The following is a 44,349-nucleotide window of genomic DNA, read 5'->3' as shown; positions in this document are numbered from 1 at the left end:
ATGCGCGACCGGGTCTCTTTTTTATTCGACGTTCGCGATGGCGCGATGAATCCGGTCCGCTGATTCGTTGAACTGTTGCTGTTCCGCATCAGTCAAATCGATTTCGATGATTTGGCGAATCCCGGTCCGGTCGATTAAAGCCGGTACTCCGATGTGAAGGCCGGATACCCCATATTCCCCGTCAAGGTGCGCCCCGATCGTGACGACCGAATTCTCGTTGCGGACGATGGCCCGGACGATCCGGAGCAGCCCAAGCCCAATCGCGTAATAGGCTGCACTCTTATATTCGATGATTTGGTTGGCCGCGTCACGGACGCGTTGATAAATATCATCCAAATCCGCTTGGCTGTACTGATTGTTTTCCTCTAGGAGTTGCCCAATCGACTTCCCGTAAATCCGCGCGTTATTCCAAGCGACGAAGCCCCCGGCTCCGTGCTCGCCCATATAATAAACGTGACAGTTACGCGGTGACAAGTCGAAGTACTCCCCGACCTTATAGCGCAGTCGCGCCGTGTCGAGCACCGTACCTGAGCCGATGACGCGACGTTTCGGTAGCCCGGACGCCTTCCAGGCGACGTGGGCCATGACGTTCACGGGGTTCGTCGCGACGACGAGGATGCCGTCAAATCCGCTCGCCATCACTTGGTTCGTGACGTCTCGGACGACCGTCGCATTTTGTTCGGCGAGGTCCATCTGCGTCTGACCGAGCTTCTGCGCGGCTCCGGCCGTGATGACGACGATGTCCGCATCCCGACAGTCCGAATAATCCCCCGCCCAAATCCGGACCGGACTCGGGGCGAACGAGATGCCGTGGTTTAGGTCCATCGCTTCCCCTTCGGCTTTGGCGTGATTCGAGTCGATTAAGACGAGCTCCTCACATAGCGCCGCCGTAGACAGTTGATAGGCGAAACTGATACCGACCCAGCCGGCGCCGACGACGGCGATGCGGGTGATGTCTTTTGGATCAATCGTTTCCATATACATAACCTCCCTAAACACTTGCTCTCTTTTAGTATACCCGACTCACACGTGTTTCACGACAAAAATCCAAAAGATGAGGATGTCAGCTGATTCCTCGCTTCGCTAACTCTTCAACTATCTCTCAAAAATTCCTGTATCCCTAACATATCCATACACTTGAATGATCTCTCCGTTTTGGATGAATGGGATTCGCTCTTTCTTTAAGATGTCTATAAGTTCATCGGTCATATCATATACGTCTGGGTCAATGAGGACACCTTTATAGAGCAACACCTTTGTACGCAATCGAATCCATTCAATCGACCGTAAAGAAGATTCCACCCAAACATCATCCCAATCTAAATTTTCGAATTGAGACAATTCGCCGCTTGGAAACAACGTATCTTCATCTAAGTATTTGATTTGATACGGCGGTAAATACGGTAACGTCGTGCTCACTGTATGAACGAGGCGCTTCCATCTCGTCTCATTCATCACCGATGTCAATTGCCGCTCCTCGATTATTTGTAATTCTTTTTGTCGATCCACCCCGGTTCATCCCTTCTTACATAATAATCTCTAAGCGCTTGATTTCCCGCAACACGTCTTCTCGATTGTGTTTTTGCTTCATCCACTTGGGCAAACGACTCTCGATACTGCTGTTTTCCCCGTCACTCGTCCGAATATCCGCTTCCACGTACGCTCTCATATAAGCAAGATGGTCTCGGTTGTAAGCCCAAAGGACGTGACCACAGCAATTTGTCTGCAAATAAAGCGGTAACCGAAAGAAAAGATCGAACGCGCCCCCACCCATCCTGAATCCTATACCCGTGTATGTGCGCACAAGCCCGCAAACTAGACAACTGAGACGTAACGTCTCCTTCATCACAATGTCTGCACGTTGTTCACATTGCGGACACCGCACATGAATGTCGTGCATGAATGCCACTAACGTTTTGGTCTCTAACTGAAATCGCTTCATTGGACTCGCACCCCCTTGTTTGATTATACAAAAAACCAACGAAGTGCAGCTTCGTCGGTTTTCGTCATTCGTACCTCATATTTTACTGAGCATGATTAATTTCCGCTCTTATTGTTCTTCTGTAGAACCTTCAACCCTGTCCCCATGTCCGATGCCAAAACATAGTTACGGTCGACATAAACGCCCCAAATGTTCGCGTCAGCAGGCACGTATTTTCCGATCTGCACCGGCTTGCTCGGGTTTGAGATGTCTACTGCACGGACGCCGCCTGCATAGTGAGACAAGTACAACGTGTTTCCAAGTACTTTCGGATCGTGTACCGTCTTCCCAAACGTCACTTGCTCAGCCGGATTCTCCGAAATATCTTCTGTCAAATCGGTTTTGAATTCGCTCAATAGTTTCGGGTTTGTTTTATCTTTGATGTCAAAAATTCGTGTGTAACCATAAGACTGTTCATAGCCCGGCTTGACTGGAACATACACTTCTCTCGTTTCGATGAGGACCGTGCCGCCTTTTGCAAGTGCAGCCGAGTGGGCTGAACCTTGTTGGTTCGATGCGAAAGCCGTCCGCCCTTCGTATTTCACGTTTTCTGGATTTGAAATGTCCAAAATGATGGTCCCGAGATCCCAGAACGAAAGGTAAGCGGTTTTCCCGTTCTCGTCTGCATACGCGCTATGGTTGAACACCGGTCGTGTCTTTCCGTCCGGCGCTTTCCAATTGTAGCCGTCAAAGCTACCGTCAACTTCCGCTAAAGTACGTGGGTCGAACTCATACAATTTCTTTGGTTCAGCTGGGTTTGTGACATCCACGAGTTGGAAGTCTTTCTCTTTCCCATGAGAATAATAATCGGCGTAAGGGCTTGAGGCCAAGACCAATACCCGATCCCCTTGCGTCGTCAAGTAGAGCTCATGTGTCCCTCTCGTTTTCTTCGTGACTTCATAGAAACCTAACTTCTTCGGCTCATATGGATTCGTCACATCGTATAAGAGGAAGCCCCCTTTAGAGTTCGGATCTTTCGAATTTAATTGCTGTACCGATACGACGGCCAAGTCCCCTTTAAACGACTTCGTGTTGACCGTTTTGACGATGACTTTTTCTTGCCACGTACCCGGGATGTCTTGGTCGGCGAACACGGCCACTTCTTTCGGGTTCGACGGATCTTTTAAGTCGAACACGCGAACGCCACCGTTCCCACCCCCGGCAGTATGCGTCCCCGTGTAAGCGAATCCTTTATGCGCATAGACGTCGGCCGTGCTGTTTTTCACCCCTTCTCGAATCTCTTTTAACGGCACAGATGCCGTCTCGTGCAGAAATTTGACGTTCTTGCTTCCTTCGGTCACAGTGACCGAACTGATTTCATCCGCGTTCCGCTCTCCTTTCTCGATATTGATGTCGCCTAGCTCATCATGCGCATATGTAACCGGTAATGCCGACGAGACGGTCAATCCTGTGACGAGCGCTGCACTTAACAAAAACTTTCCTTTCAAAATAAACTCCCCCTTAGGTTTTTTTGATAGAAACTCTGTTAGAGGCAGAATGCAAAAAAAATCCTTCTGAACTCATAGACGAGACAGAAGGATTCCGAAAAATTCCGATTTCCTCTCATCTCTCAGCGTTAGCTGTTAGATTTAGCACCGTTTCCGTACTGGCGATTCAGTACGGATGGTTGCCGGGCTTCATAGGGCTAATTCCCTCCACCTGCTCTTAATAAGAGTATTCATATCAAATTACTTTGTATTATCACAATTATCACACAACTTGTCAATATAAATTCTAAAAAAAACCAAATATTCCTGTTCCATGCATGCAATATAGTCTTTTCCCAAAGAATAGCGACAAATAAAAAAGGATTGTGTGAAGACTTGAAAGAAATCAAGCCTCCACATAACCCTTATCTGATCTACTTATCCAATCGACCCTTCCATCTCGAACTTGATGAGACGGTTCATTTCGACAGCATATTCCATCGGCAATTCTTTCGTGAACGGCTCGATGAAGCCCATGACGATCATTTCCGTCGCTTCTTCTTCCGAGATCCCACGGCTCATAAGGTAGAAGAGTTGCTCTTCTGACACTTTTGAGACTTTCGCTTCGTGCTCGAGTGACACCTGGTCGTTCAAGATCTCGTTATACGGGATCGTGTCTGACGTCGACTGGTTGTCCATGATGAGCGTGTCACACTCGATGTTCGAGCGGGCACCTTTCGCCTTACGTCCGAAATGGACGATTCCGCGATACGAGACTTTTCCGCCTTGTTTCGAGATCGACTTCGAGACGATGGACGACGACGTATTCGGTGCGAGGTGAATCATCTTCGCGCCGGCGTCTTGGTGTTGGCCTTTACCACCGAGGGCGATCGAGAGCGTCATCCCACGTGAACCTTCACCTTTTAGAATGACGGCCGGGTATTTCATCGTCAATTTCGAACCGATGTTGCCATCAATCCATTCCATTGACGCGCCCGCTTCACAGATGGCACGCTTCGTGACCAAGTTGTAGACGTTGTTCGCCCAGTTTTGGATCGTCGTATAGCGGCAGTATGCGTCTTTGTTGACGAAGATCTCAACGACCGCCGAGTGGAGCGAGTTCGTCGTGTAGACAGGTGCCGTACATCCTTCGACGTAATGAACCGATGCGCCTTCGTCGACGATGATGAGCGTCCGCTCGAACTGCCCCATGTTTTCCGAGTTGATGCGGAAATACGCTTGGAGCGGTTGCTCGAGTTTCACGCCTTTTGGTACGTAGATGAACGAGCCACCAGACCAGACGGCCGAGTTGAGCGCGGCGAACTTGTTGTCCGTCGGCGGAATCAACTTGCCGAAGTACTCACGGAAAAGTGCTTCGTCTTCTTTGAGCGCCGTGTCTGTATCTTTAAAGATGACACCTTTCGCTTCAAAGTCTTCTTGCATGCTGTGGTAGACGACCTCTGACTCGTACTGAGCCGAGACACCTGCCAAATATTTTTGCTCTGCTTCTGGAATCCCGAGCTTATCAAACGTCGTCTTGATTTCTTCCGGTACCTCGTCCCACGAACGTTCCGTCTTCTCAGACGGTTTGACGTAGTACGTGATCTCATCGAAATCAAGTGCAGACAAGTCGCCGCCCCATGTCGGCATCGGCATCTTGCGGAACTGCTCGAGTGATTTCAAACGGAACTCGAGCATCCAAGCCGGTTCTTCTTTCATGTTCGAGATCGTCTCTACGATTTCATTCGTCAAGCCGCGGCCTGAACGGAAAATCGAGATGTCTCGGTCATGGAAGCCATATTTATAATCGCCAATGTCAGGCATGTTTTTTGCCATATCGGTCTCCTCCTTCTACTTACGCTTCCTCGTCGACTCCCTTTTCAAACGCTTTCCACGCGAGCGTGGCGCACTTGATGCGAGCCGGAAACTTTGAGACGCCAGACAACGCTTCAATGTCGCCTAGGTCGAACGTTTCTGTATCATAGTCTTTCCCTTGGACCATCTGTGAAAAGATGTCTGCCAATTGAAGTGCCTCGTCTACAGATTTCCCCTTCACGATTTGAGTCATCATCGACGCGGAGGCGAGACTGATCGAGCAGCCTTCCCCTTCGAACTTGGCGTCTTTCACGATTCCGTCTTCGACTTGAAGCTGGAGCCGGAGTGAATCCCCACATGTCGGGTTGTTCAAGTCCACCGTCACGCCATCTTCGATGACGCCACGGTTCCTTGGGTTTTTATAGTGATCCATGATGACCTGTCGGTACAACATGTCAAGATTGTTAAAACTCATAGTTGAAATACTCCTTCGTTTGACGAAGTCCTTCAATGAAACGGTCGACTTCTTCTTTCGTGTTGTACAAGTAGAAGCTCGCCCGGGCCGTCGAGGATTGCTTTAAAAGGCGCATGAGCGGCTGGGCACAGTGGTGACCGGCCCGGACCGCGATCCCTTGCATATCGAGGACGGTCGCGAGGTCGTGAGCGTGCACGTCACCTAGGTTGAACGTGACGAGCCCGACCCGTTCCTCCGGTCCGTAAATCTCGATACCTTCAATCGTCTTCATCTGCTCAATCGCGTACGATGCGAGCGCCCGCTCGTGTGCCTCGATGTTTTCGAGACCGAGGTCTTCTAAGAAGTCGATGGCAGCGGCGAGCCCGACGGCACCAGCGATAATCGGTGTACCCGCCTCGAAACGATACGGGATATCTTTCCACGTCGACTCATATAAATCGACGTAATCGATCATCTCGCCGCCGAACTCGACCGGCTCCATCTGTTTAAGGAGCGCTTTCTTCCCATATAAGACGCCAATCCCGGTCGGACCGAGCATCTTATGACCGGAGAAGGCGAGGAAGTCACAGTCGAGCGCTTGCACGTCGAGCCTCCGGTGTGGTGCGCTCTGCGCCGCATCGACGACCATGACTGCACCTTTATCGTGGGCAAGTTTCGCAATCTCTTGAATCGGGTTGATTGTCCCGAGCACATTCGAGACGTGACTCATGGCGACGATTTTCGTCCGGTCCGATAAAACGGCACGAACCGCGTCGAGCGTCACCCGACCGTCCGGCGTCAATTCGACGTAACGGAGCGTCGCCCCTTTCCGTTTCGCGAGCTGTTGCCACGGAATGAGGTTGGCGTGATGCTCCATCGGTGTGAGGACGATTTCGTCCCCTTCACCGACGTTCGCATCCCCGTAACTCGATGCGACGAGGTTAAGTGCCGTCGTCGTCCCGCGCGTGAAGATGATTTCTTCGGCGACTGCTGCATTAATGAAGGCGCGAACACGTTCGCGTGCGCCTTCATACGCATCCGTCGCTTGTGTCCCGAGCGTATGGACGCCACGGTGCACGTTTGAATGGTTACGCTTGTAATACTCCTCGATCGCCTCGATGACAGCCAGCGGTTTTTGCGAGCTTGCCGCACTGTCGAGATAGACGAGCGGGTGACCGTTGATTTCCTGATGTAAAATCGGGAATTGGTTACGAATCGAGGCATCAATCATGTTAGCGCACTTTCCCTTCGATGACTTCACGGAGACGATCTTTGACCGACTCGATCGCGAGTTGCTCGACGACCGGGTTCAAGAATCCGTGAATGATGAGACGTTCCGCTTCTTGACGTGACAAACCACGGCTCATCAAGTAGTAAAGTTGAATGTCGTCGACACGACCGACTGACGCGGCGTGACCGGCCATGACATCATCTTCATCGATGAGAAGGATCGGGTTCGCATCGCCGCGTGCCTTTTCAGAGAGCATCAAGACGCGCTCCGTTTGGACACCGTTCGACTTCGAGGCCCCGTGGTGAATCATCGACGTTCCGCTGAAGATGGCTGTCGCCGAATCTTTTTGGACGCCGTGAATCAAGATGAATCCTTCTGACGACTTACCGAAATGGTCCGTCCGGATGTTGAAGTTTTGTTTCTGTGCGCCACGACCGATCGTGACAGCTTTCGTATCCGAGAACGTGTTGTCGCCGACGAGGTGTGTCTTCGTCTCCACGACCGAGTTCCCATCGTTCATGTGACCGAGGGCCCACTCGAGACGAGCGTTCTCGTACACGACACCGCGACGGTTCATGAACGTGAGCGCTGACTCAGCGAGTTGATCGACGCCACCGAAGACGACTTTCGCATTCGCCGCAGCGAACACTTCCGTCACGGCGTTGACCGTGTGCGGCTCGTTCGTGTTCGAAAGGAAGCTCTCGATGAACGTCACTTCACTGCCTTCATCTGCCACGACGATCGTGTGGTGATAGAGGGCACCGTTCGCTTGTTCCATCGTGAAGATGGCTTGAAGCGGGTCTTTCACTTGTACGTTTTTCGGGACGTATAAGAATGCGCCGCCGTTCGTCAAGGCCGCGTTCAAAGCTGACAAGCGCTCTTCGTCGACACGGACGCCTTCGGTCATGAAATATTTCTCGACGAGGTCCGGATGTTGGTCCATCGCCTCTTTGATTCCCATGAACAAGACGCCTTCTGGCACTTGGAGTTCGTTATAGACGACATGACCGTTGCGTTCAACGAGCACGTTCGTACGATGGTCTCCTAACAGTGCCTCGATTTCAGGCGTGAGTCCGTCGAGTTTCGTTAGCTCCACGTCGCCGCTTGTGAAATCCCATTTCTCAATCTTAATCTTTTCAACTTTCGGCAAAGCGAGAGTCGGCGCGAGTTCTGCTGCTTCTTTACGACGGTTGACCATCCAAGCAGGTCCTCCGAGCGCCTCTGCACGTGCCGACAATGCTTGCGCATCCAATTCAAATTGTACGGTCATCGTACAGCCTCCTTACGCTTCTGTGTCTACTGTCATTCCAAGATCTTGTTTAACCCAGTCGTAACCTTCTGCCTCGAGTCGCTGTGCGAGCTCTTTGCCGCCAGACATAACGATTTTCCCATCCATCATGATGTGGACGAAGTCTGGCTCGATGTAGTTGAGGAGACGCTGATAGTGCGTGATGATTAAGCAGCCGAACTCTTCTGAACGCATCTCGTTGACGCCCGTTGCGACGACTTTGAGTGCATCGATATCAAGACCTGAGTCAATCTCGTCAAGAATCGCGATGTTCGGTTTGATCATCATCATTTGAAGAATCTCGTTACGTTTCTTTTCTCCACCTGAGAAACCTTCGTTCAAATAGCGGTGTGCCATTTCTGAAGGGATTTCTAGAACGTCCATCTTCGCGTCGAGTTCACGGATGAACTTCATGAGCGAGATTTCTTGGCCTTCTTCACGACGCGAGTTGATCGCTGAACGCAAGAAGTCTGCATTTGTGACACCGCTGATTTCAGCAGGGTACTGCATGGCGAGGAACATACCCGCCTGTGCACGCTCGTCGACTTCCATCTCGAGCACGTCTTCGCCGTTCAAATCGACGCTTCCGCCTGTTACTTCATACAATGGGTGGCCCATAAGTGCAGATGCGAGTGTTGATTTACCCGTTCCGTTTGGACCCATGATGGCGTGAATCTCGCCACCTTTAATTTCAAGATTAAGACCTTTGACAATCTCTTTTCCTTCGATTGAGACGCGGAGGTCATCAATTTTCATGTGTGGTACGTTAGACATTCGGATACCCCTTCCGTTTTTCTCGCCATTTGTGGCGTAGATTAGATATATTCTAATCTTAATCTAGGCAATTTTTTATTTCAAGCGACTCACCTTATTCTTCATTCTCAATAAAAACATAAATATTGAGAATGGGAATATAGAGAAATCAAGATATTATCCAACTTTTTCCTCGATGAGCGCCAATGTTGCTTTCCGCTCCGTGAACGCCCCCATAAAGAAGAACGCCCCGCACGCCGTGACAACGGCCAAACTCCCAAATACAGGCAAGGCCGCATTGTTAAATCCGTCGAGCAACAGTCCGCCGATAATCGGCCCGACCGATTGCCCGAGCGCCGTCAGTCCCATCGCCCCAAAATACGTCCCCCGTAAATGTTCCGGCGCCAGTTCGTCGGTCAAGACGTCCGTCATCGTGAACATGAGCACTTCCCCGACCGTGAAGATGACCATGGCGACGAAGAGCACCCACACTTCCGAAGCGAAGCCGATGAGAAGGAGACCGATCGACAGCGTGGCCACCCCAAAGAAGAGCGATTTGATTGGCGACACGCGAATGCCGAACCGCATAATCGGATACTGCACGATGAGCACCGTGATCGCATTCACCGTCAACAAGTACGCGAACAGCCGCGAGCCGTCGCTGAATCCGTCATGGAACGCGATGAACTGCGGTAGCGTCGAGTTGAATTGACTGTAACCGATGATGGCGAAAATCATCCCGATGATGACGTAACGAAACGTCTTGTCCGCCCGTAACACCCGGAACGTCTCCGTCAGCCTTGGTCGTGCTTTCGACGCGTCACTCTCTTCAAACGGATACTTCCGGAACAGCGACGTGATGATGAGGCCATAGAGGACGTACACAGCGGTCACGACGAAGAACGCGCTCTTCGCCCCGGTGAGCGACAAGACGACCGCAAGCAGCGGACCGATCGCCGCGGCGATGTTGATTAAAAAATAGCGGACGTTATAGACGATGACACGTTGCTCGGGCTTCGTCGTATCGCTGATGAGCGCGCGAGACGCCGGCTCTAAAAAGGAACGGGACACGCCCATGAGCACGGAAAATATGTAAAACCAAACGAGTTCCGTCGCGAGCGCGAAACCGGTGAACGTGAGCGCATTCAAGCCGATGCCGATCAGCATGAGCTGCTTCCGTCCGTGACGGTCCGAGAGCGTCCCCCCGAAGAAGCTCATGAACAATCCCGAAATGGCCGAGACGGCGAACACCGTTCCGATGACGCTCGCCGAGAAACCGAGCGTCGCGAGATAAATCGCAAAAAATGGCATAACGAAAAACGTCGACAGCCGGGCAAAGAACGTACCGAACAAGACGCCTAGCGTCAGCGGATGAATCTGTCTCATGTTCATCCGACCCCCCCCTTTTCCTACATATAAATAGTGTACTTCTCTTTGTGAAAGAACACCACGCCAAACAAAAAAGGCCCAGGATATCCCGAGCCTCGTGTCATTATTGGTTGACCGGTACGACGGCACCTTTGTATTCCTCTAAGATCCACTGTTGTGTCTCTTCTGATGTGAGGACTTCAAGGAGTGCTTTGACGCGCTCGTCATTCTCGTCGCCTTCACGTGTGACGATCAAGTTGACGTACGGTGAGTCTTCGCCTTCGAGTGCGATGGCGTCTTCGAGCGGGTTGAGACCGGCGTCGATTGCGTAGTTCGTGTTGATGAGAACGGCGTCGCCTTCCCCGTTGTTGTACGCTTGCGGAAGAAGAGCCGCTTCAACGTTCGTCTTGAACGTCAAGTTTTTCGGGTTGTCGACGATATCAGCGACTGTCGCGTCGACCGTCTTGCCTTCAGCGAGCGTGAGCAAGCCTTCTGATTGGAGCATCGTGAGGATACGGCCATGGTCTGCAACCGATGAGCTCATGATGATTTCCGCGCCATCTGGAAGCTCATCGAGTGAGGCGTAGTCTTGTGAGTAGACACCGATCGGCTCGATGTGGACGCCACCGGCTGATGCGAATTTATAGTCTTTGTTTTCAGCCATTTGTGACTCGAGGTATGGCTCGTGTTGGAAGTAGTTCGCGTCAAGCTCTCCGTCCGCAAGTGTACGGTTCGGGAGGACGTAGTCTTGGAACTTCGTGATTTCAAGCTTGTAGCCTTTTGCTTCATATTCATCTTTGACGTGCTCCAAAATCTCTGCGTGTGGCACGTTCGATGCGCCGATGACGAGCGTCTTGTCGTCACCTGCGCCTGATTCTGAATCCCCGCCGCAAGCCGCGAGAATGGTGAGTGCTGATGCTGCCGTTAAACCGAGTACTGTTTTCCATGATTTCATGTGTGAACCCTCCAAATGTTTTTTATTTGATTAAGCAGAGCGCTTATCGATTCTTGTGACAAGTCGGTCTCCGATGAATTGAATCACGAAGACGATGACTAAGATGAGGACGGTCGCGACGAACGTCACGTCGTTCCGCGAACGCTGGAACCCGTCAAGGAACGCCAAGTTACCGAGACCACCGCCACCGACGACGCCCGCCATCGCCGTATAACCGACGATCGCGACGAGTGTGACCGTGATTCCCGACACGATGGCCGGGAGCGCCTCTGGGAACAAGACTTTATAGATGATTTGCCATTTCGTTGCTCCCATCGACTCGGCCGCCTCGATGACACCGCGGTCAATCTCACGAAGTGCGAGCTCGACCATCCGTGCATAGAACGGGGCCGCCCCGATGATGAGCGCCGGAAGTGCCGCCGTCGAACCGAGGATCGTGCCGACGACGACCTTCGTGAACGGGATGAGCAAGATAATCAAAATAATGAACGGGATTGAACGGAACACGTTGACGAACGCACTGACGACGGTGTAAATCGTCCGATTCTTCATCATGAGCGGTTCGTTCGTCACATAAAGAATGATCCCGAGTGCGAGACCGAAGGCGAACGTTGCGCCACCGGCGACGAGCGTCATATAAATCGTCTGCCACGTCTCCTCGAGCATGATCTCCCAGTCTACGTTAGGAAACATCGCTTTCCACCTCCACTTCCACTGCCTGCGATCGGATTGAGGCGATGGCCCGCTCGACTTCAGCCGGCTCTCCGATCAGTTGAATGAATAGCGTCCCGAGCGCGCCGACTTGCGACTGCGTCACGTTCCCGCCGATGATGTTGAAGCCGATTTCGTGTGTCTTCAAAATATTCGAGAGAATCGGTTGTTCGGCCGTCTCGTTCAAGAACTTGAGCTTGACGATTTGACCGCTCGGATAGCGCGCCTTCAAGTGTTCGAACGTGAGCGACATGTCGTCGACCGCGCCGATCTGCTTGACGAACTCTTTCGTGATCGGTTGTTCCGGATGTTGGAACACGTCCGCGACTTGCCCAATCTCGACGACTCGGCCTGCTTCCATGACCGCGACGCGATGGCAAATCTTTTGGATGACGTGCATCTCGTGCGTGATGAGGACGATCGTCAAGCCGAGCTTTTTATTGATGTCGACGAGCAACTCGAGAATCGAGTCGGTCGTCTTCGGGTCGAGCGCGCTCGTCGCTTCATCGCAGAGGAGCACTTCTGGATTCGTAGCGAGCGCACGGGCAATCCCGACTCGCTGCTTTTGACCACCCGATAACTGTGACGGGTAGCTGTCCTCACGTCCGGTAAGCCCGACGAGTTCGACAAGTTCTTGGACGCGGCGCTTGCGCTCGCTCGCCGGTACGCCGATGAGTTCGAGCGGGAAGCTGATGTTTTCAGCAACCGTGCGTGACCAGAGTAGATTGAAGTGTTGGAACACCATCGAGACGTTTTTGCGGACCCCGCGTAACTCTTTCGGGCTCAGCTTCGTCAGTTCGCTCCCCGCCACCTCGATCGTGCCGCTCGACGGTGACTCGAGCCGGTTGAGGAGTCGAATGAGTGTCGACTTCCCTGCCCCTGAGTATCCGATTATTCCAAAAATTTCGCCGCTTTCGATTGTAAGCGACACATCATCGACCGCCTGGACTCGACCGTTTTTCGTGTCGAACCATTTGGCCACATTGCGTAGTTGAATCAATCCCTTTCCCTCCTGACAACAAAAAAAGTACGCACGTTTGAGCAAACGTGCGTACTTTATCGGTACGGACAACGATTGCTCTCATCTTCCAAGGTATACACCTTGCTGGAATTAGCACCATTTCGGATTGCTCCGCGGTTGCTGGGCGTCATAGGGCCAGTCCCTCAGCCTCTCTTGATAAGAGTGTTGTATATTCGATTAGCCTTATCATAGCGACATATTATTTTCATGTCAAACTATTTTATGCGAAAAAATAAAAAAAGGTGCCGTCCGAAGACGACACAGAACGTAGCACCTTGAGTCACAGGAAGGACAACCCATAGATGAACCCCTTTTGCCCGATCAGAGCATTCATCCTTAATATGGGGGATGTTACTCGTCAATCACCCAATCCTGACATGTACCGAACGGCTACGCGGTCTGTATTCCTTCGCTTGATTTTTTTGGGGGACAATCGAAGGGAAGGTCCACTTCAAAATCGCGTAAGCGGGTGGTTCGGCGATGCCTGAACGTCTTGATTGCGAGTAAATCGCGTCCTATTTTTGTGTTCAAGTAAGATGTTGTAATGAATATACCATTCGTGAACTTTCTGTGTCAACTGATTATTTAAAATTTTCAGATTATTCTAATGTTCCTCCGTCACTTGACGAAGGAAAGCACGTGTTGCACGTTTTGGAACGCATAGATTCGATCGGTCACTTGGCCATTTTCAAGCTTCAGGAGCGCCGGGACGCTCATCACTTGATACGCTTCCAGCTCGTTTGGGATGAAGTTCGCATCGCGTTTTTCAATCTTTAAATTAGGATCGACCGCCTCGACGACCGTGAGCATCCGCTCGGCCACGGCGCATGTACCACACATTGGGGCGTATATATATAACAATCCGTCTGTCACCATATTTCTCACCTCTCTCCTGATTATAAGAAGCTTCGCCCCGACATTCAAAAGTTGTGCTCGATTTGAAAAAATTCTGAATACTTCCATTTTTCTGGTTGACGTGCGTCTGAAAGAGGCATAGTATGGTCAATAACTTTAATGCTTTTGTACATAACAGTAAAAGAGAAGGATAGGTGAAGAAAACATGACGGAAGAACGACTTACCGGAAAACAGTTCTTGATGAACGTATTGAACGGACTCAGCCTTGCCATTTTGATTGCCCTCATTCCGAGCGCATTGCTCGGTGAATTGACGAAAGCCATCTTGCCGTATTTTCCGTCGCTCCAGTTCATCTTAGACGCGACGACGATCGCGATGCGCCTCCTCCCGGTCATTATCGGGGTCGCCGTCGCCATGCAGTTCGGCCGCACGGCGCTCGAGGCCGGGACGATCGGCATCGCGACACACGTCGGGAGCGGTGCCATCCGCATTGAGGAAGGTACCTTCCTCATGGCCGGCATCGGTGACGTCATCACGGCCGGTGTGACGGCGGCCCTCGCGACGTATCTCGTCATGCAACTGTCACCACGCTTAAAGACGTACACGGTACTCGTTTTGCCGATGACGGTCATCGTCGTCGCCGGAGGCATCGGCGCGTTCCTGCTCACGTATATCTCACAGATCACGACGTACGTCGGGACGATCATCATGACGATGACGGAACTACAACCGGTCGTCATGGGCATCTTGATCGCGATGGCGTTCTCGCTCATCATCGTCTCGCCGATTTCGACGGTCGGGATCGCCACGGCGATCAGCCTATCGGGCGTCGCGGCCGGGGCGGCCAATCTCGGTGTCGTCGCCGCCGGTTTCGGGCTCGCGATCGCCGGATGGCAGATGAACGCGACCGGCACGTCAATCGCCCACTTCCTCGGTTCACCGAAGATTCAGATGGCGAACTTCATCCGTCGTCCGATCATGATGCTCCCCGTGCTCGCGAACGCGGCCATTCTCGGTGCGCTCGCCGGTATCCTTCGAATCGAAGGCACGCCGATCAGTGCCGGATTCGGTGTCTCGGGGCTCATCGGACCGATCAATGCGCTTCATTTGATGCCGGGCGGTTTCGCGCTCTTCAACGTCATGCTCGTCATCGTCTTGTTCGGTCTCATCCCGATCGCGCTCGGAATTTTCTTCTTCAAGCTGTTCAACCGGACGCCGCTCATCCGTCCGGAACATTATCGTCTCGACTTCGAATGAAAAAAGGGCCGGCTTCTCAAAAGAGAAACCGGCCTTTCTATTACCCTTGAATCATCGCTTCGTATTCTTCGCTCGACATGAGTTTTTCCACGTCAGACGAGTCGTTCAATTCCACTTCAATCATCCAAGCGCCTTCAAACGGTGCTTCGTTCACGAGTTCTGGTGAATCCGCGAGCGACTCGTTCACCGCTGTGATTTTACCAGAGACCGGTGCGTAGAGTTCCGATACCGTCTTGACCGATTCGACCGAACCGAACGGCTCATCGATTAGAATCGTGCCCCCGACTTCAGGAAGTTCGACAAAGACGATGTCCCCGAGTTCGCTCTGTGCGAAGTCCGTGATCCCGATGCGGGCCACACTTCCGTTCACTTCAACCCATTCGTGTTCTTTTGAATAACGTAAATTGGCAGGTACTTTGCTCATCCTAACTTCCCCCTCAAATAAATTAGACTCACACGTGTATTATAGCACTTAGCCCCAAACGTCTGTAAACGACTTTTCCGAAAATCCAACTGTCGATTTTTCCCCATTCGTTACAATCGGACGCTTCAAAAGCATACCATTGCTTGCAAGGAGCTCGAGTTGTTCGTCTTCTGATAAGTTCGGTAACTGATCTTTAATGCCTTCGTTGCGATACACTTGTCCGCTCGTATTGAAAAACTTTTTGAGCGGGAGCCCTGACTGTTTCCACAGCTCGGCCAACTCGTCTTTCGACGGCGTCGCCTCGACGATATGGACGTATGTATAGGCCACGTCGTTCTCTTTCAACCACTTTTCTGCTTTTTTACATGTGCTGCACGGTGGATAACCGTATAGTGTCACCATGATTCATCACCTCTTCTGTTAATGTAGCATACTCGTCTCAAACACTTCACGCCCGAAGCAAGCGCTCAATCTCCTGCTTCAACGTCGCGTTGACCGGATGACGTTCTGCAATGTATGCCAAAATCGCTTCCGCCGCTTCGACGGACCGTCCATATCCGAGGACCGCTTGCTCGAGAAACACGATCATCTCCGGATGTTGCACTTCCACGCGCCGGGTCGGATTGAACGGGTCACTCGCCTCCCCGTTTGCCTTCAACACGTTCGTGACGGCCGCGACTTGAATGAGCTCGAATCCTGCGAGCCGTTCCCCTCGCCGCTCGCGAAGCAGGCCGACATACAGGTTCGTCAGCGCCTCTTCATAGCAATGTGAGACATCCGTCGCCGGTGTGACGATTTTCGGCGTCGCGAACGCCTCGAGCGCCTCATCCCGTTGCCAAACGATGCGTCCCGGGGTGTAGGCGATGGACGGCATCTCAGGCAAGTCGAATACAGCGAACTCGGCGTAAATCCCGTCCGCATACATGACTTTGTGCCCGTCTTTCGTGTTTTGGAACTGATAGGCCAACGGTGCGACTTCTAACCAATCCAAATTGTCGATGAAACGACCCTTCTGTCCGTCCTCGACGATCAAAAAGAAATCAAGGTCCGAGTACTCATCGAGCCGGTCAGTCTCAAGGCCGATCGAGCCGAGCGCGAGCAGCATGAGCGTCCCGTCATATTCGGCGACCGCGCGCCCGATTTCTTCCATCCGTTCCAACAAGTCATTTCGTCTCATGAACATCCCTCCTGACCTCATTGTACGGTTTAGCTCGGCCAAAAAGAAAGAGTCGACCGCGTCCGGCCGACCCTGCTTTACGTTTAGACGATAAACTTGTTCGCTTTGATGAGGCTCGCTGCGACTTCGCGCTTCGTGCCGATGACGTTGATCGGCTGATAGCGGCTGAATTTCTTCATTGCCGAGAGAAGCATGCGTTGCTCGTCGCCAGACGAAGCTGCGTACAATACTTCTTTCGCCATGAGTTCGACTTGCTTGAACACTTGCTCGGCGAAGATTTCCGTGTAACGGACTTTCTGCTGGTTCTTCTCGGCGCCGGTACGGCCGATCGCTTTGTCCGTCCGGGCGATGGCCGCCTCGAGCGCGTAGATGGCGCTGATGATGTCGGCGATCTTCGCGAGAATCTCTTGCTCGTTCTGGAGGTTTTGCTGGTACTTCTGGACGGCCGTGCCCGCGATCATCAAGTTGATTTTCTTCATGTTCGAAAGCAACATCTTCTCACGCGCGAGCGGTGAGCCGTCAAGTTCTTGCGGCATGTAGCTCATGAGCTCTTTTTGGAGTTTCTGCGCTTCGGCGAGGAGCGGCAAGTCGCCTTTCATCGCTTTCTTGAGGAGCGTGCCCGGCACGATCAACCGGTTGATTTCGTTCGTCCCTTCGAAGATCCGGTTGATCCGTGAGTCACGGTACAAGTTCTCGACCTCATACTCGGTCATGAAGCCGTAACCGCCGTGGATTTGGACCGCTTCGTCGACGACGTAGTCGAACGTCTCCGAGGCGAACACTTTGTTGAGTGAACACTCGATCGCATACTCGGCAATCGCTTGTGCGACTTTCGAGCCGTCACGCATGTTGTCGTCGCCGAGGGCGTCGAGGCTGTCTTGGAACAAGCCGCCCGTCCGGTAGACCGAGCTCTCCATCGCGTAAATGTTCGCCGCCATCGTCGCGAGTTTTTCTTGGATGAGCGGGAACTGGCTGATCGGCGTCTTGAACTGTTTGCGTTCATTCGCGTACTGGACCGAGAGATCGAACGCACGTTTCGACGAACCGACCGCACCGACGGCGAGTTTGTAGCGTCCGACGTTCAAGATATTGAACGCGATGACGTGGCCTTTGCCGATCTCCCCGAGGAGGTTGTCGACCGGCACTTCGACGTCTTCTAAGATGAGCGTCCGTGTCGATGAGCCTTTAATCCCCATCTTCTGTTCTTCGGCGCCTGTCGACACCCCGTTGAAGTCACGCTCGACGATGAAGGCGCTGAACTTGTCGCCGTCGATTTTCGCGTAGACGACGAAGACGTTCGCGAACCCGGCGTTCGTGATCCATTGTTTCTCCCCGTTCAAGACGTAGTGTGTGCCGGCCTCGTTCAAGACGGCCGTCGCTTTCGCACCAAGTGCGTCCGACCCTGAGCCTGGCTCTGTGAGAGCGTAGGCGGCGATCCATTCACCGGTCGCGAGCTTCGGCAAGTACTTATGCTTTTGCTCTTCTGTCCCGAAGAAGACGATCGGGAGCGTCCCGATGCCGACGTGGGCGCCGTAGCTGAGGGCGAATGAACGCGCTTTGGCGAAGCGTTCCGTGATAATCGATGACGAGATTTTATCGAGCTGATAGCCGCCGTACTCTTCCGGCACGTCCGCGCCGAGGAGGCCGAGCTCGCCCGCTTCTTTCAACAGTTCGACCGAGAGATCGAACTCGTGTTTCTCGATGCGTCCGAGGACAGGCATGACACGGTCGTCGACGAAGCTCGCCGTCGTGTCGCCAATCATCTTGTGCTCATCTGAGAAGTCTTCCGGTGTGAAGAGACGCTCCGCGTCGAGTGCGTCGATGACGAAGCTACCGCCTTTAATCAATTCGTGTTCTGTCCGTTCCATAGTCAATTCCCCCTTATAGTAATTCGAAGACGCCAGCAGCGCCCATACCGCCACCGATGCACATCGTCACAACCCCATACTTTTCATTGCGTCGTTTCATCTCATGCAAGATCGAGACCGAAAGTTTCGCGCCCGTGCAACCGAGCGGATGTCCAAGGGCGATTGCGCCGCCGTTGACGTTCACTTTCGACGGGTCGATGCCGAGTTCACGGATGACGCCGAGCGATTGGCTCGCGAACGCCTCGTTCAATTCGAACAGTCCGACTTCCTCAAGCTTCACGCCGGCCATCTCGAGCGCTTTCGGGATGGCGACGACCGGACCGATTCCCATCACTTCCGGACGGACCCCGCCGACCGCGAACGAGAGGAACTTCGCCATCGGTTTCAAGCCTTGTCGCTCCGCTTCTTCGCGCTCCATGACGAGCACGGCCGCAGCACCGTCTGACACTTGGGACGCGTTCCCCGCCGTCACCGAGCCTTTGATTTTGAAGGCCGGGCGCAACTTACCGAGCGCCTCGACGGTCGAGTCGGCACGGACGCCTTCATCGTGTTTGACGACGACTTCGCGCTCCGCGACTTTCCCGTCTTCCCCGAGGACGTGCTCGATGACCGTCACCGGGACGATCTCTTCTTCGAACTTGCCGCCGGCGATCGCCGCCGCCGCTTTTTGGTGGCTGTCGATGGCGAACCGGTCTTGGTCCTCACGCGAGATGTTATATTCCGCCGCGACACGTTCTGCCGTATGGCCCATGCTCATGTAGTATTCTGGTGCCGTCTCCATGATCGTCGGGTTCGGACGGATGACATGTCCGCCCATCGGGACGAGGCTCATCGATTCCATACCGCCGGCGATGACCGCCGTCGCTTGACCGATCATGATTTTCGCTGCCGCGTCGGCGATCGCTTGTAAGCCCGACGAGCAATAGCGATTGATCGTGATGGCTGGTACTTCATGCGACAAGCCGCCCCGGACGGCAGCGTAACGGGCGATGTTCATCCCTTGCTCCGCTTCCGGCATGGCGCATCCCATGATGACGTCGTCGATGGGCCCTTTGTAGCCGGACCGCTCGAGCGTCGCTTTAATCGCGTGACCCGCGAGTTCATCCGAGCGGACGTTTCGGAACGACCCCCGTTTTGCTTTTCCGACCGGCGTTCGTGCGCCGGCCACGATGACTGCTTCCCTCATCTGTGAAATCCCCCTTTTGTCAGTTCCGAAGTGGCTTGCCTTTGACGAGCATATGTTGCATCCGTTGCTGCGATTTTGGTTCCCCGATGAGGCTTAGGAACGCCTCGCGCTCGATGTCGAGGAAGTATTGCTCGTCGACCATCGTGCCGTATGCCAAATCGCCGCCGCTGATGACGTGGGCGAGTTTTTTCGCGATTTTCAAATCATGCTCGGAGATATAGCCGCCATAGAACATCTCGTACGCCGCGAGTTCGAGCGTCGCTTTCCCCGTCTGTCCGACGACCGGTAACTTCTCACGAACCGGTGCCGTGTAGCCGTCGTAGAGACCGAGCACCGTCTGTTTCGCATCGAACGTCAAGTGGTCGCGGTTCATCGAGATGCCATCGACCGCACGGTGATAGCCGAGCGTCTTGGCGTCAAACGCCGATTTCGACACTTTCGCCATGGCGACGTTCTCGAACGTCTGTTGCGCCGCTTTCTCGATGTTTTGCATCGCCTTCGGTGTCTGCTCCAAGAAACGACGATACGTGTTGACGTTCCCGCCGCCGCCTGGGATGAGGCCGACGCCGACTTCGACGAGACCCATGTACGTCTCGAGCGCCGTCTGCATGCGTGCGGCTGGCAAGCTGATCTCCGTCCCGCCGCCGAGCGTCATACCGTAAGGCGCGACGACGACCGGGCGAGCGGCGTAGCGAATCTTTTGGACGACTTGTTGGAACTTGTTGATGATCCAGTCGAGCTCGTACCAGTTCTCGTCTTCCGCTTCCATGAGCATCATCGCGAGGTTAGCCCCGACGCAGAAGTTCTTGCCGTCGTTGGCGAGGACGAGTCCTTTGAAGTCGGTCTCGACGAGGTCGATGGACTGCTCGATCATCTGCATGATGTCGACACCGATCGCATTGTTCGGTGACGTGAACTCGAGTGCGACGACATCGTCGCCGATGTCGATGAGGCGGGCCCCACCGTTCTCGAGCACGACGCCGTTCGACTTGGCGAGCGGTGCGAGTTTCACTTCTTTCGGGTTGACGGTCTTCTCGACGTACGTCTGAGACGCTTGGTCGTAATACTGGTCCCCTTTATAGAAGGAAGTGTGTCCGGCAGCGAGCATCTCGTCGATCCACGCCGGGACGTCGTAACCTTGTTCTTTCATGCGTGCGACCGACTTCTCGACGCCGAGCGCGTCCCACGTCTCGAACGGGCCGAACTTCCAGCCGAAGCCCCACTTCATGGCGTCGTCGATGGCGACGATCGTGTCGCTGATCTCGCCTGTGAGGCGAGCCGAGTAGACGAGTGTCTTCGCTGTCACCGGCCAGAGCAGTTGTCCGATGCGTCCTTTGTTCAAGATGGCACCTTTCAACTTCGCTTTCGAGCCCGGGAGTGACTTGATTTGGTCGAGTTCCGGACCTGTAATCGCTTTCAATTGTTCGTACTCGAACGTCTGGAGATTGAGTTCTTGGATGACTTTGCCGTCTTTCTTATAGAACCCTTGGCCGGCCTTCTGTCCGATCCAACCTTTCTCGGCGAGCGTCTTCATCTCCGTCGGGACGTCGAACGTGTCCTTCTCTTCGCCCGATTCGAGCGTCTCATAGACGTTTCCGGCGACGTGGACGAACGTGTCGATGCCGACGACGTCAAGCGTACGGAACGTCGCTGATTTCGGGCGGCCGATGAGCGGTCCGGTGATTGAGTCCATCTCACCGATCGAGGCGTTCTGTTTGAGCATCTCTTCGAACGTGACGAGGAGACCGTACGTGCCGATGCGGTTCCCGATGAAGTTTGGCGTGTCTTTCGCCTCGACGACACCTTTCCCGAGACGGTCCTCGGCGAAGCGGGCCATGAAGTCGATGACCGGGCGCGCCGTCTTCTCCGTCGGGATGAGCTCGAGCAATTTCAAGTAACGTGGCGGGTTGAAGAAGTGCGTCCCGAGGAAACGTGTCTTCAAGCCTTCCGGCAACACGCTCGCCATCGCCTCGATTGAGATGCCGGACGTGTTCGAGCTGAGTACCGCGTCTTCACGGATGTAAGGTGCGATTTTTTCGAACAGCTGTTGCTTCACGTCGAGCCGTTCGACGACGACTTCGATGACCCAGTCGGCTTCCTTCAAGCGCTCGAGATCATCTTCTAAGTTGCCGACATCGATGAAGTTCAAGTGTTCCGGTGTCGCGAGCGGTGCCGGGTTTTGCTTCAACAGCTTCTGACGGTTCTCGGATGCGATGCGGTTCCGTACTTCCGGTGACTCGAGCGTGAGCCCTTTCGCTTCTTCTTTCGCCGTCAATTCCCGTGGTACGATGTCGAGCATGAGCGAACGAATCCCCGCGTTCGCCAAGTGAGCCGCAATCCCCGCCCCCATTACTCCTGAACCGATGACGACCGCAAAACGAATGTTGCTCGTCAAACGGAGGTCGGCTGATTGTTCGATGTGACTCGTCATATTGTTCCCCCCTCAATGAGAATGAATAGTGATTCATTTCAAGCGTAAAAAAAATCGCAATCACCATCGTGTTTACTCTTCTATCATAAATGAATGAACATTCATTCGCAAGCCCGCATTTTTCAAATTCATTCCATTTCACGAAATAACGATTAATTTTTGAGTTGAGTGGTATAGACACAAAGAGTTAATTTTAGAAAGGGGAATGTACACATGCGTGACAATCGTTTAAACACAGTCGGAAGTCGAAAAGATTTTGAATCGTTCAAGAAGGACGGCCAAGAGCAAGCCCATCAGCCGGGCATCGACTCGAAGATGGAGCCGTTCCCCATCTATGAGCGTGAAGGATATAAAGGAAGCGAGAAGTTAAAAGATAAAGTCGCCATCATCACAGGCGGCGACTCCGGCATCGGGAAATCGGTCGCCATCTTCTTCGCCCATGAAGGTGCGAACTCGGTCATCGTCTATAAAGATCAAAACGAGCTCGAAGACGCCGAGGCGACGAAAGAGCGGATCGAAGAACTCGGTCAAGCGTGTCTCTTACTTCAAGGGGACGTCGGCGACTCGGCGTTTTGCCAAGACGTCGTCAAACAGGCGCTCGAGACGTTCGGTCATTTGGACATCCTCGTCAATAACGCCGCCGAGCAACATCCACAAGAGTCGCTCCTCGACATCTCGGACGAACAGCTCGAGCAGACGTTCCGGACGAACATCTTCAGCATGTTCTATTTGACGAAAGCCGCCCTCCCGTACTTGAACGAAGGCGCGAGCATCATCAACACGACGTCAATCACAGCGTATCAAGGGAACGACCAATTGATCGACTACTCGTCGACAAAAGGGGCGATCACATCGTTCACACGCGCACTCGCGAGTAACCTCGCCGAGAAGAAGATTCGCGTGAACGGTGTCGCACCAGGTCCGATTTGGACACCGCTCATCCCGGCGACGTTCCCGGCGGACAAAGTTGCCTCGTTCGGAGACTCGGCCGAGATGAAGCGTCCGGGCCAACCGGCGGAACTCGCCCCGGCCTACGTCTATCTCGCAAGTGACGACTCGACGTACGTCAGTGGACAAGTCATCCACGTCAACGGCGGGACGGTCGTGAACGGATAAAGTCTCAAGAAGTCTCGGCTCACTTGCCGAGGCTTCTTTTTGTACGGTGCGTCCTTTCGGCGCCTGCCCGCACCTCATAGCATTCATGTGCGCCCAAGGACGATCACGTTGGCGTCGGATTGTGATCGCATGCGTCCGTCGGCACCCTGACTCATGCAGGAAAGCAATCCAACGTAGACCCCGCAGTGCCGATATCGGCGCGAGGAGGCTTCGGGATTGCCTGCTGAAAGCATGGGTGCCGTAAGGACTCATTTTACCGAGCATCAAAAAGCACGAACGCCCGCAACGGACGTTCGTGCTCATTTTATTTTTTCACCATGCCTTTTAACACGAACGCCACGTTCGCCGGACGTTCCGCGAGGCGGCGCATGAAGTAGCCGTACCAGTCACGGCCGTATGGCACGTAGACACGGACTTTATAGCCTTGGCGGACGAGCTCGAGTTGACGCTCGACGCGGATGCCGTACAGCATTTGGAACTCGAACTGGTCGAGCGGGATGTCGTTCAGTTTCACATGCTCGATGATGGCATCGATCATGTGGTCGTCATGAGTCGCGATCGAGGCGTAGTTCCCGTTCGCGAGATGGAGTTTGACGAGCTTCAAATAGTTGTGGTCGACGTCTTCTTTCTCTGGGAAGGCGACCGTCGCCGGCTCTTTGTACGCCCCTTTGACGATGCGAAGGTTCGGCTTGAGCGGTGCGAGATGGTTGATGTCATCCTCTGAACGGTACAAGTACGACTGGATGACCGTCCCGAGGCCCTCGAAGTCTGTTTTCAATTTTTTGAACAACTCGAGCGTCTTCTCGCAGCGCGGCTCGTCTTCCATGTCGATGGCGACGAACACACCGACGGCTTGCGCCGCCGTCAAGATTTGACGCATGTTGTCTTCAATCAACTCGTCGGAAATATCAAACCCGAGTGACGTCAGCTTGAGCGACATGTATGCGTCGAGTTTCTCTTCTGCCATGATCTCGATCGCCCGAATAATCTCATCCCGATTTTCGGTCGCTTCCTCGACCGTCGTGATGAACTCCCCCAAATGGTCGACCGTGACCGACAATCCTTTCGCGTTCAATTCGCGAATCGTCGGAACCGACGTCTTGAAATCTTCCCCCGCCACAAAGCGTGAAGCACCGAACCGAAGTCCGTATTTTTTAGCCAAACTGTTGAGTGTTTTGTTTTGAGACATGTAAATAAATCCATCGCGCAACACTTTTTCCATCTGCTTTTCCCCCTTACGTTTACACCCATCTATCTCTATGACGATGTCTGAAATTATTATGACATACAAACGTCCATTCGTCTGTATTTTTGTAACCGTTTCCAGCAGTTTATTGCCTAACTTTTCAAAAAAACAGACGCCCTTTCGGACGTCCGTTTCATAGGTGTGTCGTCGGCGCGACGTATAGCAAAATGCTGAGGAAAATGAACACACTTCCGGCAAGGACGAACAAGTGCCAAATCGCATGGTTGAACGGTAGCTTCTGCCATACGTAGAACACGATCCCGACCGAATAGGCGATCCCACCGGCGAGGAGCAACATGAACCCGGTATGGCCGAGCGACTCATAGAGCGGGCGAATCGCGATGATGCAAATCCAACCGAGGCCAAGATACGTCACGTTCGATACCCACATGTATTTCCCCGTCGAAAAGAGCTTCCAGACGATGCCGAGAATGGCGACGCCCCAGACGATGCCGAAGAGCGTCCAACCGAGTCTGCCTTGAAGCGAGACGAGCGCGAACGGCGTGTAGCTCCCGGCGATGAGTAAGTAAATCCCCGCATGGTCGAACACTTGAAGCACACGCTTCGCCCGCGGGTGCGGGATCGCGTGCATGAGTGTTGAGAAGAGGTACAGTAAAATCATCGACGCCCCGAAGACGCTCACCGCGATGACGTTCCATGTGCTCCCCGTCTCGGTCGCACTCATGACGAGTAAGACGAGGGCGACGATACTGAAGATGACCCCGAGACCGTGCGTGACGGCGCTCGCGATCTCTTCCCCGAGCGTATCGGCATGGAGCATCTCTTTTAACTTCTCTTGTTCCATTCGGGTCCCACCTTTCTGTATTCCTCTAGTATGGTCATTTCCCGATTTCGTTGCAAACAAAAACATAGGCCACGAGGGCCCATGTCGATTCGTTATGCGACTTCTTTCACCGGAACGTCACATTCCATGTTCTGTGCCCGCATCGCCCGTGCGCGCAAGTGGAACAGGACGAGCAACGTGATCGTACCGATCGTGGCGATGACGTACGAAATCGGTCCGTCCATCTTAAAGCCGATTGGCGCCGTCAAGATATAGAACCAGACCGCATACAGCATGAACGTGCCCGGGATGAGCGCGATGTAGTGATTGCGTCCCTTGATGTACAAGTACATCGCCCCGACGAATAGCGCGATGACGGCCGTCGTCTGGTTCGCCCAGTTGAAGTACTGCCAGAGCATCTGGAAGTCCATGTTCGTCAACACGTACGAGATGGCGAAGAGCGGAAGCGCGATCCAAAGGCGTGACGAGAACTTCTTCTGTGCGATTTTCAAGTAGTCGGCGATGATCATCCGAGCGCTACGGAACGCCGTGTCGCCTGACGTGATCGGCAAGACGATGACACCGAGGATGGCGAGCGTGCCGCCGATGCTACCGAGCATGAGCGTCGCCACTTCTTGCACGACGAGCGCTGGTGTGCCCGCTTGAATCATCCCGAGAAGCTCCCCCGGTTCGAAGATGGCCATGGCCGCACCGGCCCATACCATCGCGATGACCGCTTCGACGATCATCATACCGTAGAAGATCGAGCGTCCGTTGCTTTCTTTCATCGTCGTCCGCGAGATGATTGGCGACTGGGTCGCATGGAAGCCAGAGAGCGCCCCACATGAGATCGTGAAGAAGAGGAGCGGCCAAATCGGAAGGCCGTCCGGATGCATGTTCGTCAGTGACATCTCTGGAACCTTGTACCCTTGTGCGAACAGGCTGACCCCGATGCCGACGGCGCTAATCAACAGGAGCGCACCGAAGAACGGGTAGATGCGGCCAATGATTTTATCGACTGGGAGGAGCGTCGCCAAAATGTAGTAAGCGAAGATGACGAAGATGACGAAGATGAGCGTCGACGCGTCCCCACCGAACAAGTTGTTAATCATGTTACTCGGTGACGTGACGAACACCGTCCCGACCAAGAGAAGTAAGAGCAAGGCGAACCCGTTGACGATATGGCGAAGCGAGCGGCCGAGGAACTTCTCGGCGAGCTGCGGCAAGTGCGCCCCGTTGTTACGAAGCGAGATCATCCCTGTCAAATAGTCGTGCACGGCCCCGGCGAAGATTGACCCGAAGACGATCCAAAGGAACGCGACCGGGCCGTAGAGCGCCCCCATGATCGGCCCGAAGATCGGCCCGACGCCGGCGATGTTCAACAGCTGAATCATCGAGTTCCGTTTCTTGCCCATCGGCACGTAGTCGATGCCGTCCTGTGACGCGTAAGCGGGCGTCGTCCGCTCTTCCTTGATGCCGAACGTCTTCTCGACGTAACGGCCGTAAATGCGATACCCGATTAGTAGGATCGCGATGGCGATAAAAAATGTAACCATGATTGCTGTCCCCTTTATTACGTATGTGGCCCCGTTGGCCCATTGGTTTACATATTCTATGTAACCGATTACATTGTTGATTATATAGCACTTCCACAATTTATGTAAGGGGTTTCATTCACTTTTTTGACACAAAATAAAGCCCTCAAAACTGAGGGCTCATTCATTGCTTATCGAAGGGCCGGGACACCGACATGGCCGGCTCCGACGACTTTCGTTTCTTCTTTCGTTTGACCGTCGAGTTCACTGACGACCGTCACCGTTTGGCGAAGCTTGAGCGGTTTCACAGACAGTGCATACGTGCCATCGGCTTTCGCTTTCGTTGTCGCGAGAACGTGCTTTCCGTCTTTCAATGTGACGGTCGCGTTCGCCGTCGTGACACCCGTCACGGCTTTCGCACCCGGCTTGATCGTGTCGACCGAGAGGACGAGCTCGACTTGCTCGGCTTCCGTCACCGGATCGAGTGCGATCGTGTACGATCGGAAGAGACGTCCGGCCGCGTCCGCACGTGTCGCGTCGATCGCTTCGATGCTTTCGTATAGGTCGACGTACTGCTTGCCAGCGTCCGCCGTCTCGAACGTCGCGAGGCGTTTCGCGTCGGCAACGACTTTCCAGTTGTCATCGGCTTTATAATCGACGGCACCACGGCTGGCGATGATGTAGTCCGAAATGACGTTCCGTGTCTCGTATGCCGAACGATAGACGATGCTGTTGCCGCCGTTAAGGCCTGGGAACGAAGACGATCCAGCACGATAGTTGTTCGTCGCGACCAAGAACTCTTGGTCCATCGTGATTGGCTTACCGTTATATTCGACGTTCTTCACGCGGTTCGCCGAAGCGTTGACGAGTTTGCCGCCGACATCGAATTTCGCTGGACCCGTCACATCGATCTCATACGTTAAGCCATCCAAGATGTCGAAGTTGTAGCTGCGGAACGCGAGGTTCAAGAGCGGTTCCCCATCCGCTTTCACTTCTTTGTAAGCGCCAGCCGACATCTCGAGCCAGTCCATGACGTCTTGTCCGGTCACTTTGACGACTTCGAGCGTGTTCGGATAGACGTACAAGTCCGCCACGTTCTTGAGCGCGATTTGACCTTTCGGGATGTTCGTATAGTAGCCCGCATCCGTCAACTCGCGTCCGCCCGCCTTGAACGGCGCACCGGCTGAGAGGAGTGGCAACCCTTTATACGGGGCGAGGTCCGGGTTCGTCTCGAGCTCTTTCTCGACGAACCATTTCTGCGCGTTCGTCACGAACTGCACCGATGAATCGTCACGGACGAGCGCGAAATAGCTTTGGATGTCGTCTTGAATCTCGCCGACCGGACGGTTGATGTACTCGATCGTGGCCCGGTGGTCGTCTTCGATGAGCGCTTGAATCTCGGCATCGACCGGCGTATTCGCCGTGATCGTGTCGAGCTTGGCCGTCGCATCGAGGACACGCCATGCCCCGTCCACTTTCTCGAGTTCGAAGTCGATGACGCCTAAATCTTTCCCTTGGTTGTTCGCCATGACGACCGGCTTGCCGTTAATCGTCCCTTTCGCCATGTCGACGTTCGGGAACGATGCGAACATACCGTTCGCGTCCGGGAAGCGTCCATGCTGGTGACCGGTCATGACCATGTCGAGCCCATCGATTTTCGTGAGGGCGTAGCCGACGTTCTCTTCGTCGTCACGTTGCTCGTCAGCGAGGGCGGCGCTTTCGCCGATTCCTGAGTGCGCGAGGGCGACGACGACGTCCGCGCCTTGCGCTTTCAATTTACTGACGGCTTCACGGGCCGACGGGATGATGTTCTCCGCCGTCACGCGGCCTTGCAAGTTCCCCGAGTCCCACGACATGATTTTCGGTGGCACGACGCCGAACACACCGACTTTGATCGTATGGGTCTCCCCGTCCGTATCCGTGACCGTCCGCTCGATGATTTGGACCTCTTGTCCGTCAACGTTGAACTTCGACACGATTGGATTTCCCTCTAAATCCTTGACGTTCGAGGTGACGAAACGAAGCTTCCCTTTCGACCCTTCCATCACGTCGTATAAAAACTCGAGTCCGAAGTTGAACTCGTGGTTCCCGAGCGTGACCGCATCATAATCAAGTGCCGCCATCGCCTTGTACATCGGATGCTCGAACGTACCCGGGTTGTTTTGGTGCACTTCCCGCACGTAATCCCCGAACGGCGTCCCTTGAAGCGTATCCCCGTTATCGAACAGGAATGTGTTGTCTGCCCCGGCTTCCGCGCGATGCTGTTTGATGAGCGTCGCGACTTTCGTCAAGCCGATCGTGTTGTCGACTTTGTCTTGGAAATAGTCGTAGTTCGTGATGTTCGTATGTAGATCCGTCGTCTCTAGGAAGCGGAGCTTCACGACGTCCTCTGACGCGAGTACGTTCGGTGCGTGCAGCGGTAACGTCGCCGGCAATACGAGTGCCGTCGCAATCGTCCATTTCAAGGCTGTTTTCATGTTTATTTCCCCTTTTTAAAAAAAATGGCCTAACCTCCTTCACTATACCACCCGATTGTAAACGTCACCATTATTTTTTGTAAAAATTCACGGAGATTTTGACTATGATGAAAGTACATCATTCGCGAGGAGTGGGATCGTTGATTATTGAAATCGATGGCTATTGGGGGAGCGTTTACTTGAGCGGAAAGAAGTGCTCCAAACAGAGAATGAGGGAAATGTATCGACAAACGAAAGACGGGGTGACGGATATACAAGACTTTCCGGACATGTTTTGTCGGCTCCATCGCTTTGATCGGATTCCAGGTTCAGACGAGATGAGCATCGATTTCGTCTTAGACACGGACACGGACCGTATTTATACTCCGTTTGAATAGGTACACGAAAAAGCTCAACCACTCCAAGCGGAGAAGTTGAGCTTTTTTCATTGCTTGATTCTGACTGTGAACGGCCCGGTTGCTTCAATCGCTTCAAACGTCGCCTGCACCGGGTAGGCATGTTTCCCACGTACCGCTTCTGTGAGGCGGACGACCGTCAAGGCGACCGCCTCGTCCCCGCTCATCAGTTCGAGCGGCAACTGTTCGACGTTTAAGTCTTGGGCATAGCCGTTTCGGAGCAACAGCGTCGCTGTCACGTCCGTCGCGTCTGTCTCGACGTGGACGAGCATCATGTTGAACTCGTTCTCCCCGACCGGCGGAGTCGACACGTTCGTCCGAGCAAGTTGTTCCCAGGCGGCTGGCGAGAACGAGGCCCGTTCTGCATCCGACACCGTCTGGAGCGGGTCGATTGGGTTCATCTGGAAGACGAGACGCATCGAATCGTTTAATTCGAAGTCCCCGAACAACTCGTCGGCGAAGAAGTCGAGGTAGACGGGCTTACTCGTCCATGGCTCGAAGTTCGGCAAGTCGACGCGACTGAGCACCTTCCGGCCAAGTGGCACGTTGTTCGCATCGAGGAGCAATACCGGTAACTCGTCAATCTCGAACGAGCCCGGGAGCGTGTTGCGGAACAAGGCGACGATCGACAACCCTTCCGACAACAGCTCGGCGTTCAACAGCTCGATCGACAGTTGGTTCTCGAGCAGGTTCGGGAGGCGCTTCGCATGATAGCGGAACACGTACTCGTCCTCTTTCGGAATCCCCATCTCGTCATCGAACACGAGCGTCAGCTGGCGCTCCCCTTCAGCTTTGGTCGTCTCAATCTGCTTTCGTTTACGAAATCCTAACATCACGCTTCCTCCTCTACCGGCGCCGCGAAGTAGCGGTCGAGCTGGCATACTTCCATCGTCACGTCACGCGCGATGTTCACATACGTCTGTTCGAAGATCTCGAGACCTTCTTTTCCGAATTGACGGCCCGGGTCTTCCTGCGCGTAGCTGCGAAGGCCAATCCCTTCTTTCAATCCGCTCATCATCGTCAAGTGATCCGTCCATTTCATGTCGAGGGCACGGAGGAGCGACTCTTTGACGAAGTGGACGACCTCGTCGCCTTCGAGGCGTGTCTCGGCCGTCGCGATGATGTCATCCGTGAAGCCTTTGAGCTCGGCTTTCAGTTCGAACGTATCGGCGACCGCGTCCGACCAGACCGGCTCGCGCATCGTCAAGTAACGGAGGTCCGCCTTCAACTCGTCGATCGGCCATTCTTCCGGGACGAGCTCGTCCGTCACATGCATATCGATGCTGTTCTCGATGGCGAGGCGCATCATGCCGAGGACGTTCTTCTTGATCGCGTCCGCATCGGCGTTGACGGCTTGGTCGCGAATCGTGTAGACGATGTTGCGCTGCTCGTTCAAGACGTCATCGAGCTTGAACAAGTAGTCACGAATCGAGACACCGATTCCTTCAATCGTCGTCTGCGCGTATTCGATGATGTCGGCCGCCTCTTTCGCAGGAACTTCCCCATGCGCATCCGGCTTCAACTTCTTCTCGATGCGCTCCAGTTTTTGAATCGCGTACCGTTTGACGATCTCGTCTTCGAGCGAGACGAAGAACTGGGTCGCGCCCGGGTCGCCTTGACGGCCCGAACGTCCGCGGAGCTGGTTGTCGACACGTTGCGACTCGTGGCGCTCCGTCCCGACGACGAACAGACCGCCCGCCTCTTTCGATTTCGCGTCGAGCATGATGTCCGTCCCACGTCCGGCCATGTTCGTCGCGATCGTCACTTTGCCGTACTGCCCGGCCTCGGCGATGATGTCTGCTTCTTGCGTCACCGTCTTCGCGTTTAATACCTCGTGCTTGATGCGCTTCTTCGACAAGTGCTTGCTGATTGCTTCCGATTGGGCGATTGACGTCGTCCCGATCAATACCGGGCGTCCCGTCTCGTGGAGCGCGACGACTTTCTCCGTCACGGCCGCGTACTTCTGCTCGATCGTCATGAAGATGCGGTCCGGATGGTCCTCGCGGAGGCGTGGCCGGTTCGTCGGCACTTGAACGACGTCCATGTTGTACGTCTTCAAGAACTCTTGGCGTGACGTCTGCGCCGTCCCCGTCATGCCGCCGATGAGCGGGTACATCCGGAAGTAGTGCTGAATCGTGATTTCCGCCGTCGTCTTGTTCTCCTCGGTGATGGTGACGCCTTCTTTCGCCTCGAGCGCCTGATGGAGCCCTTCTGAAAGGCTTCGGCCTTCCATGATGCGGCCCGTGAACAAGTCGATCAGCTCGATCTTGTCTTCTTTGACGATATAGTCGACGTCGAGCTCGAACAAGACGTTCGCCCGGAGCGCCTGCACGAGGTAATGGTACAACACTTGATGCTCGGCGCTAAACAAGTTATCGATGGCAAACATGTCTTCAATCTTCAAGATGCCCGACTCCGTGAACGCCGTCGATTTCGACTCGAGGTCGACTTCGTAGTCAGCTTCGTCGAACTCGGTGACGACGCGTTGCGCGAGCGCCTTCAAGCGGATGTGTGAGCGGTCTTTTTGCGCGATGATGAGCGGCGTCTTCGCCTCGTCAATCAAGATGCTGTCGACTTCATCGATGATGGCGAAATGGAACGGGCGCTGGACGCGCTCTTCCGGTGCACCGACCAAGTGGTCACGCAAGTAGTCGAACCCGAACTCGGTCCCGACGCCGTACGTGATGTCGGCCTGATACGCCTCACGCTTCGCGTCCGGCTCCATTTCCGGCACGTTCAATCCGACCGTGAGGCCGAGGAAGTCATGGATCTGTCCGATTTGGTTCGCGTCACGCGTCGCGAGGTATTCGTTCACGGTGATGACGTGGACGCCTTTTCCTTCGAGCGCCTTGACGTAACTCGGGAGCGCCGCGACGAGCGTCTTCCCTTCCCCGGTCGGCATCTCCGAGATGTTCCCTTCAAGGAGGGCGAAGCCACCGATGAGCTGGACGTCATAGTGACGCATGCCTAAGACGCGCACAGCCGCCTCACGGACGAGGGCAAACCCTTCTTCGGCGATGTCGTCGACTTTCGCCCCGTCCGCGATTCGTTGTTTCAATGTATCGGTATAGGTCCGCATCTCATCGTCCGAGAGGGCTTGGATTGTTTGTTCTAAGTCGTTGATGCGTGCGACGCGTCGTTCGTACCCTTTCAAGCGCCGGCTTTGATCATTCGTCAATTGTTTTACAAATTGAATCACGTTATAGCCTCCATCTATCTCACATTCGTCAATCCCATACCCGTCTATTATAGCGAAAACTGAACCATTTCGGAGACTTTTTTACGAAATCTTCCTAAAAGATGGTTTTTGATTTATGAAATTCATATAAAAATTGGGTAATTTTCAAAAAGTGTTGTTTACAAATTTATTTTCAAATTAGTATTTGAGACGGGATGAGACCGTGTTACGATGAAAAAAACAGAACATTCGTTCGTAAAAGGAGTGATGACGATGCGTCGTCGGATTTTTTGTATCGACAGCGTCTCCTTCTACGCGAGCTGCGAGTGTGCCTCTCGCAACCTGAACCCGTACAAGACAAAGCTCGTCGTGCTGTCGAACCTCGAGGACAGCGGCGCGCTCGTCCTCGCCGCGACCCCGCCGATGAAACGGCTCGGCATCAAGACCGGGTCGAGGCGGTTTCACATCGACCGCTTGCCTTGGCAGGATCGAAAGCACGTCCTCTACGCCGAGGCGCGGATGAGCCATTACTTGAACGTTTCCGTGCAAATCGTCCACATCCTGCACCAGTTCGTGCCCCCGGAGGCGATTCGCGTCTACTCGATTGACGAGACGCTCGTCGATTTGACCGGCACCGAGCGGCTGTTCGGGAACGACGAGCACGTCGCCCGCCTCATCCGCTCGACCGTCTTCCGCTATACGGGTATCCCGGTCACGATCGGCATCGGGCCGAACAACGTCCTCGCCAAGCTCGTCCTCGATTTGCACGGGAAGAAGACGGGTGTCGCCCACTGTTTCCTCCACGATGTCGAAAAGATGATCCATCCGGCCCCGATTGAAAAGATGTGGGGCGTCGGGGCGAAGATGGCCGTCCACTTGCAACGGCTCGGCATCTTCACGATCGGGGACCTCGCTCACTATCCGCTCGACGTGTTGCACGAGAAGTTCGGCGTCATCGGCGCCGAGCTGTGGCATCACGCCTGGGGCATCGACGAGTCCCCGACGATTCTGCCCCCGAGCTCGTTGTTCGGGGCGCAGCGGCAACGACCGCGGACGATTGGGCACGGCATCACGCTCATGAAAGATTACACGACCTACGCCTCGATTCGGCTCGTCTTGCAGGCGATTGCCGTCGAGGTCGGGATGCGGACCCGGCAAGCCGGGCTCGTCGGTGGGAGTGTCCATCTCGGCGTGCGCTATACGCGGACGAGTGAACGGCGCGGCTTCAGTAAACAAAAAAAGCTCGACCGCTTCACGGCGGACGAGCAGGACTTCTTGCCGGTCTTGTTGACGCTCTTCCTCGACAGTTGGGACGAGACCGAGGCCGTCCGCTACGTCTCGGTCGCCCTCGGCAAGCTCGAGCCACGGAGCGACCATGTCCAGCTCTCGTTCTTCGAGGACGAATGGGCGAAAGCGCGAAGGTACGACTTCCTCGACCTCGTCGATCAATTGAACGTCCGGTTCGGACGCGGGACGATTCGGCCGGCATCGAGCCTATTAAAAGACAGTCCGCTCCGCACCCGTCAGCGGTTGATTGGCGGACATAAACAAGGAGGCGATTCACGATGAGCAAGACCCGTTACAAAGACCGGGGCGAGCTGAAATGGATCCCGTTTCTCATGCCCGAACATGTGGCGCTGTTGAAGCGCTACTATGCCCAAATCCAAAAGATTGAGCTACCCGATTTAGATGAGCAGCTCCTCTATCTCTGGCAGACCGAGCTCGAACGTGCCATTCGGGAAGGCGACGCCGTCGAGGTGACCGTCTTCGAGGACGGGGCGACGCGTTCGATGCGCGGGTACGTCCATGCTATCTATTACGCGGAGCGTGAAGTCGAGCTGTTCGACGGGGCGGTGCAGCGGATTCCGTTCGCGAACATCTTGTCCGTCCGTTAGAATGCTTGGCGTCACGACGGCCAAAAGACGCATCGCGATGGATGCGTCTTCGTTAATTCGTCGGCGCCTCGACGATTTGGTCACCCTCATCCGCATCTTCTCCAAGCAGACGGACGTGACGGCCGAACAGCCACATGACGACGAGATGGGCTTTCGCCTGCGTCTTCGTATAGAACCACCACGGCAGCGCCGGCACAAACTCGTGGATGGCGACGAGCCCTTCGTCCGACTCCGGGAGCCGTCTGAACTCGAGTCGGCCCGTCTTGTCGTCCTCACTCAACTTCGTGAACAAGCCACCGTCAATTGCGAACGATGCCATATCATCCGTCGCTTCGTCCTCGAGCGACAGATGGAGCGCGACGAATGACGGACGGAGGAGCGCAATTTCCCAGTCATCGTCTTCTTTCGTCGTTTGGATGAGCGGATAGGCGACGCGTCCAAGCCATTCGAAATATTCATCAGCCATCCATAGCGCTGACTTGTTTTCCGGCAGGCCGAACCGTTGAATCGAACGGACGGTATACTGTTGTGGTGCTTTTTTCTTCTTGCCGCCGCCCGACTTCTGTTTCTCCTCTTCTTCAAGTGCGTGCTCGACCGCTTCCTTGAACGGAATCTCCCCTTGCTTGACGCCGGTCGTGTCTTTCGCGACCATGACATGGCCCATGCTCTCGACGAGTGGATAGACGGTGTCTTTCGGTTCACCCGTCACAGCCATGACCCACAATCGGGACAGCTTGATTGTCGGGAACGGGAAGTCGATCATGACGCGACGTTTGCCCATGACGTCAGCCGTATCTTCAATCATCTTGCGATACGTCATCACTTCCGGTCCACCGATATCGATATGATGGTCGTACAGCGCCTCGGCGCCGACGACCGAGATGAGCGCCTGGACGGCTTCACGCAGGTCGATTGGATGCGTCTCCGTCTTCGTCCAGCTCGGGAGGATCATGACCGGCAACCGTTTGACGAGCTTTGCGAGAATCGGGAACGATGAGCCTTCTGGACCGATGATGAGTCCGGCCCGAATCGTCGTCACCGGCACACCTTGACCACCGAGAATCCGTTCAACTTCGAGCCGGCTCTTCAAGTGACGTGACAACGTCTTCGACTCTTTCGGAATGATGCCGCTCAAGTAGACGATTTGTTCGATATCGTTTGCTTTCGTCGCCCGGGCGAAGTTATCGGCGATGAGCGCGTCCATGTCTTCGAACGTCGCCTGCGTCAATCCGCCGTCCGGAATCATCGAGTGGACGAGGAACATGGCGTAGTCCGCCCCCTTGCACGCCTCGCGCGTCTGTTCATAGGAGAACAAATCGCACGACCGCCACGTGACGTGGGCCTCGTCTTCCTTGTTTTTCGTCGAGCGGGACAAGGCGATGATGTCATACTCTTCTTTTAAATGGTCCATCACGTTCGAGCCGATATAGCCGCTCGCCCCCGCGATGACGATGGTTTTTCGCATGGTCGTCACTCCTCTTGTTTTTTCACATAAAGGTACTGTACCCGTCTTGGGCTGAGATTAAATCAGTCGCGCGCCCTACAGTATGTATTGGAAAAAATATGTAAACTAGACTCAACTACAAGCGGAGGAGGAATGGCTATGGGGTTTTGGTATTTCTTGATGCTGTTGATCGGTGGATGGCTCGTGATGCGGGGATTATTCAAAAAGAACACGAGTGGGCTCATACGTTTCGGTACACTCGTCATCGGAGGTCTTTTAATCACACTCGGCTTGTTCATGTTCCAAGACGGAAGTGATGCGATTGTGGCGGATTTGTTTAACTTGTGGTGAGGATTAAACAAATGAAAACGAGTCGAACCTTCCTAATCAGGTTTGACTCGTTTTATGTCTTTGGTGTCCAATTGGCTTCAAACCCGTTCTGCACCGCATAGTCGTATAAGTGAATCAATTTCGTCTCTTTGTATGTCCCCATCTGCTCTGCCACGCGCAATTCATCATTTCGTTCCACGAGTGCATAAAGATAATCCACCTTCGCCATCCGATTATTCTTACTGGTGTTGCAACTCGGGCATGCCAATACAAAGTTCCATAATACATCGTTCTGCATATACGACCACGGAATGAAGTGATCGACGTGAGTCTGTTTGAGCGGTTTCATGCAATAAAAACAGACGGGATGACCGTGACTCAGTAAAATCTGTTTGAACTCGTCGAGCGATTGCCGGGACGAGACGAACTCGAGTTTGCTCAAAATTTGTTCCATCGCATCACGTGTATTGTATTTTTCCAGAAAGACGGCGAGCTGATAGTTCGTGACGTTCATCAGTACACGCTTGTACTTCTCAAAAAAGACGATATAACCAGGCACGAGTTTGACCCACTCTTCTTTCCGGTTGAATGAATAGACGGTCCCCTCGAACGAAGCATAAAACGAGCCGTACACATACTTCTTATAGAACTGGTTCACGTTCCGAATCAGTTGTTGTTGCTGAGAAACGGGCAGGCGGTCAAAGTTCCATGTGGACGGAATCTCATGTTTCGCTTGGAACGCGAGCGTCGTTTTCTCGACCGAGCTCAATTTTCCAAGTTGATTCACTTGCCGTAAGCCGTTCGTCACAATCAAATTCCAATACATCTTCGTCACATGTCTCGAAATTTGCTGGAACGTCAATATACCGGAATCACTCAGTTCGGTCGTGCATTCGAGCAACGCCTTCATAAGCATATGCTTGTATGTCGTCGTATGTGTCGCGTTCATGAGAAACTGTTGAGTGTAGCGCCATAAATCCGTTTCCGTCAAATAATCTTCTTTGGCCTCAGCCACTTCTAACTCCCAGCCCAATTTATTCACCACGCTTCAGTTAACAATTTTCCTTATTTAGGCGATCTTCACCATTCCACGTGATTATAAAATTCAGACGGGTAATGAATTTCTGACGGCAGACATCTATGCTCGATTGCCGCTTCAATCACGAGCCTTTTTTGGCGTTCATAATCTGAGGTTAGTTGACATGTACGTTTTGCAAAAATATTGAAATTCTTTTTACGCTTCTCTGCATCTAAATCGTTCCACTTGCTATTTAAGTAATCAATATATTGCATATAGATAATACGACTGACACTATTTTCGGTAATCCATTTTTGGAAGCTTGCGAATTGCCTTGATGTAACCGTTTCTTCCACCAACTTAGTAATCGCAGATTGTAAAATACGTGCCTGTGTAATATGTGGATCCCAAATAGTAGCCTTTGACGTTTTCTGATAATCCTTAATACAGATTTCTAATGAGAAAACGATATAAAGCATTTCTGGCCAAAATGTTTCAAATGAAAGTTTTAAATTTTGTTTAGGACCAACAAGCGATAAAAAAGCCAAATGCTCATCATCAAAGCCGTGTTCTTCAAACGCCGCATTACGGTGACCCATAAGCGTGTGTCTAACATCGTAGCAAAAACCTAAAATCCGAAGTACCGCTCCATCTTCTATATCTGGATCCACATTGCCAATCACCTTATGTAAAGACTCATATAACGCTCGAAAATCATCAGGTTCTCCCGAAAGTAAAACACCCGTCATATTAGGTGTGTGTGATGCGACTATCATCTAATCCCTCCGTTATCTAAATATAAGAAAGTGTTATGAAAAGCTCAATAGAACTAGATTACCATGCAATGAAATCAAAAGAACATTAAATAATAAGCTGACTTAAACAACAAGTGAAAACTTGTAATCATGTGTTTACTTCCTTCGGCTCAATTCATTGTAAATTTTACAGGCAAAAAAAGAGAGCCAGCCATGTATAAACTAAGCATGGATAACCCTCCCCTATCTCAATTTCATATAACAGAACACCTGAAGTCAGCTAAGCTATCTCATCATTCACCAGCTCATTTCTTCTCTTGTTGCTTCTTTAAATACGCTTCTCGAAGCTGATTGATTTTATCTTTTTTATTCGATACAGCTGGTTTTTTACCGTCTTGATACTTGGCAGCAGCCACTTTACTTTTCGTATCTAATTGATATTTTCCCATTTGATTCACCTGCTTTCATTTCATTGTGGTTGACCTACTCCGTTAACATCAAAAGACCTTCTAATTTCAATGAGATTAGAAGGTCTTCATTAAAAATCATTGATTGCAGTCGTCATAGACTGCTTAAAAATGGAGACGGCGGGAGTCGAACCCGCGTCCGAAGGCATCGTAACGCATGCTTCTACGTGTGTAGTTTATCTATTGAATCTCAATGTGACACTGCCGATAAACAGGCGTTGTCACATCCAGTCTGGTTCATCTCTTCTTCGCGCCCTCAGACGGCGAGGTTGAAGCGTAGCTTGCTTAGTTTGAGACCCTGAAAGTCATCCACACAAGCGATGGATGTCAGGATCCGCAGGGCACTTAGGCTGCTGCGAGTTGTGTGTTAGTTTTGCCAGTTATAGGCGTTTGCGTTTTAACGAGGCCGACCCCTCGACACGCCACATACGACCGACCTACCCCCGTCGAATCCATAACGTCCCCGAGGTGGTAATTGATACTACAACAACTATACCACAATCAGGTCTCGCTGTCAGTATTTTTGCCGGTCCCGGAGTGCCCGGTCGACGTCGCGCTTCGCATCTTTCTTCTTCAAGTCATCGCGCTTGTCATACTTCTTCTTCCCGCGCCCGATGCCGAGGAGACATTTCGCGAAGCCATTCTTGATGTACACTTTGAGCGGGATGATCGTATAGCCGTCACGCCCTTGTGCGCCGATGAGCTGATTGATTTGCTTCTTATGCAACAATAGCTTTCGGACACGGAGCGGTTCGTGGTTGAACCGGTTCCCCTGCTCGAACGGGCTGATATGACAGTTGTGAAGTGTCGCCTCGCCACCGTCAAAGCGGACATACGCGTCGGCGATATTGATCTTTGACTGGCGCACCGATTTAATCTCGGTCCCCGTCAACACCATACCGGCCTCAATCGTATCTTCAATCGCATAATCGAAGGACGCTTTTCGGTTTTGGGCGAGCACGTTCGAATCTTTCTTCTTGGCCATAGACATTCAGTCCTTTACTTCAATATGGAGGAGGGGTCGCCCCCTCCCGTCAACGACGCTTCTTCGCTCCGCGTTTGGCGTCGCCTTTTCGTTTTTGCTTGTCTTTGTTTTTCAGGTTGAGCGCCGAACGGCCCTGTGACGATTTCTCACCGTCTCGTTTCGGCTTCTCGCCTGGTTTCGCCGGTTTGCCGGCTTGACCCGGTTTCCCTGGCTTGCCGCGTTTCGGACGTTTGTCGTCACGACCACGGCCTCCGCGTTTCTCGTCTTTCTTCGGGGTGCCTTCTTTCGCCTTAATCGTCGTCGGTTGACGACGGCGCGACTGTTCCCGCTTCGGCATCCCGACGATCGTGAAGTCAATCGTCCGCTCGTCTAGGTTGACGGCGTCGACTTTGACACGGACCGCGTCCCCGATGCGGAACTGACGGTTCGTCCGCTCACCGAGGAGCATGAGCTGCGACTCGTCGAAGTGGTAATAGTCATCCATCGACTGGAGACGGACAAGCCCTTCGATCGTGTTCGGGAGCTCGATGAACATCCCGAAGTTCGTCACGCCGCTGACGACGCCGTCGAACTCTTCCCCGAGACGCGATTCCATGTACTCGGCTTTCTTCAAGGCTTGTGTCTCACGCTCGGCATCGACCGAACGACGTTCACGTTTCGACGCCTGCTCGGCGATCGAGTCGAGACGGTCCTCGTATTTGGCGATCGTCTTCTCGGACACGTCGCCGTTGAAGACGTACGTGCGCATGAGACGGTGGACGATCAAGTCCGGGTAACGACGAATCGGTGACGTGAAGTGCGTATAGAAGTCGGTCGCAAGACCGAAGTGGCCAAGGGAGACGTCATCGTACTTCGCCTGTTGCATCGAGCGGAGCATGATCGTGCTGATGACCGCTTCTTCCGGTTCCCCTGCAATCGCCTTCAAAATCTTTTGAAGCGTCTTCGGGTCGACCGTCTGGCCTTTGAACCGTTCGATATGCACGCCGAAGTTGGCGACGAAATCGAAGAAGAAGTCGAGCTTGTCCGACTTCGGATTGTCGTGGACACGATAGATGAACGGGACGTCCATCTTGTGGAAGTGCTCTGCGACCGTCTCGTTGGCGGCGAGCATGAACTCTTCGATCAACTTCTCGGCGACCGAGCGTGGACGTAAGACGATGTCGGCCGGTTTGCCTTCTTCGTCGACGACGACTTTCGCCTCGGCGAAGTCGAAGTTGATGGCCCCGCGTGCGTTCCGGCGTTTACGGAGCACTTCCGCGAGTTCGGCCATGAGGTCGAATTCGCCGATGAACGGCTCGTAGCGTTTGAGCGTCTCTTCGTCGTCGCGCTCGATAATCTCACGGACGTTCGTGTACGTCATCCGCTCCGTCGTCTTGATGACACTCGGGAACAGCTCATGGTTGACGACCTTCCCGTTTTGCGGGGAGATCTCCATGACACAGCTGAGCGTCAACCGGTTGACGTGCGGGTTGAGCGAACAGATTCCGTTCGAGAGGCGGTGCGGCAACATCGGGATGACGCGGTCGACGAGATACACACTCGTCCCGCGCTCGAACGCCTCGATGTCGAGCGGCGAGCCTTCCGTCACGTAGTGTGAGACGTCGGCGATGTGGACGCCGAGCTCATAGTTACCGTTGTCGAGTTTTTTGACGTGCACGGCATCGTCCAAGTCTTTCGCGTCTTCGCCATCAATCGTGAAGATCGTCTCGTTACGAAGATCGACGCGTCCCATGAAGTCCTTCTCGTCTGCCTCGTCCGGTACGGCGTTCGCCTGGTCGATGACATCTTCCGGGAACTCCGTCGGGATGCCGTGCTTATAGACGATCGACAAGATGTCGACGCCTGGGTCGTTCTTGTGTCCGATGATGCGGACGACGTCACACGCTCCGGCGAAACGTCCGTCCGGATATTTCGTGATGCGAACGACGACTTTATGGCCATCGACGGCACCGAGCGATTTGTCCGGGTTGACGACCGGCCAGAAGTTGATGCGCTTGTCATCCGGCTCGATGAAGGCGAACTGGTCGAGGCGTCCGCTCGGGAGCGTATACGTCCCGACGAACTCCGACAAGCCGCGCTTCAATACTTTGAGGAGCACGCCCTCGGTCTTGCCACGGTTGTCCTCGCGTTTTTTGACGAGGATCGTGTCGCCGTGGTAGACGTCTTTCAATTGCTCGGCCGGCAAGAAGACGTCATCGGCCTCTCCTTCGACCGACAAGAAGCCAAAGCCGCGCTGGTGAATCGAGATGATCCCGGCGACTTGGCCGAGTGCGGCGAGCGTCCCGTAACGGTTCGTCCGCGTCCGGCCGATTAACCCCTCTTCTTCGAGGGCGTTTAATGTTCGGATGAGTTCTTTGAACGCATCCGTCGACTCGAGCGCTAATCGCTCGGTCAATTGGTCGACAGTGAGCGCTTTATCGCTCGACTGGATGATTTCTAGTAGTTGGTCACGTAAATTCAACGTGACACCTCCTTTTCACACTGACCAGTCCAACGTTTCGAGAAAATCGAGCACGTCGTGGTGCAGTTTCTCTTTTTCTTTGTCGAGGGTGATCACGTGTCCTGACTCCTCATACATGAGCAGTTCTTTTTGGAACGCGTTGATCGCCTCGTAAATCTCGTGTGCAGATTGAGGATCAACCATGCGGTCTTTCGCCCCTTGGACGACGAGCGCCGGGACGAAGATGTCTTCGAGTTTCGTCGTCGTCTCGCGGACGAACGCACGAAGGTCCTTGAGCGTCGGCATCGGCTTGAAGTCGTCCATCTCTTGCTCGATTTGCTCAGGTGTTTTCGCTTCTCTTGATTTATATTCTCGGGCGTACGCCTGGACTCCTTTGTATAACCGGTCCTCGGCGTCGATGCCGGTCGGTGCGCACATCGGGATGACCCCTTTGACGTTCATTTCTGAGGCGAGGCGAAGCGACATGACGCCGCCAAGCGAGAGGCCACAGACGGCAATCTCGTCATACCCTTTGTCTTTTAACGCCTGATACGCGTCCTGGACGTCTTGCCACCAGTCGGCTGGTCCGAACTGAAGCAATTCTTCCGGTGGGACGCCATGTCCCCGATACTGGGGTCCCATACACGTATAGCCTTCTTTTTGTAGGAAACGGCCGAGCATGCGGACGTCCGCGCTCGATCCGGTAAAGCCATGTAACATCAACACGGCACGTGGTCCGCCTTCAAAGAAAAACGGTTTCGGTGCAGTCACTTTCATCGTTCAAGTCATCTCCTCGTACATTCCATTATTCCCAAAAAAAATTCTAAAAAAACAAAAGCTGACCGCCTCACGTAAAAATCGAGAACGATCAGCCTTTCATCATAATGATGCGACTAGTAATCCTAAAATGAAAAACAACGTGCCTAGTACAGCTGCAGTTCGGTTCAAAACAGCGTCAAAGCCGCGCGCTTTCTGGCGGCCGAACAACTGCTCCGCGCCACCTGCAATCGCCCCAAGACCTTGCGACCGACCTGACATGAGCAGTACGACGACAATCAATAAGACAGCCACGACGAGTAGGCTGATTGTAGCGATCGTTTGCATAGTAGTCAGTTCCTCCTTCTTTTTACACGCCTTTTATTATATAGAAGTTATGACGAAAACACCAGCTTTCAAATTATCGGGACGGGTAGCTGAACCCTTCCCCAATGACCTCTTTCACTTGGTGGATGACGACGAACGCACTCGGGTCCGTCACTTCGACGATTTTCTTGAGCGGCGCGACTTGGCGCTTGTCGACGATCATATAGAGCATGTTCTTATCCTGCTTCGTATAATAACCGTGGCCGTGGATAATCGTCGCCGAGCGGCCGAGCGTCTCCGTCAACACGACGGCGAGCTCTTCTTGTTTGTCGCTGATGATCGTGACGGCCTTGCGGATGTTGAGCCCTTCAGCGACGAGGTCGATGACCCACGAGCCGATGATGATGGCGATCAACGTATAGAGCACGACCTGTTCTCCGAGGATGAAGCCTGACGCCCCGACGACGATAGCATCGATGATGAACATCGACACGGCGACGCTCATATGCAAATAGCGTTCCATGAGACGGGCGATGATGACCCCGCCTCCGGTCGTCCCGCCGACACGGAGCACCATACCGATGCCGACCCCGATCATGATCCCAGCGTACACGGCCGCGAGCAGTTTGTCCTCGGCCGGGCTGCCCCAGTCATGGGTCAAGCTGAGGAAGAACGACGTCGCGACGACGGAGATGACGGAGTACACCATCGTCCGGCGGTCGAGCAGCTTATAGCCGACGATGAATAAAATCCCGTTCCCGATAATCGACGTGACCCCGAGGTCCCAGCCGAACAAGTAGTACAGGATGATGGTGACCCCGAGCAGGCCGCCTTCCGAGAAGTCGTTCGGGACGGTGAAGTAGTTGACCCCGAAGGCGAGGATGAACGACCCGGCGATAATCCAGGCGATGTCCTTTAACGAGATCGATTGCAGTTTCTTCCACACTTGTTGGCGGAGCAGATGTTGTTGTTGACGTTTCATATGAGTTCCCCTTTCC

At 53.6% G+C, this 44,349-nt stretch carries 40 protein-coding genes, 1 other RNA gene and 2 riboswitches; of the genes, 6 read left to right on the top strand and 35 right to left on the bottom strand.

Going from position 1 to position 44,349, the window contains the following annotated elements:
- Positions 1 to 21: 21 nt before the first annotated feature.
- From DI14_RS07340 to DI14_RS07275, 13 genes are all read right to left on the bottom strand, one after another.
- Positions 22 to 984 (bottom strand): L-lactate dehydrogenase, encoded by a 963-nt coding sequence (locus DI14_RS07340; protein ID WP_152545882.1) that lies wholly within the window; start codon positions 982 to 984, stop codon positions 22 to 24.
- 111 nt (positions 985 to 1,095) lie between these two features.
- Positions 1,096 to 1,509, bottom strand: coding sequence for a DUF6678 family protein (locus tag DI14_RS07335; RefSeq protein ID WP_034807074.1), 414 nt, complete (start codon positions 1,507 to 1,509; stop codon positions 1,096 to 1,098).
- A gap of 528 nt (positions 1,510 to 2,037) precedes the next feature.
- Positions 2,038 to 3,429, bottom strand: coding sequence for an LVIVD repeat-containing protein (locus tag DI14_RS07325; protein WP_034807072.1), 1,392 nt, complete (start codon positions 3,427 to 3,429; stop codon positions 2,038 to 2,040).
- A gap of 112 nt (positions 3,430 to 3,541) precedes the next feature.
- A riboswitch (SAM riboswitch) is annotated at positions 3,542 to 3,656 on the bottom strand.
- A gap of 190 nt (positions 3,657 to 3,846) precedes the next feature.
- The gene (gene sufB, locus DI14_RS07320; RefSeq protein WP_034807070.1) at positions 3,847 to 5,244 is read right to left on the bottom strand and encodes a Fe-S cluster assembly protein SufB; all 1,398 of its coding nucleotides are present in this window, start codon (positions 5,242 to 5,244) and stop codon (positions 3,847 to 3,849) included.
- A 19-nt stretch (positions 5,245 to 5,263) separates the two neighbouring features.
- Positions 5,264 to 5,698: a Fe-S cluster assembly sulfur transfer protein SufU gene (sufU, locus tag DI14_RS07315; protein WP_034807069.1), complete on the bottom strand. Its 435-nt coding sequence runs from the start codon at positions 5,696 to 5,698 to the stop codon at positions 5,264 to 5,266.
- A complete protein-coding gene (locus DI14_RS07310) occupies positions 5,688 to 6,908 on the bottom strand; it encodes a cysteine desulfurase (protein ID WP_034807067.1) in 1,221 nt (406 codons plus the stop codon). Before DI14_RS07310 ends, sufU begins: the two co-directional genes overlap by 11 nt.
- A gap of 1 nt (position 6,909) precedes the next feature.
- Entirely contained in the window at positions 6,910 to 8,178 is a 1,269-nt protein-coding gene (sufD, locus tag DI14_RS07305) for a Fe-S cluster assembly protein SufD (RefSeq protein ID WP_034807065.1), read from the bottom strand.
- A gap of 12 nt (positions 8,179 to 8,190) precedes the next feature.
- Positions 8,191 to 8,952, bottom strand: coding sequence for a Fe-S cluster assembly ATPase SufC (gene sufC, locus DI14_RS07300; RefSeq protein ID WP_152545883.1), 762 nt, complete (start codon positions 8,950 to 8,952; stop codon positions 8,191 to 8,193).
- A 174-nt stretch (positions 8,953 to 9,126) separates the two neighbouring features.
- Positions 9,127 to 10,341 (bottom strand): MFS transporter, encoded by a 1,215-nt coding sequence (locus tag DI14_RS07295; protein WP_034807063.1) that lies wholly within the window; start codon positions 10,339 to 10,341, stop codon positions 9,127 to 9,129.
- A 100-nt stretch (positions 10,342 to 10,441) separates the two neighbouring features.
- The gene (locus tag DI14_RS07290; protein ID WP_034807061.1) at positions 10,442 to 11,272 is read right to left on the bottom strand and encodes a MetQ/NlpA family ABC transporter substrate-binding protein; all 831 of its coding nucleotides are present in this window, start codon (positions 11,270 to 11,272) and stop codon (positions 10,442 to 10,444) included.
- Between the two features lie 30 nt (positions 11,273 to 11,302).
- Positions 11,303 to 11,965 carry a methionine ABC transporter permease gene (locus tag DI14_RS07285; RefSeq protein WP_034807059.1) on the bottom strand — a complete coding sequence of 221 codons (663 nt, stop codon included), beginning with the start codon at positions 11,963 to 11,965 and terminating at the stop codon, positions 11,303 to 11,305.
- The gene (locus tag DI14_RS07280) at positions 11,955 to 12,983 is read right to left on the bottom strand and encodes a methionine ABC transporter ATP-binding protein (protein ID WP_034807057.1); all 1,029 of its coding nucleotides are present in this window, start codon (positions 12,981 to 12,983) and stop codon (positions 11,955 to 11,957) included. Before DI14_RS07280 ends, DI14_RS07285 begins: the two co-directional genes overlap by 11 nt.
- Before the next feature lie 78 nt (positions 12,984 to 13,061).
- Positions 13,062 to 13,167: riboswitch (SAM riboswitch) on the bottom strand.
- A 455-nt stretch (positions 13,168 to 13,622) separates the two neighbouring features.
- Complete coding sequence (locus DI14_RS07275; protein ID WP_034807055.1) at positions 13,623 to 13,880, bottom strand: thioredoxin family protein; 258 nt, start codon at positions 13,878 to 13,880, stop codon at positions 13,623 to 13,625.
- A 184-nt stretch (positions 13,881 to 14,064) separates the two neighbouring features.
- On the opposite strand from DI14_RS07275, the gene DI14_RS07270 reads away from it, so the two are divergent.
- On the top strand, positions 14,065 to 15,117 hold the full coding sequence (locus DI14_RS07270; RefSeq protein ID WP_034807052.1) for a PTS transporter subunit IIC: 1,053 nt from the start codon (positions 14,065 to 14,067) through the stop codon (positions 15,115 to 15,117).
- A gap of 40 nt (positions 15,118 to 15,157) precedes the next feature.
- Here DI14_RS07270 and gcvH read toward each other — a convergent pair whose 3' ends face one another.
- The 6 genes from gcvH to DI14_RS07240 form a co-directional block, all read right to left on the bottom strand.
- On the bottom strand, positions 15,158 to 15,541 hold the full coding sequence (gene gcvH, locus DI14_RS07265; protein WP_034807051.1) for a glycine cleavage system protein GcvH: 384 nt from the start codon (positions 15,539 to 15,541) through the stop codon (positions 15,158 to 15,160).
- A 48-nt stretch (positions 15,542 to 15,589) separates the two neighbouring features.
- Positions 15,590 to 15,943, bottom strand: a complete 354-nt coding sequence (locus DI14_RS07260; RefSeq protein WP_034807050.1) for an arsenate reductase family protein — start codon at positions 15,941 to 15,943, stop codon at positions 15,590 to 15,592.
- Positions 15,944 to 15,989: 46 nt separating this feature from the next.
- Entirely contained in the window at positions 15,990 to 16,718 is a 729-nt protein-coding gene (locus DI14_RS07255) for a hypothetical protein (RefSeq protein WP_235193420.1), read from the bottom strand.
- Positions 16,719 to 16,801: 83 nt separating this feature from the next.
- Positions 16,802 to 18,586, bottom strand: a complete 1,785-nt coding sequence (locus tag DI14_RS07250; protein ID WP_034807048.1) for an acyl-CoA dehydrogenase family protein — start codon at positions 18,584 to 18,586, stop codon at positions 16,802 to 16,804.
- 13 nt (positions 18,587 to 18,599) lie between these two features.
- Positions 18,600 to 19,772 (bottom strand): acetyl-CoA C-acetyltransferase, encoded by a 1,173-nt coding sequence (locus tag DI14_RS07245; RefSeq protein ID WP_034807047.1) that lies wholly within the window; start codon positions 19,770 to 19,772, stop codon positions 18,600 to 18,602.
- A 19-nt stretch (positions 19,773 to 19,791) separates the two neighbouring features.
- On the bottom strand, positions 19,792 to 22,203 hold the full coding sequence (locus tag DI14_RS07240) for a 3-hydroxyacyl-CoA dehydrogenase/enoyl-CoA hydratase family protein (RefSeq protein ID WP_034807046.1): 2,412 nt from the start codon (positions 22,201 to 22,203) through the stop codon (positions 19,792 to 19,794).
- Positions 22,204 to 22,416: 213 nt separating this feature from the next.
- Here DI14_RS07240 and DI14_RS07235 point away from each other — a divergent pair, with 213 nt between their 5' ends.
- Positions 22,417 to 23,319 carry an SDR family oxidoreductase gene (locus tag DI14_RS07235; RefSeq protein WP_034807045.1) on the top strand — a complete coding sequence of 301 codons (903 nt, stop codon included), beginning with the start codon at positions 22,417 to 22,419 and terminating at the stop codon, positions 23,317 to 23,319.
- Positions 23,320 to 23,623: 304 nt separating this feature from the next.
- Here the strand turns inward: DI14_RS07235 and DI14_RS07230 are convergent, their stop codons facing one another.
- From DI14_RS07230 to DI14_RS07215, 4 genes are all read right to left on the bottom strand, one after another.
- Positions 23,624 to 24,541 carry a proline dehydrogenase family protein gene (locus tag DI14_RS07230; protein ID WP_034807043.1) on the bottom strand — a complete coding sequence of 306 codons (918 nt, stop codon included), beginning with the start codon at positions 24,539 to 24,541 and terminating at the stop codon, positions 23,624 to 23,626.
- A 157-nt stretch (positions 24,542 to 24,698) separates the two neighbouring features.
- A complete protein-coding gene (locus tag DI14_RS07225) occupies positions 24,699 to 25,370 on the bottom strand; it encodes a hemolysin III family protein (protein WP_034807041.1) in 672 nt (223 codons plus the stop codon).
- A 92-nt stretch (positions 25,371 to 25,462) separates the two neighbouring features.
- Positions 25,463 to 26,905, bottom strand: a complete 1,443-nt coding sequence (locus DI14_RS07220) for a carbon starvation protein A (protein ID WP_034807039.1) — start codon at positions 26,903 to 26,905, stop codon at positions 25,463 to 25,465.
- Positions 26,906 to 27,075: 170 nt separating this feature from the next.
- Positions 27,076 to 29,361 (bottom strand): bifunctional 2',3'-cyclic-nucleotide 2'-phosphodiesterase/3'-nucleotidase, encoded by a 2,286-nt coding sequence (locus DI14_RS07215; RefSeq protein WP_235193419.1) that lies wholly within the window; start codon positions 29,359 to 29,361, stop codon positions 27,076 to 27,078.
- 140 nt (positions 29,362 to 29,501) lie between these two features.
- Here DI14_RS07215 and DI14_RS15345 point away from each other — a divergent pair, with 140 nt between their 5' ends.
- On the top strand, positions 29,502 to 29,738 hold the full coding sequence (locus tag DI14_RS15345; RefSeq protein WP_152545881.1) for a hypothetical protein: 237 nt from the start codon (positions 29,502 to 29,504) through the stop codon (positions 29,736 to 29,738).
- Between the two features lie 47 nt (positions 29,739 to 29,785).
- Here the strand turns inward: DI14_RS15345 and DI14_RS07205 are convergent, their stop codons facing one another.
- Together DI14_RS07205 and secA2 are read right to left on the bottom strand one after the other, a co-directional pair.
- Positions 29,786 to 30,589: an SLAP domain-containing protein gene (locus DI14_RS07205; RefSeq protein ID WP_034807037.1), complete on the bottom strand. Its 804-nt coding sequence runs from the start codon at positions 30,587 to 30,589 to the stop codon at positions 29,786 to 29,788.
- Complete coding sequence (gene secA2 / locus DI14_RS07200) at positions 30,589 to 32,955, bottom strand: accessory Sec system translocase SecA2 (protein WP_034807035.1); 2,367 nt, start codon at positions 32,953 to 32,955, stop codon at positions 30,589 to 30,591. The genes DI14_RS07205 and secA2 overlap by 1 nt, the downstream gene beginning before the upstream one ends.
- A gap of 252 nt (positions 32,956 to 33,207) precedes the next feature.
- On the opposite strand from secA2, the gene DI14_RS07195 reads away from it, so the two are divergent.
- Together DI14_RS07195 and DI14_RS07190 are read left to right on the top strand one after the other, a co-directional pair.
- On the top strand, positions 33,208 to 34,503 hold the full coding sequence (locus DI14_RS07195) for a DNA polymerase (RefSeq protein ID WP_034807080.1): 1,296 nt from the start codon (positions 33,208 to 33,210) through the stop codon (positions 34,501 to 34,503).
- On the top strand, positions 34,500 to 34,829 hold the full coding sequence (locus tag DI14_RS07190) for a YolD-like family protein (protein WP_034807033.1): 330 nt from the start codon (positions 34,500 to 34,502) through the stop codon (positions 34,827 to 34,829). Before DI14_RS07195 ends, DI14_RS07190 begins: the two co-directional genes overlap by 4 nt.
- A gap of 52 nt (positions 34,830 to 34,881) precedes the next feature.
- On the opposite strand, the gene DI14_RS07185 is transcribed toward DI14_RS07190, so the two are convergent.
- Positions 34,882 to 36,294, bottom strand: a complete 1,413-nt coding sequence (locus tag DI14_RS07185; protein ID WP_034807031.1) for an NAD(P)H-binding protein — start codon at positions 36,292 to 36,294, stop codon at positions 34,882 to 34,884.
- A gap of 138 nt (positions 36,295 to 36,432) precedes the next feature.
- Here DI14_RS07185 and DI14_RS07180 point away from each other — a divergent pair, with 138 nt between their 5' ends.
- The gene (locus DI14_RS07180) at positions 36,433 to 36,624 is read left to right on the top strand and encodes a hypothetical protein (RefSeq protein WP_034807029.1); all 192 of its coding nucleotides are present in this window, start codon (positions 36,433 to 36,435) and stop codon (positions 36,622 to 36,624) included.
- 52 nt (positions 36,625 to 36,676) lie between these two features.
- Here the strand turns inward: DI14_RS07180 and DI14_RS07175 are convergent, their stop codons facing one another.
- The 9 genes from DI14_RS07175 to DI14_RS07140 all read right to left on the bottom strand — a co-directional run bounded on the left by DI14_RS07175 (position 36,677) and on the right by DI14_RS07140 (position 44,333).
- Positions 36,677 to 37,636 carry an HNH endonuclease signature motif containing protein gene (locus DI14_RS07175; RefSeq protein ID WP_034807027.1) on the bottom strand — a complete coding sequence of 320 codons (960 nt, stop codon included), beginning with the start codon at positions 37,634 to 37,636 and terminating at the stop codon, positions 36,677 to 36,679.
- 47 nt (positions 37,637 to 37,683) lie between these two features.
- Positions 37,684 to 38,397, bottom strand: coding sequence for a hypothetical protein (locus DI14_RS07170; protein WP_034807026.1), 714 nt, complete (start codon positions 38,395 to 38,397; stop codon positions 37,684 to 37,686).
- Positions 38,398 to 38,681: 284 nt separating this feature from the next.
- Positions 38,682 to 38,825 (bottom strand): hypothetical protein, encoded by a 144-nt coding sequence (locus DI14_RS07165; protein WP_034807024.1) that lies wholly within the window; start codon positions 38,823 to 38,825, stop codon positions 38,682 to 38,684.
- Between the two features lie 127 nt (positions 38,826 to 38,952).
- Positions 38,953 to 39,308: a transfer-messenger RNA gene (ssrA, locus tag DI14_RS15220) on the bottom strand.
- Positions 39,309 to 39,357: 49 nt separating this feature from the next.
- Positions 39,358 to 39,828 (bottom strand): SsrA-binding protein SmpB, encoded by a 471-nt coding sequence (gene smpB / locus DI14_RS07160; RefSeq protein WP_029334607.1) that lies wholly within the window; start codon positions 39,826 to 39,828, stop codon positions 39,358 to 39,360.
- Positions 39,829 to 39,877: 49 nt separating this feature from the next.
- Complete coding sequence (gene rnr, locus DI14_RS07155) at positions 39,878 to 42,289, bottom strand: ribonuclease R (protein WP_034807022.1); 2,412 nt, start codon at positions 42,287 to 42,289, stop codon at positions 39,878 to 39,880.
- Positions 42,290 to 42,304: 15 nt separating this feature from the next.
- Positions 42,305 to 43,045, bottom strand: a complete 741-nt coding sequence (locus DI14_RS07150) for a carboxylesterase (RefSeq protein WP_034807021.1) — start codon at positions 43,043 to 43,045, stop codon at positions 42,305 to 42,307.
- A gap of 102 nt (positions 43,046 to 43,147) precedes the next feature.
- Positions 43,148 to 43,372: a preprotein translocase subunit SecG gene (gene secG / locus DI14_RS07145; protein WP_012726902.1), complete on the bottom strand. Its 225-nt coding sequence runs from the start codon at positions 43,370 to 43,372 to the stop codon at positions 43,148 to 43,150.
- Positions 43,373 to 43,445: 73 nt separating this feature from the next.
- Positions 43,446 to 44,333: a YitT family protein gene (locus DI14_RS07140; RefSeq protein ID WP_051622637.1), complete on the bottom strand. Its 888-nt coding sequence runs from the start codon at positions 44,331 to 44,333 to the stop codon at positions 43,446 to 43,448.
- Positions 44,334 to 44,349 lie beyond the last annotated feature (16 nt).

Origin of the sequence: Exiguobacterium sp. AB2, assembly GCF_000696055.1 — a bacterium.
GTDB classification, from domain to species: domain Bacteria; phylum Bacillota; class Bacilli; order Exiguobacteriales; family Exiguobacteriaceae; genus Exiguobacterium; species Exiguobacterium alkaliphilum.
This window is presented reverse-complemented; position numbering and strand designations above follow the sequence as displayed.

Excerpts from the sequence above, each read along its gene's own strand:
- DI14_RS07270 (WP_034807052.1), top strand. The coding sequence starts at position 14,065 with ATGACGGAAGAACGACTTACCGGAAAACAGTTCTTGATGAACGTATTG.
- sufU (WP_034807069.1), bottom strand. The coding sequence starts at position 5,698 with ATGAGTTTTAACAATCTTGACATGTTGTACCGACAGGTCATCATGGAT.
- DI14_RS07235 (WP_034807045.1), top strand. The coding sequence starts at position 22,417 with ATGCGTGACAATCGTTTAAACACAGTCGGAAGTCGAAAAGATTTTGAA.
- sufD (WP_034807065.1), bottom strand. The coding sequence starts at position 8,178 with ATGACCGTACAATTTGAATTGGATGCGCAAGCATTGTCGGCACGTGCA.
- DI14_RS07260 (WP_034807050.1), bottom strand. The coding sequence starts at position 15,943 with ATGGTGACACTATACGGTTATCCACCGTGCAGCACATGTAAAAAAGCA.
- DI14_RS07215 (WP_235193419.1), bottom strand. The coding sequence starts at position 29,361 with ATGAAAACAGCCTTGAAATGGACGATTGCGACGGCACTCGTATTGCCG.
- DI14_RS07255 (WP_235193420.1), bottom strand. The coding sequence starts at position 16,718 with ATGAGACGAAATGACTTGTTGGAACGGATGGAAGAAATCGGGCGCGCG.
- secG (WP_012726902.1), bottom strand. The coding sequence starts at position 43,372 with ATGCAAACGATCGCTACAATCAGCCTACTCGTCGTGGCTGTCTTATTG.
- DI14_RS07240 (WP_034807046.1), bottom strand. The coding sequence starts at position 22,203 with ATGACGAGTCACATCGAACAATCAGCCGACCTCCGTTTGACGAGCAAC.
- DI14_RS07340 (WP_152545882.1), bottom strand. The coding sequence starts at position 984 with ATGTATATGGAAACGATTGATCCAAAAGACATCACCCGCATCGCCGTC.
- DI14_RS07205 (WP_034807037.1), bottom strand. The coding sequence starts at position 30,589 with ATGTTAGGATTTCGTAAACGAAAGCAGATTGAGACGACCAAAGCTGAA.
- DI14_RS07295 (WP_034807063.1), bottom strand. The coding sequence starts at position 10,341 with ATGAACATGAGACAGATTCATCCGCTGACGCTAGGCGTCTTGTTCGGT.
- DI14_RS07250 (WP_034807048.1), bottom strand. The coding sequence starts at position 18,586 with ATGGAACGGACAGAACACGAATTGATTAAAGGCGGTAGCTTCGTCATC.
- DI14_RS07140 (WP_051622637.1), bottom strand. The coding sequence starts at position 44,333 with ATGAAACGTCAACAACAACATCTGCTCCGCCAACAAGTGTGGAAGAAA.
- gcvH (WP_034807051.1), bottom strand. The coding sequence starts at position 15,541 with ATGAGCAAAGTACCTGCCAATTTACGTTATTCAAAAGAACACGAATGG.
- DI14_RS07165 (WP_034807024.1), bottom strand. The coding sequence starts at position 38,825 with ATGGGAAAATATCAATTAGATACGAAAAGTAAAGTGGCTGCTGCCAAG.
- sufC (WP_152545883.1), bottom strand. The coding sequence starts at position 8,952 with ATGAAAATTGATGACCTCCGCGTCTCAATCGAAGGAAAAGAGATTGTC.
- sufB (WP_034807070.1), bottom strand. The coding sequence starts at position 5,244 with ATGGCAAAAAACATGCCTGACATTGGCGATTATAAATATGGCTTCCAT.
- DI14_RS07225 (WP_034807041.1), bottom strand. The coding sequence starts at position 25,370 with ATGGAACAAGAGAAGTTAAAAGAGATGCTCCATGCCGATACGCTCGGG.
- DI14_RS07180 (WP_034807029.1), top strand. The coding sequence starts at position 36,433 with ATGGGGTTTTGGTATTTCTTGATGCTGTTGATCGGTGGATGGCTCGTG.
- DI14_RS07150 (WP_034807021.1), bottom strand. The coding sequence starts at position 43,045 with ATGAAAGTGACTGCACCGAAACCGTTTTTCTTTGAAGGCGGACCACGT.
- smpB (WP_029334607.1), bottom strand. The coding sequence starts at position 39,828 with ATGGCCAAGAAGAAAGATTCGAACGTGCTCGCCCAAAACCGAAAAGCG.
- DI14_RS07195 (WP_034807080.1), top strand. The coding sequence starts at position 33,208 with ATGCGTCGTCGGATTTTTTGTATCGACAGCGTCTCCTTCTACGCGAGC.
- DI14_RS07275 (WP_034807055.1), bottom strand. The coding sequence starts at position 13,880 with ATGGTGACAGACGGATTGTTATATATATACGCCCCAATGTGTGGTACA.
- DI14_RS07185 (WP_034807031.1), bottom strand. The coding sequence starts at position 36,294 with ATGCGAAAAACCATCGTCATCGCGGGGGCGAGCGGCTATATCGGCTCG.
- DI14_RS07170 (WP_034807026.1), bottom strand. The coding sequence starts at position 38,397 with ATGATAGTCGCATCACACACACCTAATATGACGGGTGTTTTACTTTCG.
- DI14_RS07310 (WP_034807067.1), bottom strand. The coding sequence starts at position 6,908 with ATGATTGATGCCTCGATTCGTAACCAATTCCCGATTTTACATCAGGAA.
- DI14_RS07220 (WP_034807039.1), bottom strand. The coding sequence starts at position 26,905 with ATGGTTACATTTTTTATCGCCATCGCGATCCTACTAATCGGGTATCGC.
- DI14_RS07230 (WP_034807043.1), bottom strand. The coding sequence starts at position 24,541 with ATGGAAAAAGTGTTGCGCGATGGATTTATTTACATGTCTCAAAACAAA.
- DI14_RS07190 (WP_034807033.1), top strand. The coding sequence starts at position 34,500 with ATGAGCAAGACCCGTTACAAAGACCGGGGCGAGCTGAAATGGATCCCG.
- DI14_RS07245 (WP_034807047.1), bottom strand. The coding sequence starts at position 19,772 with ATGAGGGAAGCAGTCATCGTGGCCGGCGCACGAACGCCGGTCGGAAAA.
- DI14_RS07290 (WP_034807061.1), bottom strand. The coding sequence starts at position 11,272 with ATGAAATCATGGAAAACAGTACTCGGTTTAACGGCAGCATCAGCACTC.
- DI14_RS07285 (WP_034807059.1), bottom strand. The coding sequence starts at position 11,965 with ATGTTTCCTAACGTAGACTGGGAGATCATGCTCGAGGAGACGTGGCAG.